Annotated in this window: 49 protein-coding genes, 2 tRNA genes and 1 pseudogene (2 of these 52 only partly in view); 33 read left to right on the top strand and 19 right to left on the bottom strand. The window is 58.0% G+C overall.

The window, feature by feature from the left end; translation table 11 throughout:
- Both trxB and trxA read left to right on the top strand, forming a co-directional pair.
- On the top strand, window positions 1-917 hold the 3' portion of the coding sequence (gene trxB / locus ABDK06_RS07930; protein ID WP_394940416.1) for a thioredoxin-disulfide reductase. Its footprint begins 82 nt before the window's first position; 917 of the gene's 999 nt are visible here — the last part of the coding sequence; its start codon lies off the left edge, out of view; the stop codon is at window positions 915-917.
- Entirely contained in the window at window positions 914-1240 is a 327-nt protein-coding gene (gene trxA, locus ABDK06_RS07925) for a thioredoxin (protein WP_394940415.1), read from the top strand. The genes trxB and trxA overlap by 4 nt, the downstream gene beginning before the upstream one ends.
- An 89-nt stretch (window positions 1241-1329) precedes the next feature.
- Here the strand turns inward: trxA and ABDK06_RS07920 are convergent, their stop codons facing one another.
- The 8 genes from ABDK06_RS07920 to rpmH all read right to left on the bottom strand — a co-directional run bounded on the left by ABDK06_RS07920 (window position 1330) and on the right by rpmH (window position 6656).
- Window positions 1330-2337, bottom strand: a complete 1008-nt coding sequence (locus tag ABDK06_RS07920) for a ParB/RepB/Spo0J family partition protein (RefSeq protein ID WP_394940414.1) — start codon at window positions 2335-2337, stop codon at window positions 1330-1332.
- Window positions 2338-2398: 61 nt separating this feature from the next.
- Window positions 2399-3433 carry a ParA family protein gene (locus ABDK06_RS07915; RefSeq protein ID WP_394940413.1) on the bottom strand — a complete coding sequence of 345 codons (1035 nt, stop codon included), beginning with the start codon at window positions 3431-3433 and terminating at the stop codon, window positions 2399-2401.
- 61 nt (window positions 3434-3494) lie between these two features.
- Entirely contained in the window at window positions 3495-4145 is a 651-nt protein-coding gene (gene rsmG / locus ABDK06_RS07910) for a 16S rRNA (guanine(527)-N(7))-methyltransferase RsmG (RefSeq protein ID WP_394940412.1), read from the bottom strand.
- A gap of 6 nt (window positions 4146-4151) precedes the next feature.
- Window positions 4152-4688: a Jag family protein gene (locus ABDK06_RS07905; RefSeq protein WP_394940411.1), complete on the bottom strand. Its 537-nt coding sequence runs from the start codon at window positions 4686-4688 to the stop codon at window positions 4152-4154.
- Window positions 4685-5656: a membrane protein insertase YidC gene (gene yidC, locus ABDK06_RS07900; protein ID WP_394940410.1), complete on the bottom strand. Its 972-nt coding sequence runs from the start codon at window positions 5654-5656 to the stop codon at window positions 4685-4687. Before yidC ends, ABDK06_RS07905 begins: the two co-directional genes overlap by 4 nt.
- Before the next feature lie 25 nt (window positions 5657-5681).
- Window positions 5682-6080 carry a membrane protein insertion efficiency factor YidD gene (yidD, locus tag ABDK06_RS07895; protein WP_394940409.1) on the bottom strand — a complete coding sequence of 133 codons (399 nt, stop codon included), beginning with the start codon at window positions 6078-6080 and terminating at the stop codon, window positions 5682-5684.
- Complete coding sequence (rnpA, locus tag ABDK06_RS07890) at window positions 6070-6459, bottom strand: ribonuclease P protein component (protein ID WP_394940408.1); 390 nt, start codon at window positions 6457-6459, stop codon at window positions 6070-6072. Before rnpA ends, yidD begins: the two co-directional genes overlap by 11 nt.
- Before the next feature lie 59 nt (window positions 6460-6518).
- The gene (gene rpmH, locus ABDK06_RS07885; RefSeq protein WP_074588526.1) at window positions 6519-6656 is read right to left on the bottom strand and encodes a 50S ribosomal protein L34; all 138 of its coding nucleotides are present in this window, start codon (window positions 6654-6656) and stop codon (window positions 6519-6521) included.
- A 330-nt stretch (window positions 6657-6986) separates the two neighbouring features.
- On the opposite strand from rpmH, the gene dnaA reads away from it, so the two are divergent.
- From dnaA to ABDK06_RS07825, 12 genes and pseudogenes are all read left to right on the top strand, one after another.
- Window positions 6987-8399, top strand: a complete 1413-nt coding sequence (gene dnaA, locus ABDK06_RS07880; protein WP_394940407.1) for a chromosomal replication initiator protein DnaA — start codon at window positions 6987-6989, stop codon at window positions 8397-8399.
- A 440-nt stretch (window positions 8400-8839) separates the two neighbouring features.
- The gene (gene dnaN, locus ABDK06_RS07875) at window positions 8840-9964 is read left to right on the top strand and encodes a DNA polymerase III subunit beta (RefSeq protein WP_394940406.1); all 1125 of its coding nucleotides are present in this window, start codon (window positions 8840-8842) and stop codon (window positions 9962-9964) included.
- 22 nt (window positions 9965-9986) lie between these two features.
- A complete protein-coding gene (gene gnd, locus ABDK06_RS07870) occupies window positions 9987-10871 on the top strand; it encodes a phosphogluconate dehydrogenase (NAD(+)-dependent, decarboxylating) (RefSeq protein ID WP_394940405.1) in 885 nt (294 codons plus the stop codon).
- A 1-nt stretch (window position 10872) separates the two neighbouring features.
- The gene (gene recF, locus ABDK06_RS07865; protein WP_394940404.1) at window positions 10873-12075 is read left to right on the top strand and encodes a DNA replication/repair protein RecF; all 1203 of its coding nucleotides are present in this window, start codon (window positions 10873-10875) and stop codon (window positions 12073-12075) included.
- Window positions 12062-12616, top strand: a complete 555-nt coding sequence (locus tag ABDK06_RS07860; protein ID WP_394940403.1) for a DciA family protein — start codon at window positions 12062-12064, stop codon at window positions 12614-12616. The genes recF and ABDK06_RS07860 overlap by 14 nt, the downstream gene beginning before the upstream one ends.
- Window positions 12617-12873: 257 nt before the next feature.
- Complete coding sequence (gene gyrB, locus ABDK06_RS07855) at window positions 12874-14967, top strand: DNA topoisomerase (ATP-hydrolyzing) subunit B (protein WP_394940402.1); 2094 nt, start codon at window positions 12874-12876, stop codon at window positions 14965-14967.
- Between the two features lie 140 nt (window positions 14968-15107).
- The gene (gene gyrA / locus ABDK06_RS07850) at window positions 15108-17699 is read left to right on the top strand and encodes a DNA gyrase subunit A (RefSeq protein ID WP_394940401.1); all 2592 of its coding nucleotides are present in this window, start codon (window positions 15108-15110) and stop codon (window positions 17697-17699) included.
- 32 nt (window positions 17700-17731) lie between these two features.
- A pseudogene (locus ABDK06_RS07845) lies at window positions 17732-18184 on the top strand (DUF3566 domain-containing protein); the annotation flags it as partial.
- Between the two features lie 176 nt (window positions 18185-18360).
- Window positions 18361-18434: transfer RNA gene (locus tag ABDK06_RS07840), tRNA-Ile, on the top strand.
- 22 nt (window positions 18435-18456) lie between these two features.
- Window positions 18457-18576, top strand: coding sequence for a DLW-39 family protein (locus ABDK06_RS07835; RefSeq protein WP_394940400.1), 120 nt, complete (start codon window positions 18457-18459; stop codon window positions 18574-18576).
- Between the two features lie 14 nt (window positions 18577-18590).
- A tRNA-Ala gene (locus ABDK06_RS07830) sits at window positions 18591-18663 on the top strand.
- A 238-nt stretch (window positions 18664-18901) separates the two neighbouring features.
- Window positions 18902-19783: a DMT family transporter gene (locus ABDK06_RS07825; protein WP_394940399.1), complete on the top strand. Its 882-nt coding sequence runs from the start codon at window positions 18902-18904 to the stop codon at window positions 19781-19783.
- A gap of 55 nt (window positions 19784-19838) precedes the next feature.
- Here ABDK06_RS07825 and ABDK06_RS07820 read toward each other — a convergent pair whose 3' ends face one another.
- The 3 genes from ABDK06_RS07820 to ABDK06_RS07810 form a co-directional block, all read right to left on the bottom strand.
- Window positions 19839-20219, bottom strand: a complete 381-nt coding sequence (locus tag ABDK06_RS07820; RefSeq protein WP_394940398.1) for a nuclear transport factor 2 family protein — start codon at window positions 20217-20219, stop codon at window positions 19839-19841.
- 174 nt (window positions 20220-20393) lie between these two features.
- Complete coding sequence (locus ABDK06_RS07815) at window positions 20394-21287, bottom strand: glycosyltransferase family 2 protein (protein WP_394940397.1); 894 nt, start codon at window positions 21285-21287, stop codon at window positions 20394-20396.
- Window positions 21288-21329: 42 nt separating this feature from the next.
- Entirely contained in the window at window positions 21330-22268 is a 939-nt protein-coding gene (locus tag ABDK06_RS07810) for a hypothetical protein (protein ID WP_394940396.1), read from the bottom strand.
- A gap of 129 nt (window positions 22269-22397) precedes the next feature.
- On the opposite strand from ABDK06_RS07810, the gene ABDK06_RS07805 reads away from it, so the two are divergent.
- The 3 genes from ABDK06_RS07805 to ABDK06_RS07795 all read left to right on the top strand — a co-directional run bounded on the left by ABDK06_RS07805 (window position 22398) and on the right by ABDK06_RS07795 (window position 27622).
- The gene (locus ABDK06_RS07805) at window positions 22398-22940 is read left to right on the top strand and encodes a peptidylprolyl isomerase (RefSeq protein ID WP_394940395.1); all 543 of its coding nucleotides are present in this window, start codon (window positions 22398-22400) and stop codon (window positions 22938-22940) included.
- 11 nt (window positions 22941-22951) lie between these two features.
- Window positions 22952-23833 carry a rhomboid family intramembrane serine protease gene (locus tag ABDK06_RS07800; protein WP_394940394.1) on the top strand — a complete coding sequence of 294 codons (882 nt, stop codon included), beginning with the start codon at window positions 22952-22954 and terminating at the stop codon, window positions 23831-23833.
- Between the two features lie 825 nt (window positions 23834-24658).
- Complete coding sequence (locus tag ABDK06_RS07795) at window positions 24659-27622, top strand: helix-turn-helix transcriptional regulator (RefSeq protein WP_394940393.1); 2964 nt, start codon at window positions 24659-24661, stop codon at window positions 27620-27622.
- Window positions 27623-27634: 12 nt separating this feature from the next.
- Here the strand turns inward: ABDK06_RS07795 and ABDK06_RS07790 are convergent, their stop codons facing one another.
- Window positions 27635-28237 (bottom strand): TetR/AcrR family transcriptional regulator, encoded by a 603-nt coding sequence (locus ABDK06_RS07790; RefSeq protein ID WP_394940392.1) that lies wholly within the window; start codon window positions 28235-28237, stop codon window positions 27635-27637.
- Window positions 28238-28331: 94 nt separating this feature from the next.
- On the opposite strand from ABDK06_RS07790, the gene ABDK06_RS07785 reads away from it, so the two are divergent.
- Together ABDK06_RS07785 and ABDK06_RS07780 are read left to right on the top strand one after the other, a co-directional pair.
- Window positions 28332-29198: an alpha/beta hydrolase gene (locus ABDK06_RS07785; RefSeq protein ID WP_394940391.1), complete on the top strand. Its 867-nt coding sequence runs from the start codon at window positions 28332-28334 to the stop codon at window positions 29196-29198.
- Window positions 29199-29350: 152 nt separating this feature from the next.
- Complete coding sequence (locus ABDK06_RS07780) at window positions 29351-30430, top strand: alkene reductase (protein WP_394940390.1); 1080 nt, start codon at window positions 29351-29353, stop codon at window positions 30428-30430.
- A 3-nt stretch (window positions 30431-30433) separates the two neighbouring features.
- Here ABDK06_RS07780 and ABDK06_RS07775 read toward each other — a convergent pair whose 3' ends face one another.
- Window positions 30434-30961: a tetratricopeptide repeat protein gene (locus ABDK06_RS07775; RefSeq protein WP_394940389.1), complete on the bottom strand. Its 528-nt coding sequence runs from the start codon at window positions 30959-30961 to the stop codon at window positions 30434-30436.
- Window positions 30962-31159: 198 nt separating this feature from the next.
- On the opposite strand from ABDK06_RS07775, the gene ABDK06_RS07770 reads away from it, so the two are divergent.
- From ABDK06_RS07770 to ABDK06_RS07755, 4 genes are all read left to right on the top strand, one after another.
- Complete coding sequence (locus ABDK06_RS07770; protein WP_463401503.1) at window positions 31160-31852, top strand: response regulator; 693 nt, start codon at window positions 31160-31162, stop codon at window positions 31850-31852.
- Window positions 31849-33381: a sensor histidine kinase gene (locus ABDK06_RS07765; protein WP_394940388.1), complete on the top strand. Its 1533-nt coding sequence runs from the start codon at window positions 31849-31851 to the stop codon at window positions 33379-33381. The genes ABDK06_RS07770 and ABDK06_RS07765 overlap by 4 nt, the downstream gene beginning before the upstream one ends.
- An 87-nt stretch (window positions 33382-33468) precedes the next feature.
- Window positions 33469-34449 carry a D-alanyl-D-alanine carboxypeptidase family protein gene (locus ABDK06_RS07760; protein WP_394940387.1) on the top strand — a complete coding sequence of 327 codons (981 nt, stop codon included), beginning with the start codon at window positions 33469-33471 and terminating at the stop codon, window positions 34447-34449.
- Complete coding sequence (locus tag ABDK06_RS07755) at window positions 34446-35015, top strand: LytR C-terminal domain-containing protein (protein WP_394940386.1); 570 nt, start codon at window positions 34446-34448, stop codon at window positions 35013-35015. The genes ABDK06_RS07760 and ABDK06_RS07755 overlap by 4 nt, the downstream gene beginning before the upstream one ends.
- 385 nt (window positions 35016-35400) lie before the next feature.
- Here ABDK06_RS07755 and ABDK06_RS07750 read toward each other — a convergent pair whose 3' ends face one another.
- Window positions 35401-35673 carry a WXG100 family type VII secretion target gene (locus ABDK06_RS07750; protein WP_394940385.1) on the bottom strand — a complete coding sequence of 91 codons (273 nt, stop codon included), beginning with the start codon at window positions 35671-35673 and terminating at the stop codon, window positions 35401-35403.
- 315 nt (window positions 35674-35988) lie between these two features.
- On the opposite strand from ABDK06_RS07750, the gene ABDK06_RS07745 reads away from it, so the two are divergent.
- Window positions 35989-37833: an alpha/beta fold hydrolase gene (locus tag ABDK06_RS07745; protein WP_394940384.1), complete on the top strand. Its 1845-nt coding sequence runs from the start codon at window positions 35989-35991 to the stop codon at window positions 37831-37833.
- 77 nt (window positions 37834-37910) lie between these two features.
- On the opposite strand, the gene ABDK06_RS07740 is transcribed toward ABDK06_RS07745, so the two are convergent.
- Window positions 37911-38894 (bottom strand): GlxA family transcriptional regulator, encoded by a 984-nt coding sequence (locus ABDK06_RS07740; RefSeq protein ID WP_394940383.1) that lies wholly within the window; start codon window positions 38892-38894, stop codon window positions 37911-37913.
- A 70-nt stretch (window positions 38895-38964) separates the two neighbouring features.
- Between ABDK06_RS07740 and ABDK06_RS07735 the strand changes: the two genes are divergently transcribed.
- Window positions 38965-39762: an MBL fold metallo-hydrolase gene (locus tag ABDK06_RS07735; RefSeq protein ID WP_394940382.1), complete on the top strand. Its 798-nt coding sequence runs from the start codon at window positions 38965-38967 to the stop codon at window positions 39760-39762.
- Window positions 39763-39948: 186 nt separating this feature from the next.
- Window positions 39949-40623 (top strand): YoaK family protein, encoded by a 675-nt coding sequence (locus ABDK06_RS07730; RefSeq protein WP_394940381.1) that lies wholly within the window; start codon window positions 39949-39951, stop codon window positions 40621-40623.
- 15 nt (window positions 40624-40638) lie between these two features.
- Here the strand turns inward: ABDK06_RS07730 and ABDK06_RS07725 are convergent, their stop codons facing one another.
- The 4 genes from ABDK06_RS07725 to ABDK06_RS07710 all read right to left on the bottom strand — a co-directional run bounded on the left by ABDK06_RS07725 (window position 40639) and on the right by ABDK06_RS07710 (window position 45224).
- Entirely contained in the window at window positions 40639-41043 is a 405-nt protein-coding gene (locus ABDK06_RS07725; RefSeq protein WP_394940380.1) for a carboxymuconolactone decarboxylase family protein, read from the bottom strand.
- A 73-nt stretch (window positions 41044-41116) separates the two neighbouring features.
- Entirely contained in the window at window positions 41117-41245 is a 129-nt protein-coding gene (locus tag ABDK06_RS07720; RefSeq protein WP_394940379.1) for a hypothetical protein, read from the bottom strand.
- Between the two features lie 18 nt (window positions 41246-41263).
- On the bottom strand, window positions 41264-42916 hold the full coding sequence (locus tag ABDK06_RS07715; RefSeq protein ID WP_394940378.1) for a glycosyl hydrolase family 18 protein: 1653 nt from the start codon (window positions 42914-42916) through the stop codon (window positions 41264-41266).
- Between the two features lie 160 nt (window positions 42917-43076).
- Window positions 43077-45224 carry a helix-turn-helix transcriptional regulator gene (locus tag ABDK06_RS07710; protein WP_394940377.1) on the bottom strand — a complete coding sequence of 716 codons (2148 nt, stop codon included), beginning with the start codon at window positions 45222-45224 and terminating at the stop codon, window positions 43077-43079.
- A 944-nt stretch (window positions 45225-46168) separates the two neighbouring features.
- Here ABDK06_RS07710 and ABDK06_RS07705 point away from each other — a divergent pair.
- The 7 genes from ABDK06_RS07705 to ABDK06_RS07675 all read left to right on the top strand — a co-directional run.
- On the top strand, window positions 46169-47227 hold the full coding sequence (locus ABDK06_RS07705) for a LacI family DNA-binding transcriptional regulator (protein ID WP_394940376.1): 1059 nt from the start codon (window positions 46169-46171) through the stop codon (window positions 47225-47227).
- A 198-nt stretch (window positions 47228-47425) separates the two neighbouring features.
- Window positions 47426-48526: a substrate-binding domain-containing protein gene (locus ABDK06_RS07700; RefSeq protein WP_394940375.1), complete on the top strand. Its 1101-nt coding sequence runs from the start codon at window positions 47426-47428 to the stop codon at window positions 48524-48526.
- Window positions 48527-48624: 98 nt separating this feature from the next.
- The gene (locus ABDK06_RS07695) at window positions 48625-49671 is read left to right on the top strand and encodes an ABC transporter permease (protein WP_394940374.1); all 1047 of its coding nucleotides are present in this window, start codon (window positions 48625-48627) and stop codon (window positions 49669-49671) included.
- Window positions 49668-50468, top strand: coding sequence for an ATP-binding cassette domain-containing protein (locus tag ABDK06_RS07690; protein ID WP_394940373.1), 801 nt, complete (start codon window positions 49668-49670; stop codon window positions 50466-50468). Before ABDK06_RS07695 ends, ABDK06_RS07690 begins: the two co-directional genes overlap by 4 nt.
- Before the next feature lie 67 nt (window positions 50469-50535).
- A complete protein-coding gene (locus ABDK06_RS07685) occupies window positions 50536-53478 on the top strand; it encodes a GH32 C-terminal domain-containing protein (RefSeq protein WP_394940372.1) in 2943 nt (980 codons plus the stop codon).
- A 996-nt stretch (window positions 53479-54474) separates the two neighbouring features.
- Complete coding sequence (locus ABDK06_RS07680) at window positions 54475-56955, top strand: GEVED domain-containing protein (protein ID WP_394940371.1); 2481 nt, start codon at window positions 54475-54477, stop codon at window positions 56953-56955.
- Window positions 56956-57102: 147 nt separating this feature from the next.
- Window positions 57103-57671, top strand: the 5' portion of a protein-coding gene (locus ABDK06_RS07675) for a DUF5819 family protein (RefSeq protein WP_394940370.1). Its footprint extends 220 nt past the window's final position; 569 of the gene's 789 nt are visible here — the first part of the coding sequence; it begins with the start codon at window positions 57103-57105; its stop codon lies beyond the right edge, outside the window.

The following is a 57671-nucleotide window of genomic DNA, read 5'->3' as shown; positions in this document are numbered from 1 at the left end:
ACACCGCACGTGCCGATCTCAAGCCGCTTGTTATCGCGGGGTCGGTGACCGCCGGTGGTGAACTGATGAACACGACCGAGGTGGAGAACTTCCCGGGATTCCCTGAGGGTGTGATGGGCCCGGATCTGATGGATAACCTCCAGCACCAAGCTGAGCGCTTCGGCGCCCAGATCGAGTACGACGATGTCACCGAGCTCTCGCTCGAAGGTCCTCTTAAGCACGTGACCACTGGCTCGGGTCAGCGCTACTCGGCTCGAAGCGTAATCATCTCAACCGGTTCCGCCTACCGTGAACTGGGCTTGGACGACGAGAAGCGACTTTCCGGGCGAGGAGTCAGCTGGTGTGCCACCTGTGACGGCTTCTTCTTCAAAGATCAGGATATTGCCGTGATCGGCGGAGGTGATTCCGCTATGGAGGAAGCGACCTTCCTGACTAAATTCGCGCGCTCCGTTACCGTGGTTCACCGGCGGGACTCGCTGCGAGCTTCCAAGATCATGCAAGAACGTGCCACCAGCAACGAGAAGATCCGGTTCATCTGGAACACCGAGGTCGTCGGTATCAGCGGTGAAGACAAGGTCTCCGCCCTGACGCTTCGGAACGTGCAAACGAATGAAGAATCCGAATTGACGGTAACCGGATTATTTGTTGCTATAGGTAACGATCCTCGTGTTGATCTGGTCCGTGGAATACTGCAGTTAGGCCCTGAAGGCACCATTGCCGTAGAGGGTCGATCCTCCCGAACCAGCCTGGCCGGCGTCTTTGCAGCCGGTGACGTTGTTGACCCGACCTATCGTCAAGCAGTGACCGCGGCTGGCTCTGGTTGCGTTGCCGCTTTGGACGTCGAGCACTACCTAGCGAGTCTGAATAATCACGAACTCATTTTATCCGACGCAGTCTCTGAAGGAGCCGCATCATGAGCAATGCCAAAGCCGTTACCGACGATACCTTCCAGAGTGAAGTTCTCGGTTCAGAGAAACCTGTAATTGTTGATTTCTGGGCTGAATGGTGTGGACCTTGTCGCAAGCTTGGTCCCATCCTGGATGACATCTCGGTTCAGTACGCTGACAAAGTTGAGGTTGTCAAAGTGGATGTTGATGAGAACCCTCGAATCGCCGCCGAATACGGCATCACCTCGATTCCCGCGGTTTTCCTTTTCTCCGGGGGAGAGCTGAAGAACACCGTGATCGGCGCCAAGCCGAAGCCGTTCTTCGAGCAAGAGTTTGCTGAGTACTTGAAGTAGATTCATCTGGCGACTTAACTCAGAAAGGCCCGTTGTTTCACGTGAAACAACGGGCCTTTCTGTTATTCGAAGAGTAACTAACGGAGCCTCTAGTCTTCCGGGTTCAGAACTGCCATGATCCTATTCAGATCCTCTACCGATGCGAACTCGATACTCACCTTTCCCTTTCGGGCACCCAAGGAGATCTTCACGTTCGTATCCAATCGGTCAGCCAACGAGCTGGCTAAGAAATCAAGTCGTTCGTGACGTGCCGTGGCTCGCTCAGAGGCCGGTCGTTTTCCCGCAGATCCTTGCCACAGCGCGACCGCCTCTTCCGTGGCTCGAACAGACATACCCTCAGCCACGATTCTCTGAGCTAACTTTTCCATCGCCTCCGAATCTGGAAGCGATAGCAACGCTCTGGCATGACCGGCGGAGAGAACACCGGCGGCAACCCGGCGCTGTACCGCAGCAGGAAGCTTCAATAACCTCAGGGTATTTGAAACCTGGGGCCGCGAACGTCCAATCCGATCAGCCAGTTCCTCATGTGTCGTACCAAAATCCTCAAGAAGCTGTTGGTATGCGGCTGCTTCTTCTAGGGGATTCAACTGACTGCGGTGTAAGTTCTCCAAGAGAGCATCTCGGAGCAGATCATCATCCGAGGTCTCTCGAATAATCGCTGGAATGGTCTGCATGCCCGCGGCTTGACTCGCCCGCCAGCGACGCTCCCCCATCACCAATTCATAAAGTTCTCCACCCGGCTCAGTGTTTTTACGCACCACAATGGGTTGCAAAACACCTATTTCACGAATGGAATGCACCAGCTCAGCCATATCATCTTCATCAAAGACCGAGCGTGGCTGTTTATGATTAGGTTGAATCGAGGTCAGATCGAGCTGAGCAAAGCTAGCTCCTGGCACTTCAACCAACTCTGGCGTTTCACGTGAAACCTTTTGAGTGGGGGCTTTCTTGGCCGCACCCTCTGGAAAAAACAGATCAACGGGGCGGGAAGTGTTTGGCTCTGTTTCACGTGAAACATCTGAAGAGGGAATCAGTGCACCCAGACCACGGCCCAAACCGCGTCGTTGCTTATCGGAAACGGGACGTTTTTCAGCCACTGGAACACCTATCTAGATCTGTACGGATTGCGCTCTGCGTATAGAAACAATCCTAGCCTCTCTATACCGCTCGATCAGCCAATTCGGCAGCAGCCTCAAGATATCCCAGGGCTCCAGTGGAGGAGGGATCATAAGTCATCACCGTCTGCTGAAAGCTGGGAGCTTCCGAGATGCGAACCGAACGGGGGATGACAGCTTTCAAAACCAATTCCGGAAAGTGTTCCCGAACGTCGGCAGCAACCTGAGCAGCTAGATTTGTCCTAGCGTCGTACATAGTGAGCAAAATAGTAGAGACCGAAAGCTCGCTGTTCAAATGCTTCTGGATCATGCTCACATTGTTCAACAACTGACTCAGGCCCTCCAGGGCGTAGTACTCGCATTGAATAGGAATAAGCACTTCGGAAGCGGCACAGAAAGCATTGACCGTAAGGAGTCCTAAGCTGGGCGGGCAATCGATGAAAATATAATCCAACCGAGGAAGTCCATTCGCGGCACGTTCTTCGACGTAGGCCGCAATCGCTTTCCGCAATCTCTGTTCACGAGCCACCAAAGACACCAACTCAAGATCAGCGCCAGCCAGATGTATGGTAGCCGGAGCACAATAGAGATTATCCAGATCCGGGCTTGCAGCCACCACATCAGCAAGAGGAACATCGTCAATCAGAACTTCGTAAATACTCTCGACATCGGCCCGATGATCGACCCCGAGAGCCGTTGAAGCATTGCCTTGCGGATCCATGTCGATCACCAGAACCTGCAGACCCGCAGCAGCCAGGGCGGCCGCAATATTGACGGCAGTCGTCGTCTTACCTACGCCGCCCTTCTGATTAGCCACAGTAAGAATTCGGGTAGACGGCGGCTTGGGCAACTTACGACCTAGCAGCTTCTCACGTCGCCTGGTTTCATTGGCGAGCTCACGACCAATCGGGCTCTCGTCATCCACATCGTCGATAACGCTCTTTCCGGACTTTGTTTCACGTGAAACCATATCAACACCAAGCTTATCTACTGAATTAGATTGACTTATGCTCGAAAGGCTTGAACTAAGAGCACTAAAAGAAGGAATTCGCTGCGCTGAATCCCGTTGTTTGCTCACTTTCACTGCCTTCCTCTGCACCGTCGATCATCGTCAACAGCTACTAGCCTACCGGGCGAAGTCACGCATTCTCGTCCGGGCGTCCCACCCTGATCCGGACAACCGTAGTAGGTTCCGTCAAGACAGTTGATCCAGCGGTCAGAACCTCGGGCTGAGAGCCTCCCAGTTTACGAAGAACCTTTGCTGCCTTGGTGATCTCCTCCTGGGCGCTACGTCCCTTGATCGCCAACACCTGGCCCGATCCATGCAGTAAAGGAACGGTCAGTGGCAGCAATTTATCCAGCGCGGAAACCGCACGCGCCGTAACGACTTCACAGTCAACCTCGTTGATCGCCTGCTCAGCCCTCATTCGCAAGACCCTGACGGACGTCAGAGCAAGGTCCGCAATAACTTCTTCCAGCCAGATCACCCTGCGCTCCAGAGGCTCAATGAGCGTCACTTCCAAATCGGGGCGGGCAATCGCCACGCACAGCCCCGGCAGACCCGCGCCGCTTCCGACGTCGGCCAGATGTGCGTCCCGGGGAATGAACTCTGCTAAGACCGCGCAATTCAGCACATGCCGATCCCACAGTCTTGGCACTTCACGCGGACCGATCAATCCACGTTCAATCCCCGATGTTGCCAAGTGGCGAACATATCTCTCAGCGAGCGGTAAGCGAGCACCGAAAACGGTATGAGCTGCTGCCGCCAACTCTGGACTTAGATCTGACATAACTGGCTATTCGGCAGCGCTGATCACAATGTGGCGAGCAGAACCTTCGCCTTCAGATTCACTGATGAAACCAAGTTCAGCGACGGCGTCGTGAACGATTTTACGTTCATAGGCGCCCATCGGCTGCAGGGCAGTGGGCTGACCCGACTCCTTCACCTGAGCGACGGCGTCTTCAGCAATTTTGGCCAAGACTCCTGCGCGCTCCTGCCGGTAACCCGTGATGTCCAGTACCAGCCTGGAACGATGACCGGTTGCGGAGAGCACATTGAGCCTGGTGAGTTCCTGAAGGGCCTCCAGCACCTCTCCATCCCGCCCGACCAGGTTATTCAGCGCCTGGCTCTGCTCATCGGTGACAATTGAGAGATAGCTGCGGCCGTTGCGGACCTCAATATCAATATCTCCATCGATATCAGCGATATCCAGCAATTCCTCAAGGTAATCCGCGGCGACGTCGCCCTCTTCTTCAAGGCGACTGACCGTGGGTGCCTGCTCTTCGGCTTCTACTGCGGCAGCTGACTCTTCAACAGGTAGTTCGGCGGTCATGATCTCTTCTTTCGATTCTTGCGTTGCGGCTGGGCACGCTGACCCTTGGGTTCTTCGACTACTTCAGCGACCGGCTCAGGCTTCTTAAGATTGCCGATCAGTGGCAATCCTTTGGCTTCGCGGCGCTTCATGTACTCGCGGTATGCGGGGGAGCCCGGTGTGGGCATCCGGCGGATCACGAAGAATTGCTGCCCCATGGTCCAGAGGTTGGTGGTCGTCCAGTAAATCAGGACACCGATCGGGAAGTTGATGCCGCCCACGCCGAAGACCAACGGCAAGATATAAAGCATCAGTTTCTGCTGACGCATGAAGGGCGAAGCCATCGCTTCATCACTCATATTCTTGGCCATGATCTGCTTCTGAGTGATGAACTGGGAAGCGATCATCGCCAAGATCATCACCAGAGAAAGGATGATCACCGAAACATTGGGATTGCCGTTCTGAATCATTGGCAAGAAAGCGTCGGAGAGTCGAGCCCCGAAAATATCTGCGTTGTCGAACTGCTTGATCTGATCCGCGCTCAAAGCGAAGATTCCCTGGTTGTTCTGGCTGGCATGTGAGACGCCGGAAAGCACCTGGAACAGTGAGAAGAAGAAAGGCATCTGAATCAGAATCGGCAAGCAGGCCGAGAACGGATTGGTTCCGTGCGATTTGTAGAGGGCCATCTGCTCTTGCGCCATCGCCTGGCGAGAGAGCTGATCGGTCTTACCTTTGTACTTGGCCTGCAGTTTCTTCATCTCGGGTTGTAGCGCCTGCATGCCGCGCTGTGCTTTGATCTGCCGGACAAAAACCGGAATCAAAGCCGCTCGGATCACCAAAACGAGTCCTACGATGGACAGCGTCCAGGTCCATCCCGAACTGGAAGGCAGGCCGATAAAAGTGAAACCTTCATGGAAGGCCCACATGATCCAGGACACCAGCCATTTGAATGGCGTCAGGATCGTTCCGAAGAATCCAAAGAGATCCATAGTTCGCTATTTTCCCCTCTAAGCCTCAGGCAGCCCGGTTCAAAGAACCGTCCCCGTCGTGCAGGTGGTCAAGGTAACGCTCAGGATGGTTGAGCACTACAATCCGCGGCGTTTCCTCGATGGGACGCCCGGCAAAATTTTGGTGTACATGACGATGCGCCGGCACATGATCGATACCCCCGGCGCTCCAAGGATGGCACCTCAGCAAGCGCCTGACCGCAAGATAGCTGCCGCGTACCGCACCATGAATCGTGATCGCTTCAAGAGCGTATCCAGAGCAACTGGGGAAATATCGGCAGACCTGCCCATAGAGCGGCGAAATCAGCAGTCGATAGCCCTTGAGTAAGAGGATGAGTAACTGACGAGGAATATTCCACAGAAAATTTCCAAGGGAAAGCACGGCACGTAATGCGCTAGTCAGCATGCCTCACCTTTCCCTCAGAACCCTTACCGGAATCCCGTTTCGTGGTCTTATCCAAGTTTGCCTGCAGGGCAGAGCTGTAGTCTTTCGACAACTCTTGCCAACTCGCTGTAGCAGCAGCCGGCAAAGCTCTCACCACAATTCTCAGGCCGACCGGGCGCTGTGAAACGGTGGAGGCAGCAGCAGCGCGTAACCGGCGTCTTATCCGATTACGAACCACAGCATTGCCCACCGTCTTAGCGACAATAAAGCCAACACGGCTCGGCCCCGTTGGTTCAACGAGCGTATATAACACCAAGTTCCGGCGCCCAGATCGGACGCCGGAACGGACGGTGTATGAAAAATCGTTCGCCGAACGGATGCGGTGAGGTGCTGGAAGCACGGCTGATCTCTGATCTCAGAACAGAATGAAGAGCACGCTAACAGCCCAGAGTCATCGACCTAAGCCGACAGCTCAACGCGTCCCTTAGACCGGCGTGCAGCCAGAATGGCGCGGCCGGCGCGGGTACGCATCCGCAGACGGAAGCCATGTTTTTTGGCACGACGGCGGTTATTCGGCTGAAAAGTCCGCTTGCTCACGGTGTCAACTCCAAGAAAATCGTGGACGCGCCGAGGCTGTTGCGACTGGGGAAGAAACAGGCCGACGCTGAAATATCGTGTGCCTGAAAACAGGCACAAAGGACTTCCTAACGTTAGGCCATGGGTGACCGGCCAGTCAAACTGAGCCTCCGGTACACCACGGATAGCCAACAATCCGCGTAAGTTATCCACAAGGAAGGGCTGCACCGCCGCTGTGCTACCCGATGCCCTGCCAATCCCATACTCTTGATGGATGACCCTTCGTTATCGGTTCAGATTAAACATCGAACGACGGCGCTCGGTCCACAGCCTAATCACGACGGGGAAAGCATGAGCACTGATAGCACGGACGACGTCACAGCAGCCTGGCGAAAAGTAGTCAAGATCCTCGAAGCTGATGAACACGTCTCTCCCCGGCAACGAGGTTTCATTGTTCTCGCCCAGGCACAGGGACTGATCGGCTCGACGCTGCTGGTAGCGGTACCCAACGAACTCACCAGAGAAGTACTACAGAATCAGATCAAGGGTTCATTGGACCTAGCCTTGCGCGAAGTCTTCGGCGAAGACGTGCTGTGCGCGATCAGCATCGACACCGAACTACCGCCGGTGCAGGACGAAGAACCAATCGTCGAAACAGTTGAACAGGATTCAGACTCCGAAGCAGAATCCAAACCGCAACCGACGCCACCGAGCACTTCCAATGAATTCGGCCGTCTCAATCCAAAATATCTCTTCGATACCTTCGTGATCGGGCAATCAAATCGTTTTGCCCATGCAGCTGCGGTAGCCGTCGCGGAGGCTCCTGCTAAGGCCTACAACCCACTCTTTATTTACGGCGATTCGGGGCTAGGGAAAACCCATTTGCTGCACGCCATCGGGCACTACGCCCGACGGCTCTACAGCGGAATCCGGGTTCGCTACGTGAATTCAGAAGAATTCACTAACGAATTCATCAACTCGATCCGGTATGACGAAGGCACCAGCTTCAAAACCACCTACCGGAATGTCGACATCCTACTGATCGACGACATTCAGTTCCTCTCCGGTAAAGAGGCAACCCAGGAAGAGTTCTTCCACACCTTCAATGCACTGCACAATCACAATAAGCAGGTGGTCATCACTTCCGATCTTCCACCCAAGCAACTCTCTGGTTTCGAAGAACGGATGCGTTCCCGCTTCGAATGGGGGCTGCTCACCGACGTACAGCCACCTGAATTAGAAACCCGAATCGCGATCCTGCGGAAGAAAGCGATCGGCGAAGGCTTGCACGCTCCGGATGATGTGCTGGAGTACATCGCCTCAAAAATATCCACGAATATCAGGGAACTTGAGGGAGCACTGATCAGGGTCACGGCTTTTGCCTCGCTCAACCGACAAGAGGTTGATGTGAACCTCGCCGAAGCCGTGCTGAAGGACTTGATTACCGACGACGGCGATCAACAGATCACCGCGGCTACCATCCTTGGCCAGACCTCTAAGTACTTCAAGCTCAGCCTTGAAGAGCTCCGCTCTAAATCGAGAACCCGGACCTTGGTCAATGCGCGACAGATCGCTATGTATCTGTGCCGTGAGCTGACTGATCTCTCGTTACCCAAGATCGGCCAGGAGCTGGGCGGTAGAGATCACACCACGGTGATCCACGCCGACCGTAAGATTCGCGAACTGATGGCTGAGCGTCGAACCATTTTCAACCAAGTGACGGAACTCACTAACTTGATCAAACAGCAGCAACGCGAGGGTTGAAGTTCAGCTTGAGGGATAGTTTTTAACAGCTGTGGAAAACTATGTGGATTACATCGTGGACAATCCACCCTCAACTGCTAACAACTTCCCTCCAACTGTGGAACCTGGAAATGACAAGAAAAGTTGTCCACCACTGGAAAAGCAAGCACTGTCACTGAACCAACATTTTGTGCACAAGCAAAAACAGCCAAAAACCAAGCCGAGAGTGACTTATCCACAGTATCCACAGCTGTTATTAACACTACGAATCCCATTAATCTGTTCTTCCAAAAAACAACTACCCATTCCTGATCCACCCACAGAACGTCCTCCGCCAAGACAACTCGACTCACGAAGTAGCCAGCAAGCCAGCACATGGACGAATGAGAGTCGGAAGCAGCTAAGCTGTTGGAGAGTATGTCGTTTAGAGCAACAACCTGAAGAAAAGGGGCACCCTAGCCGTGAAGTTCCGAGTCGAACGGGATGTTCTCAATGATGCAGTGGGATGGGCAGCTCGAGCGCTTTCCCCACGACCACCTGTTCCGGTGCTCTCTGGCCTTTTGTTAAAAGCCGAATCAGGTACTTTGAGTCTTTCCAGCTTCGACTACGAGATCTCTGCTCGTCTGGAAATTCCGGCGGACATCTCGGAAGAGGGGACGATCCTGGTTTCGGGCCGCTTACTAGCGGATATTTGCCGGAGTCTGCCATCCGCCCCGGTGGAGGTCAGCACTGAAGGCTCGAAAGTCATTTTGAGTTGCCGTAATTCCCGCTTCAACCTGGCCACCATGCCCGAAGCAGATTACCCGGAGTTGCCAGCTCTTCCGCAGTTGAGCGGTACGGTTGCTGGTGATGCTTTTGCCAAGGCCGTGGCACAGGTGACAGTAGCTGCCAGCAAAGATGACACGCTGCCCATTTTGGCCGGCGTCAAAATTGAGATCGAGGACGATCTGATCACCTTGCTCGCCACTGACCGCTACCGCCTGGCCATGCGAGAATTGCATTGGAAGCCAGCGGTTCCCGGAATCTCTACCTCGGCACTGGTGAAGGCCAAGACGCTGAGCGAAGTCGCCAAGACTCTGGGCGGTGCGGGGGAGATCAATATCGCGCTTTCAGATAACTCCGAGCTGATCGGCTTTGAGAGCGGTGGCCGGAGAACGACTTCACTGCTGGTAGATGGCGACTACCCCAAGATCCGTTCGCTCTTCCCGGACAGCACCCCGATCCATGCCACGGTGGAAACTAGCACCTTGATCGAGGCTGTGCGACGAGTAGCCCTGGTCGCGGAGCGCAACACCCCGGTTCGCTTGGCTTTCACCGACGGTCAACTCAGCCTGGACGCAGGCACCGGCGAAGACGCTCAGGCCTCAGAAGCCTTGGAATCGGGACTTTCCGGTGAGGAGATCACGGTAGCTTTCAATCCGCACTATCTGAGTGAGGGCCTGGGTGCCTTCGAAAGCAAATATGTGCGTTTTTCCTTCACTTCTGCGCCTAAACCGGTCATGATGACGGCGCAGAATGACATCGATGGCGATGATCAAGACGACTACCGCTACCTGGTCATGCCGGTTCGGTTACCCAATCAATAATTTCGCAGGAAAGAGTCACAAAATGCACATTGGTTTGATCGGCCTTGGAAAAATGGGTTTCAACATGCGTGCCCGGTTGCGTCAAGGGGGCATCGAGGTCACCGGCTATGACCGGAACCCCGAAGTCACGGATGTTGCTACCGTGGAAGCTCTCGTCGCCGCGCTTCCATCACCTCGAGTCATCTGGGTGATGGTGCCTTCAGGCCAGATCACTGACTCGGTGATTGATCAGCTCGGTACTCTGCTGAGCCCCGGCGATCTGGTGATCGACGGCGGTAACTCACGGTTCACCGAGGATCAGAAACACGCTGCTCAGCTGGCTGAAAAGTCCATCCGCTTCGTTGACTGCGGAGTTTCCGGCGGAGTTTGGGGCTTGGAGAACGGTTATGGCTTGATGGCCGGTGGCAGCGATGAAGATATTGAAAGCCTGCTGCCGATCTTCGATGCGCTGCGCCCTGAGGGCGAGCGCTCCGATAGCTTCGTGCACGTCGGTGCCGTCGGTGCCGGGCACTACGCCAAAATGGTGCATAACGGCATCGAATATGGTCTGATGCAGTCCTACGCCGAAGGCTACGAGCTGCTAGCGGCCAAGGACATCATCAAAGATCTTCCTGGCACTTTCCGGGCCTGGCAAAAAGGCACCGTTGTACGTTCCTGGTTGCTGGATCTAATGGTCAAGGCACTTGAGGAGGATCCCGGCCTGGCCTCGATTGACGATTATGTCGAGGACTCAGGTGAAGGTCGTTGGACGGTTGAAGAGGCCATCGCCAATGCGGTACCCGCCCCGGCGATCACCGCAGCGCTCTTTGCTCGTTTCGCCTCACGCGAGGATTCCTCGCCCGCGAACAAGATGGTCTCCGCGCTGCGCAACCAGTTCGGCGGCCATGCCATGAAGCCAGCTAAGTAGTGTGTATCTAGAAAAGCTCTCGCTGACCGATTTCCGGAGTTACTCCCAGGTCGATCTTGAGTTAGTGCCCGGCGTCACCGTTTTCGTCGGTTCCAACGGACTCGGCAAGACGAATCTGGTGGAAGCTCTGGGATACCTCGGTTCGCTCGGTTCGCATCGAGTGTCCAGTGACGGGCCGCTGATCAGATTCGGCGCAGAACGCGCCATCATCCGGGGTGCTTTGGTGCGCGGTGAGCAGCGGCTCAGCCTCGAGGTGGAAATCAATGCGGGCAGAGCTAATCGGGCCAGGATTAACCGGGCTAATCCGGTGCGAGCCAGGGATATCTTGGGGCTTTGCCGCAGTGTGCTGTTCGCGCCAGAGGATCTGGCCTTGGTTAAGGGCGATCCCGCGCATCGCAGGCGGTTCATGGATGATTTGCTGCAGTCGCTGCAACCTCGTTATGCCGGGGTTCGGGCGGACTACGAACGGGTATTGAAGCAGCGCAATGCGCTTTTGAAGTCAGCTCGAACTCACGGTGGCTTTCGCAATAAACCGACAGCTGAGTTCCTTTCGACCATCGAGATCTGGGACCAGCATCTCGCAGAGCAGGCGGCACAGCTGCTTTTTGCCAGGTTGCAACTGCTCCGAGACATTCAGCCACAGCTAGCCGAGGCATATACACAGCTGACGGATGGATCTAAAGAACTCAAGGCTGGCTATCGAAGTAGCCTCGGCGGTTATGAGGAAGATTCCGAAACTGCTTCGGAGAGCGCCTCCGCCGAGGACGAGTTGGTTCAGCTGACAGTGCCCGAATTGGTCGAGCGTTATCTTACTGCGTTAGCAGCGGCGCGATCGCGGGAGATGGACCGAGGGCTCACCTTGGTCGGCCCGCACCGTGACGAGCTTGAATTGCAGCTCGGCGGTGCCCCGGCTCGTGGCTATGCCTCTCACGGGGAGACCTGGTCGGTGGCCTTGGCTTTGCGACTGGCATCTTATTACCTGCTGCGCGATCAAGAACACGGCGCTGCCGGAGCGGATCCCATTCTGATCCTCGATGATGTCTTTGCCGAGTTGGATGTCTCGCGGCGCAATAAGCTCGCCACAATGGTTGCCGGTGCTGAACAGGTATTAGTCACTGCCGCTGTCGAAGAGGACATCCCGGAAGAACTCTCCGGCGAACGAGTCCGGGTTATCGCGACCGGGGTCATCGATGCCCAACGATGAAGTTCCTGATGCGGCCGGGCAGGCGGAGCAGGAATCAGCGGAGCTCGATGCCGCCCAGGCTGCTCTGAACCGGATGCGGCAAGCTGCTCAGTCCCGAGGGGAGCGCCGAGTGCGCAGTGCTTCAGTGCATCGGCAGCAGAAAAAAGCTGCTAGATCGGCGAATCAGCGTTCGACGTCGGGGTCCGCAAGAGATCCACAGGGACTCGGTGGCATTCTGAATCGGATGGTCGCGGAACGTGGCTGGACTTCACCGGTCGCTGTCGGATCGGTCATCGCTCAATGGGACACCTTAGTAGGTGCTGAGATTGCGGCCCATTGCCAGCCTGAATCCTTTGATGGCTCGGTGCTTCAAGTACGTTGCGATTCCACCACCTGGGCTACCCAGCTCAGATTGCTTTCAACGACTTTACTGACCAGATTCGAGTCAGATCTAGGGCCAGGAGTGGTGACTAAGATCCAAGTGCTGGCCCCCACCGCACCGAATTGGCGCAAGGGCGGGCGTACCGTGAACGGCCGGGGACCTCGCGATACTTATGGATAATCCCTGAAAGGCCCTGTGAGAGGCTGAGCCCTCCGTAAGCTGTCTGGGACCCATACTAGAACTTTCGAATTCGTCCTGAGTGGGATTATTGGCCGTTCAAGGGCATTTGTGCGTCGTGTTTACCCCTAAAACTTCAAGACCCTGTAGAATAGTCACTGAGAGTTATTTTAGCTGTGTCCGATCGTCTGGCAGCCTTTGGCCGCCGGCGGACCGCTGAATCAGGAACGTACAACAAGATAAAGGGGTCGAGCACGCCTGTGTCCACCAGCAACTCAGAAAACCCGCGGAATCCGGAATCCCCGGATGAAGAGACGACTCCGAAAAACAAACCGACCTCGCATGTTTCACCCGAGGATTCTCATTACGATGCCAGTGACATCACCGTCCTCGAAGGCCTAGAAGCGGTCCGTAAGCGTCCGGGTATGTACATCGGCTCCACCGGTCCCCGTGGTCTGCACCACCTGATCACCGAGATTGTCGACAATGCTGTTGATGAAGCACTCGCCGGATACTGCACGCATATTGAGATCACTCTGCAGGCCGACGGCGGCGTCCGGGTTGAGGACGACGGTCGCGGTATCCCAGTGGATATGCACCCCACCGAGGGCAAATCGACCGTCGAAGTGGTGATGACCATCCTGCATGCCGGTGGCAAGTTCGGCGGTGGCGGCTATGCGGTTTCCGGTGGTCTGCACGGCGTCGGCGTCTCGGTGGTCAATGCGCTTTCCACCAGGGTTGAAACCCGGGTCAAGCGTCAGGGCTTCAACTGGTACCAGTCCTTCGCTGACGGCGGTAAGCCGGTTGGTTCGCTGCGCAAGGGCGAGCCGACCGAGGAAACCGGTACCACCCAGACTTTCTGGGCGGACCCGGCGATCTTTGAGACCACAGATTATGATTTCGAAACGCTGCGAGCCCGTTTTCAGCAGTATGCCTTCCTGAACAAGGGTCTGCGGATCACGCTGACCGACGAACGAGCTGCCCAGGAGATCGACGAAGAACTCGCTTCGGACGACGAATCGGCCGAGGAAACTTCAGCACACCGTCAGGTGGTCTACCAGTACGACAATGGTCTGATCGACTATGTGACGTACCTGAATTCGTCCAAAAAAGTCGACGTGATCAACCCCGAAGTGATCGCTTTCGAGAGCGAGAACAAGGATCTGAACGGGCGCTCGATCGCGCTTGAACTCGCCATGCAATGGACCACTGCCTATTCCGAGAGCGTGCATACTTACGCGAACACCATCAACACTCATGAGGGCGGTACCCACGAGGAGGGCTTCCGTGCCGCGATGACCTCGTTGATCAACCGCTACGCGCGTGAGAAGAACATCATCAAGGAAAAAGATGAGAACCTCACCGGTGACGATATCCGTGAGGGGCTGACCGCGGTGATCTCGGTGAAACTCTCCGAGCCACAGTTTGAAGGCCAGACCAAGACCAAGCTGGGTAACTCGGAAGCCAAGGGCTTCGTGCAGCGCGTGGTCACCGAAGAACTGGGTGACTGGCTGGAACGCAACCCCGGGCCAGCTCGCGATGTGATCCGCAAATCCATTCAGGCTGCCCAGGCGCGGTTGGCCGCCCGTAAAGCTCGCGAGTCCACCCGGCGTAAAGGTCTGCTGGAATCCGGCGGAATGCCGGGCAAACTCAAGGACTGCCAGTCCAAGGACCCTTCGAAGAGTGAGATTTACATTGTGGAGGGTGACTCCGCAGGCGGTTCTGCGGTGCGGGGTCGCAATCCGGAGACTCAGGCGATCCTGCCCCTGCGTGGCAAGATCCTCAATGTGGAGCGGGCCCGCCTCGACCGGGCGCTCGGCAATGCCGAGGTTCAAGCGATGATCACCGCCTTCGGTGCCGGCATCGGGGAGGACTTCGATGTCGAAAAAGCGCGCTACCACAAGATCGTGCTGATGGCCGATGCCGACGTCGACGGTCAGCACATCACCACCCTGCTGCTCACCCTGCTGTTCCGCTATATGCGGCCACTGGTGGAGAGCGGTTACGTCTACCTGGCGCAGCCTCCGCTGTACCGGATCAAGTGGTCCAATGCTCCGCACGACTACGTCTTCTCCGATAAAGAGCGAGACGAAGCACTGGCCAAGGGCAGCGCCGCCGGTCATCGGATCCCCAAGGACAACGGCATCCAGCGCTATAAGGGTCTGGGCGAGATGGACTACACCGAACTGTGGGACACCACGATGGACCCGGATCACCGCACTCTGCTCCAGGTGACCATGGAGGACGCGGCTGCCGCCGACCAGACCTTCTCTGTGCTGATGGGCGAGGACGTCGAATCACGTCGGCACTTCATCCAGCAGAACGCTAAGGACGTGCGGTTCCTTGATATCTAGGTTTTTAGGCTGTAGGGCAGGACGTCTCCGCCCGACTCGCGCCACACACGACTTCGTCGGAGTGTCGCTCCTGCGCCCGTCCACGCCCCAGCCGTCCTGCCCTACAGCCGTTCCAAGCTGCAATGAAAGCGATGTGACTTATGTCTGACGTAACTGGCGGAGAAGTGACCGACCGGATTGAACAGGTCGATCTGCAGACCGAGATGCAACGGTCCTATTTGGACTACGCGATGGCGGTTATCGTCGGCCGCGCCCTTCCTGACGTACGAGACGGCCTGAAGCCGGTGCACCGGCGCGTGCTGTACGCGATGTACGACGGCGGCTACCGGCCGGACCGTTCCTTCAATAAGTGCGCCCGGGTGGTCGGCGAAGTAATGGGTCAGTATCACCCGCACGGTGATATGGCGATTTACGACGCCCTGGTGCGGCTGATCCAGGACTGGACCATGCGGTACCCGCTGGCTCTGGGCCAGGGCAACTTCGGTTCACCGGGCAACGATGGCGCGGCAGCACCTCGTTACACCGAAACGAAGATGGCCCCGCTCGCCATGGAGATGGTCCGGGACATCGACAAGGACACCGTCGATTTCCAGGACAACTACGACGGTAAGAACCAAGAGCCGATGATTCTGCCGGCTCGTTTCCCCAACCTGCTGGTCAATGGCTCCTCCGGTATCGCGGTCGGTATGGCCACGAATATCCCGCCGCATAACCTGCGCGAAGTCGCTGAGGGCGTGCAGTGGTACTTGCAGAATCCCACCGCCAGCAAAGAGGAACTGCTTGATGCGCTGATTCAGCGGATCAAGGGGCCTGACTTCCCCACCGGTGCCCAGATCCTCGGTCATAAGGGCATTGAAGACGCTTATCGGACCGGTCGTGGGTCCATCACGATGCGTGCCGTGGTCAATGTGGAGGAGATTCAGGGCCGGACCTGCTTGGTGGTCACCGAACTGCCCTATCAGGCCAACCCCGACAACCTCGCGGTCAAGATTGCTGAGCTGGTCAAGGACGGCAAGATCGCCGGCATCGCAGATCTGCGAGATGAGACCTCTGGTCGTACCGGCCAGCGCCTCGTCATCGTGCTCAAGCGCGACGCGGTGGCCAAGGTGGTGCTCAACAACCTCTACAAGCACACCTCACTGCAGGAGAACTTCAGCGCGAATATGCTCGCCATCGTCGACGGCGTGCCGCGTACCCTGAGCTTGGACGCCTTTATCCGGCACTGGGTGACCCACCAGATGGAAGTCATCGTGCGGCGCACCCGCTTCCTGCTCAATGAGGCGGAAGCCCGGGCGCATATTCTGCGCGGCCTGCTCAAGGCCCTGGATGCCCTCGATGAGGTGATCGCCTTGATCCGCCGTTCCCCCACCGGCGATGAGGCACGCACCGGTCTGATTCAGCTGCTGGACATCGATGAGTTGCAGGCCAACGCCATCCTGGATATGCAGTTGCGCCGTTTGGCAGCTTTGGAACGGCAGCGGATCCAGGATCAGCACGCTCAGCTGGAACTCGAGATCGCTGAATACAACTCGATTCTGGCTTCCGAGGAACGCCAGCGGACCATCGTCAGCGAGGAGCTCGCGGAGATCGTCAATAAGTACGGAGATGATCGCCGCAGCCAGATCTTGCTCGGTTATGACGGTGATATGAGCATGGAAGACCTGATCCCTGAAGAGGAGATGGTGGTCACCATCACCCGCGGTGGTTACGTCAAGCGCACCCGTAGCGACAACTACCGTTCACAGCACCGCGGCGGTAAGGGCATCAAGGGCGCCCAGTTGCGCGGGGACGACGTCGTCGAACACTTCTTCGTCACCACCACCCACCACTGGCTGCTGTTCTTCACCAACCTCGGGCGGGTTTACCGCGCTAAGGCTTATGAGCTGATCGAGGCTGGGCGGGACGCTAAGGGCCAGCACGTGGCCAATCTGCTCGCTTTCCAGCCCGATGAGAAGATCGCTCAAGTCCTCGATCTGCGGGATTACGCGCAGTCCCCCTACTTGGTGCTGGCCACCAAGAACGGTCTGGTGAAGAAGACCAGGCTGGAGGATTACGACACCAACCGCACGGCGGGCGTGATCGCGATCAACCTGCGCGACGAAGACGAACTCGTCTCTGCGCAGCTGGTCTCGGAGACCGATGATCTGCTGCTGGTCTCCCGGAAGGGTCAGTCCATCCGTTTCACTGCGACGGACGAAGCCCTCCGCCCGATGGGCAGGGCCACCTCGGGCGTCACCGGGATGAAGTTCCGGGAGAGCGATGAGCTGCTCGCCGCTGATGTGGTGACCGACGATTCCTATGTCTTCATCGTCACCGAAGGCGGCTACGCCAAGCGCACCGCGGTGGAGGAATATCGTACCCAGGGACGAGGCGGACTCGGCATCAAAGTTGCCAAACTGGTAGAGGATCGCGGTGATCTGGTCGGTGCGCTCATCGTGAAGGACGACGACGAAGTGCTGGTGGTGATGGAAGGTGGCAAGGTGGTTCGCTCCAATGTCGCCGAGGTACCTGCCAAGGGCCGTGACACCATGGGTGTGATCTTCGCCAAGCCCGATAAGAACGACCGAATCATCGAAGTCGCACGCAATAGCGAACGGGGTCTGGAGAGCTTAGTGGGCGAGAACGAAGAGGATGAAGTACCGTTGACTGAAGACCAAACGGCAAGCCAGAGTGAAGCTGTGCCAGATGATGCCAGCCAGAACGAGGCTGCCGACGAGGGAGGCAACGATTGAGCACGAATAATCCGGGCCCGAAAATAAGTGCGCCAGCGCGTCCGGCGCAGCGCCCGACGTCCGCGGCTAAGCCCGCAACCCAGCAGCGCCCAGGCTTAGTCAAGCCGGCGCCCAAGGGAAAAGTCCGCCGGGCGAGACTGCAGATCTCACGGCTGGATCCGTGGTCGGTGCTCAAGATGGCCTTTTTGCTTTCGGTGGCTCTCGGCATCATCACCGTGGTGGCGGCCATCGTGCTGTGGGGTGTGCTGGATCTGACCGGTGTTTTCGACCGGATCAATTCGCTGCTCAATGACTTCCAGGGCCAAGAAGGCGGCTCGGTGGACATCAAGTCCTTCGCCTCGCTGGGTCTGGTTGCTTCTTATGCGGTGATCCTGGCGGTGGTGAATGTCGTACTGCTGACCGCTCTCTCCATGCTGGCCGCCGTGCTGTACAACATTTCGGCAACCCTGGTCGGCGGCATCGGGGTCACCCTGACCGACGACTAAAGTCCCCACGCCTTCCCTCACCTCCTACCTCGGTGTGGGGCCCTCGGGCGCGTGGGCCCCGGTGCACTCACATAGCGTGTATCGATTGAAGGCTTCGCACTGATCTCTATCTCCGCTCTATTTGGAGAGGTCGGCGGGATGCTGTAGAGTTTTATCTCGGCCCGAGAGGGTCGAGGGGGCGTATAGCTCAGGCGGTTAGAGCGCTTCGCTGATAACGAAGAGGTCCCAGGTTCAAGTCCTGGTACGCCCACGGAATCTTTGAAGGAGAAGCTGTGAAAAAGTTGATCTTCATTGCTGCGGCAGTGTTCGGTGTGATTTTTTTGCGGAAGAAAATTCAAGAGTCCACTAGCCAGAAGAACGTGTGGAACGAAGCAACTGATAAAGTTGAATAGCTTCCAACACTGACGGGGGCATGGCGCAATTGGTAGCGCACCTGCTTTGCAAGCAGGGGGTTCGGGGTTCGAGTCCCCGTGCCTCCACCGTCAAGGGCCGATCCACTCAGTGGATCGGCCCTTTTAGGTTTAAAGACTTGCGCCCGGTGCAGGGATTGCCCAATGACTTCGCGATAACTCACTGCCTGGTCGGAGACCTATCCAGGGCTCGGGAGGCTATTGGCGCTGAGGACGCCGATGCGAAGAGTGGTGCTGCGGTCCCCGAGAGGGCGTCATATTGGCACGGCCAGCCGAGACAACTTCGGCTGAGCACTAGGGTTGAGGGGTGAATTATCTTCTGGTGGGGCTCGCCGTACTGGGGGTCGCGGCCTCGGGGCCCATTATGGCCGCCACCGCTGCCCCCGCACTTGCTATAGCCTTCTGGCGCAATGCCTTGGGTGCGGCGATCATGGGCACACCTACGGTGCTTCGGCAGCGCCAACAGTTCCGTCAGCTCACTCGCCAGGACTATCTGGTGTCCACCCTGGGAGCTGCGGCGCTCGCGCTGCACTTCGCCAGCTTCATCACGGCGCTTCAGCTGACGTCTGTGGCGGCAGCCACCGCTTTGGTCTGCCTGCAATCCGCTTGGATTGTGCTCTTCCAACTGATCAGGGGAATCCGTCAGATCCCAGCGATCTTCTGCGGCTTACTCTTAGCCCTGATAGGTGTGGTGGTGATCACCGGTCTGGATTTCAGTACCTCCGCTCAAGCTCTTACCGGAGACCTGCTCGGTGTAGCGGGTGGTGCCTTAGCCGGAATATATACCATGGTCGGTGCCAAAGCTCGGGAGACCATGACCACGGGGGTCTATACGACGCTCTGCTACGGTATCTGTGCCCTCTTCCTGCTCATTCTTGCGCTGATCTTCAGTGTCCCGCTGATTGGCTTCGGAACCTGGGTATGGTTAGGCATTATTGCGGTGACCCTGGTGGCGCAAATCATGGGTCATAGCATCATTAACTATTTGCTGGCCAGCATGAGTCCGTTAGTGATTTCTATGCTGATCCTGCTGGAGATCCCAGGTGCTGCTCTTCTGGCCGCCGTCTTCCTGAATGAAAGGCTTCCCTCGGGAACCTATGCCGGGTTGTTACTCATTCTGGCCGGATTAGCCGTGGTAATTCTGGGTCAGAGTAGGGGCTTGCCGAGGTCACAGCGGCGTTCCCCTTGAAGAATGGACAACCCAGCGATCCGATGGATAGTCGCTGGAATAAAAATTCGGGCCGCTAAGAGGCTATTTCTTCCAGGTCCCCCGGGCTCCAGTAGGCTTGAAAGTGAGTGATCAGCCCTGCCTCGTTCAGAGAAACCACATCGATTGCAGTAGCTCCAAAGCGTTTGCCATCGATTTCCACTTCGAAGCTGAAGGCCATCGCAGCGCGATTCCCCTCCGAGCCCCTGATCGGACCGTCGAGGGTCATGTTGAGGGAGCCGATCAGCGGACTGTAAACCTCGCGGAGTGCTTCGCGTCCTTTACGAACCGGGGAGCCATAAGGGTCTTCCCACTCGACGTCTTCGGCGAATAACCCGAGCAATCCTTCGAGATCATTGGCGTTGATGGTGTCGATGTAGCTTTGAAGAACGCGCTTGCCTGGGTGCGGAGCAGTCATGGTGAGGTTTCTTTCGATTCACTGAGCAACTTGTACATTACGGACAACGCAAAACGGGGGATTTTGTTCCCCTAGTTGGGCGCTTGAGTTACCCAATCGCTCGGATCCGTTATTTGATTCGAGAGCAAGTTATCAAGATAAGCGGAAAGATCGGATCCCTTTTCAGATTGCTCTTCAGGGCCGTAGGGCGGCGCGACGTGCCATCTGATTGACACTCGCAGTGTGCACGGCACGTAGTACTTTAGCCGGGAAATACACCGAGAAGAAGACCACCATAGGGGCCTTGAGTGCGAGCTTCTTGACGTTATGAGCCTTGTACGTGCGTTCGAAGCGGCTCACGTAGTAGCGGTAGTCCCGAGGTGAATCCTCCAGCCGACGAGCTGACATCCCGCTCACCATGCTCGGAACGTACTGAACTTTGAGTTCATGATCGGCCAGATGCAGGGAAAGATCAATATCCTCGTGCATCTCGTCTTTTTCGTCTCGGCAGGTCTCTCCGCGGATTTCTTCCCAAGCGGTACGGCGCAGGGCCATGTTCGAGCCGAAGAGGAAGTGGTACTGATGCTTGGCCAGCCGGAGCATCAGTTGCCGCATCTTATCGTCAGCCTTGAGTCCGAAGCGACGCATTGGCATATCGTAGTAGACCACCGGTCCGGTAGCTGCCGCCACCTGATCATCCCGAAAGGCTTGCTGCACCTGTTCGACCCAGTCAGGTTCCAGCACCGAGTCAGCGTCGATCCGCCCCAGCACATCGCCCTCGGCGTGATTCAAACCGAAATTACGGGTCGGAATCAAGCCTTGCTCATCGTTCTGATGAAGTAACCGAATCGGGCTTTCCGGGTACTCGAGTTGCATCTGCTCGACGATCGCGCAGGTCGAATCAGTGGACCGGTTGTCGACAACGATGATTTCATCAGCCGGAACAGACTGATAAACAGCGGCAATCAAGCATTGCCTGATCACGCTCTCCTCGTTGTAGGCGGGGATCACAATGGATACACTCGGCAGACCCGAGGAGGCACCAGGGGTCGGGGTGTTACTGCCTGACTCGGCTATATCGCTTGGCATTATGTAACAAATCTAGCATTGGGCCCCAAAAAGCGGCGTTTACTACTTGTCTGTAGCGTCTTTCACGACGTCCTGGGCCGCCTTCTTGACCTCTTCGGCCTTATCCTTGACGGTGCTTTTAGCCTGGTCGACAGTGTCTGCAACCTTGTCCGTGACGTCTTTGGCAGTGTCTTTGGCCTGGTCAGCGACCTTAGCCGCTTCTTCCTTAACTGCGTCTTTGGTGTCCTTCACTGCTTCTGAAGCCTTTTCGGCAGTGTCTTTCACCGTCTCTGAGACCTTTTCTGCGGTGTCCTTAACCGGCACCGGGGTCTTCCAAGGATCTTCAACAGGGCGTGAAGCCCGCCAGACTGCAGCACCGGCAGCCACAGCAGCGGCAATCACACCGAAGATGAGCCAGCCCTTGCCACCTGACTTATTCGCCTTCTTCTGTTCGCGCTTGAACTGTTCAGCGGCCTGCTTGGCGGCTTGTTCGGCTGCTTTACGCGCCTTGGAGGCGGCTCGCTTACTCTGCTTGATCACTGGAGCCAGGGCTTCGGATGCCTGGGAGACAGTTTGATTGGCAACCGGCGCCACGTGTTCGGTGACGTATTCGGAGACATTGCTGTTCACTCCATCGAGCGCCTTGCCAACGGCCTGGGCGGCATCGCCGAGCTTATCGGAGAGCAGGGGCAGATATTCGTCCACCACCTTGTCCTTCGCGGTCTGCAGAGCGGGGGTGGCCTTTTCGAGGGCTTCAGCGATCTTGGGGGCGGCGTCATCAACCGCGTCAGAGAGGCGAGGCCCGAACTTTTCGAGGCCTTCCTGGATCTTGGGAGTCACGGTGGCAACGCCATCCGCGGTGAACTGGGCTGCTTTCCGCAGGCCCTCCTGGACCTTGGGCGAGGCGGCTTCGATGCTCTTCTCCGCCCAGCTCCTTGCGGCTTCGACGCCGTTGCTCAAGGTTTCATCAAAGTCCCGGGCTACCTGGTCTGCCTTTTTCACAATTACCTCCCGATTATTGGATTTCTCTCTAGCCTACGTCGATTGAGCTCGGCCTGCGAGTCTGCGTTGTGACTGTGCGCTGTGAGTGGAACTCCGATTTCAGCTCGACGAACGTGAAAGAATTACGTTATGACTGCTATTCCTACCGCAAAAGCAACCCTGCACACCAACCACGGTGATATCACACTGAACTTGTTCGGCAACCACGCGCCGAAGACCGTAGAGAACTTCATCGGTCTGGCCACGGGTGAGAAGACCTGGACCCACCCGGCAACGGGAGAGAAGAGCAATGAGCCCTTCTACAACGGGGTCATCTTCCACCGCATCATCCGCCAGTTCATGCTCCAGGGCGGCGATCCGCTCGGTCAGGGCATCGGCGGCCCCGGTTATACCTTCGACGATGAGATCCACCCCGAGCTCGTCTACAACAAGCCCTACCTGCTTGCGATGGCCAACGCCGGTATCCAGATGGGGCGCGGCACCAACGGTTCACAATTCTTCATCACTACCGTGCCCACCCCGCACCTCCAGGGCAAGCACACCATTTTCGGCGAGGTCGCGGACGAGGAGTCCCGCGCCGTCGTGGACGCCATTGAGGCAGTTCCCACCGCGCGTGGCGATAAGCCACTCGAGGACGTGGTGATCAACTCGGTCACCATCGAGAAGCTCTAAGGCACAACAACGTGAGTTACGGAATTCCGACGGCGGCCTCCGGTCAGGGTGCCGACGTTCCAGTGTGTCCAAGGCATCCGGACCGGGTGTCCTATGTCCGCTGCCAACGCTGCGGCCGACCGGCCTGCACCGAGTGCCAGCGGCCGGCCGCCGTCGGAATTCAATGCGTGGACTGCGTTCGTGAGACCAGCAAGGCCGCTCCGGTAAAACGCGCCGTCTTCGGCGGGGTAGCCCGTGGCGGGCGCCCGGTGGTGACCTTCACTCTGATTGCCATCTGCGTTTTGGTCTTCATCGGTGAGTGGATCCCTGGCCTGGGGATTTCCGACGCCTTCCTCTATGCGCCAGTAACCACCGAAACCCAGCCTTGGCGGATGCTGACCTCGGTGTTCACGCATTCCACCGGGTTCCTGCTGCACATCGCCCTGAATATGTATTCGCTCTATGTGCTCGGGAATGCACTTGAACCGATTTTTGGCCGATTGCGCTTCCTAATGCTGTTCTTGGTCTCTGGATTGGCCGGCTCGGTAGGGGTGCTTTTGATCGCGGCACCGGGACAGGCCGTGGTGGGTGCTTCCGGAGCCATTTTCGGTCTCTTCGGTGCCTTGTTTGTGGTTCAGTTGAAGCAACGCGGCGATCTCCGTCAGATCGTGGTGCTTCTGGTGATCAACGGCGTGATCGGCTTCCTCCCGGGGACTAATATCGCCTGGCAGGCTCATCTGGGCGGCCTGATCGGTGGGGCCTTGCTCGCCGCCATCTTCATCTATGCTCCGGCCGGTAAGAGTCAGCGTATTTTGCAGTGGGGTGGTATGGCTGCACTGCTCGTCGTTCTACTGCTCTGCACGGTGTGGCGGACAGCCGCGCTGCACGAGATCAGCCAGCAGTACATCTTCTAGTTATCCACAGAGAAATCCACATCTGGGCATAACTTACACGCTTGTAGTTCACCTTCCGATCGAGGCTGAGATTTCATAGCGGGGCCCACCGAGAATTCGGTGGGCCCCGCTTTTACTTCTCTTATGCGTGATTCATTGCGCTGAGCAGCCGGGTGTTTCGGGCGAGGATATTAGACTCAGCTGGCCTCGCCGACCTCCCCGTCCGAATCCTCGAACTGCGCCAATTCCTCGTTCATCAGGAAGCGCTGAAATCCACAGAGTTTTCCACAGTTGGGCATAACTTACACGGATGTAGTTCATGGACTCAGGCGCTGATTTCCAGGGCACCGGACTAAGGCTCCGCAGTCTTGGTGAGATGTCAAAGATAGGGCAATTGACCGAGGTAAGGCGGTTACCTTAGACGGAAATATTGGGTACATCGAAAGAACACCTGGAGGAACGATGTTTACCAACCCAGCATTGATTTCAAGCACTTTGGCAGAGTATGAAGAACGTGAGTTACGGCGGCGGCTCGAACGACGTCGGATCGAGCGCGAGCTGATCGCGGAACGTGCGGAGGACGGCTGGTTAGCCAGACTGATGAAGTACTTCAGGTCAGCTGAGCTGACGCATCGGCGGCCGGTCCGGAATCCGTCGGTCCAGAACCAACCAGCTCAGAACCAACCAGTCCAGAGTCCCTGCAAAGGCATGGCGGTTGGTCACTAGTGACCAGAAGCGTTGCTGCCCTGCTGCTGAGCAAGGCAATGATCGACACCGTGAAAATCAGCTCTCGGTCATTGACGCGGCGGCGGTAGTCCATGAAACGATGATCTGGTGATGCTGCCGGTGACGAGCCCGAAGATGGTCGGCCGAGAGGCCGACCTCTTGGTCTTACACGAGCATTTTGCCGCGGTTGAAGCTGGTGAACCGCGAGCGGTGGTGCTGAGCGGAGAAGCCGGGATTGGTAAAACCAGGCTGATTGAGAACTTTCGTCGCAACATCAAACCCTCGGCCTTGGTGATCAGTGGTCAATGCGTGGACCTGGGCCAAGTCGCCGTTCCCTATGCCCCGATCATCGATCTGATCCGGCAATTGGTCGCTCAGCTCGGGGCGCAGACCGTGCTGGAGGCCGCTGGTCCGGGCCGTGATGTGCTCGCCACCTTATTGCCTTCGCTCGCGGGTTCGGAACAGCCTGAATCCCATCCCTCGGTCGGTGCAGTCGGCACTGCGGGGCTTGGCAGATTACACGAGACCGTTGCAGTGATTTTGGAGACCTTCGCGCGTGACCGTCCCGTGCTGGCCATTGTGGAAGATCTTCATTGGGCTGACAGCGGCACACTCCGCCTGCTGTCCTTCATCATCCGTGCGCTCAGTTGTGATCGGGTGATGCTCTTACTGAGTTATCGCAGTGAGGATGTGCCGCGTGGGCATCCGGTCCGCGGATTTCTCACTGAGCTGGAACGCACCCGTCGAGTGGTCAGGCATGAGATCGGCAGGCTGTCCCGAGATCAGGTAGCCGCGCAGGCGAGGGAGATCCTCGGCAGTCAACTCGGCACGGCAGCGGTGGAAAATGTTTTCGAGCGCAGTGAGGGCGTACCGTTCTTCGTCGAGGAGCTCTTGGGTCTGGATGAAACCTGCAGTGAAGCCGATTTGCCGGACACCCTGAGAGAGCTTCTACTGGCTCGTTATGAACGGCTTTCTTCGGAGACTCAGCGGACCCTGCGACTGATCTCGGTCGGCGGAGTGAGGGTGGCTCATCAACTCGTGGAGAAAGTCTTCGATGGAGACGCCGGAGCACTCGATTCGACACTGCGCGAAGCGGTTTCCGCGAGTGTTCTGCTGGCGGAGGGCGATAGTTATGCCTTCAGGCACGCTCTGGTGCGTGAAGCTATCTACACCGATTTACTGCCCGGTGAAAGACTGCGATTCCACGCGGCCTTTGCCGAGGCCTTGCAGGAAAGTGCTTCAGAGACCCCGGTTGCGGCTGAGATTTCGTATCACTGGATATCGGCCAGAAACCCTCGCCAGGCCTTCCCCGCGACGCTCCTCGCGATGGCCCAAGCGCATGCCAGCTATGCCTTTGCCAGCGAAGCGCAGTTGGCCGAAAGGCTTTTGGAGCTGTGGGACGAGTTACCCCAAGCTGCTGAGCTGGCCGGAGCGTCCAGGGTCGAGCTCACTCGGCGGGCCGCCAGTGCATTGCGCAATGCCGGGGATAGCGAGCGGGCGATTGCGATGCTCGATTCAGCGATCGCCGATCCGGAACCGCGATCAGCGCTGATTCAGGTGAAATTATTGCGCGATAAAGCCGCCTACCTCACCACGATCAGTAAAACCGGCTCGGTTGAACTGCTGGAAGAAGCCCTGTCCTTGCTGCCTGAAGACGCCCCGCAGTACTTGCGGGCGAATTTGCTCAACAGCCTGGGTGCGCGGCAGATGATTCATGGCAGGTTCCAGGAGGCGATTCGCCTTACCGAGCAGGCCAGTGAGGCGGCGCGAGGTTGTTCGACCCGGGAGCTTTCGATAGCCGCAAGCATCAGCGGTTGCAGTCTGGCGCATTTGGGTGAACTGGAGGCTGGGCTTACCGTGATGAGCTCGGCGGAGCACCTCGCCGAGGGCGATGGAAGCGCTTTACTGAGGTACCGGGTCAATGCCTCTGATATGACGAATCTGCTGGGGAGGTATGAGGAATCCGTCGCTCTGGCTACCGAAGGGGTCGCCCGGGCCAAGGCTTTGGGCGTCGAGCGCAGTTCTGGTGCGCTGATGGCTTCCAACGCAGTGGACCCTTTGATTGCGCTTGGCCGCTGGGAGCTGGCGGAAGAAGTGCTGGATCGGACTCTGGCACTCGAGCCGCCTTTGGCTTTCCTGGTCTACCTGCGGCAGTCGAAGATGCTCTTAACTCTGTGGAGAGGCGATCCGCAGCGGGCAGCCGAACTCTATCGCGGTTGGCGTGGCCCGATGGAACGATTAGCGGCCCAGGAACTGCAGACCAAAATGCAGAGCGCGCTGGTCACTGCGGAAGTGCTCTTCGCGGTGGGAGAGCTGGAGGCCGCCTGGGCGGTCACCCGACACCTCTCTGATTCAGAGCATTGCTTTGCACCCGCCTATGACTTGCCGCTGCTGGGCATCGCGGCCCGGGTGCTGGCAAAGCTCAGAGAAAAATTACTGGCAGGAGGTTTCCCGCCCGGCAGTGAGCTCGCCGAACTCACTCTGCAAGATTTGGATGCTCGGGAGCAGCAGTGGCGAGCCCTTGTGAAGCGCAGTTCTTTTTGGCCCACTATCGGGATCTGGGAGTCCTTGGTGGAGGCAGAACTTGCCGGAGCTCATCGAACCGGCGATGATCCCGAGGCGTGGCGCCGGGCCGTGCAGCGCATAGCAGCTCCGGATGCTCAGGCTATTCTCCGACCCTACGCTGCCTATCGGCTGGGAGCAGCGCTGCTTGCGCGGGGTGATCGGGAAGCAGCGCAGCAGGCTCTGACGCGGGCCGTGGAGGCGGCCGAGGAGCTGGGCGCCCGATTGGTCAGCCAATGGGCAGAGGAGCTCGCAGCCGCAGCCGGGTTGGCGTTGGCTGGTCAAGGTCGAAAGCGCGGTGCTCCGAACTCCGAAGAACTGACAGCGCGAGAACGTCAAGTCCTGGCGCTGATCTCCGAGGGTCTCAGTAATCGACAAATTGGTGAGCGCTTGTTTATCAGTACCAAGACCGCGAGCGTCCACGTTTCCGCGATCCTGCGCAAACTCGGGGTGGCCACTCGCACCGAAGCCGCAGTGCTTTCGAGCGCAAGGCTTTCCAGGGTGGGTCCGCCGGCTGACTAGGCGCCGGTGCCGCTAATGACGCTCCGGTAGTTCTTCGATCGGTCCGTTTCCTATCAGCTTCAGCGCGGTGTCGACGAACGCAGCCTTGGTCTGCTCGACGCCGTCGAGATAGCCGCCCACCAAGGCGGCGTCCCGAAGCAGGATCAAAGTGGCAGCCACTTCCGCGGGCCGCTCGGCCCCCGAGGCTTCAGCCGCCTCGCTGAGTGCCTGGCGAAACCAATTGCGGTGCGAACTGATGACGGCCCTGACCCGTCCTGAGGCGTCAGGATACTCAGCGGCGGCATTGATGAACGGGCAGCCACGGGTGTGGTACTTGGAGATATCCTCTGCGATAAACTCGATTACCAGGCGCAGCAGTTCGCTTTTCTTGATGGTTTCGCTCGCGGCGTCGCGAAAATATCCGCGAATGATCGAGTCTTCCCGTGATAGATACGCCTCGACTAGATCTTCTTTACCGGGAAAATGCCGGTACATGGTGGCCCTGGTGACCTGGGCTTCAGCCAGGATCCTATCGATGCCGACCGTGTGGATCCCTTCCCGATAGAAGAGTGAAGACGCCGTGGCTAGCAGTCGTTCCCGGGCTGCGGACGTCGTAGTGCTTACCCCCTCCGTCATGCGATCACTTTAGCAGACTGATCGTTCTACCACTTGACAAAATTCTTCTTTCATTCGGATAGTAGATAGAACGTTCTATCTACTAGGAGTAAAAATGAGCACTTCATCCTTGACCCGCCGGGAACTGGCCGGTATAGCTCAGCTGAATGCCAGCGATAAAACCCCTTTGATCCTGGTGCACGGGCTCTGGCTTTTGCCGGAGAGCTGGAACCGCTGGATCGAGCTGGCTCAATCGAGCAGTTTCATCGGTTTCGCCCCGGACTGGCCTGACGATCCTGAGACGATCGAAGAAGCGCTCAGGACGCCGGCGGTTTTCGCGGGAAAGTCCGTTGCTGCGGTGACCGCTCATTTTGCGGAATTCATCGCGCGGTTAGATCGCAAGCCGGTACTGATCGGCCACTCCTTCGGCGGACTCATCGTTCAGAAACTAGCTGGTCAGGGCCTCGCCAAAGCCTCGGTGGCCATCAGTCCCGGTCCGATCAAGGGGGTCTGGCAACTGCCGTTCTCCTCCCTCAAGGCAGCAGCGCCCGTGCTCGGGAATCCGGCCAATTATCGCCGTCAAGTGAGGCTCACGGCGAAGCAATTCCGTTATGCCTTTGCCAATACAGTCTCCGAGCAGGAGGCAGCGGAACTCTACCGAACCTTTTCGGTGCCGGGTTCCGGAATGCCACTTTTCCAGGTGGCGGCCGCGACTTTCAATCCAGCTGCTGAGACCAGAGCCGATACCTCTCGCGCGGATCGCGGACCGCTACTGGTGATCGCCGCGGAAAAGGACCACACGGTGCCTCCCGCGCTCTCCCGTGCTGCTTTCAGACTGCAGCGGAGAAATCCCTCAACGACAGAGCTCATTGAACTGCCAGCTCGCGCACATTCGCTGGTCATAGACTCGGGATGGGCTGAAGTGGCAAAAATCGCTCTGGACTTCCTGGAGACCTCGACCGCAGCAACTGATCCACGGTGAAATTCCTTGAGGCTCCTCGTGGTGAGCGAGTGACGGCGGTCGTCGGACCAGGATTCAAGTTCGGGAATAACGATTGAGTGACTGAGGTTCTACGCAGTGAGTTTAGATGCAAACGCATGTACTCGAGATGAAAATCGTTAAGGAGAATCGCAGTGAGCAATGTGTGGGATGCAGTGACAGTAGGGCGCCGGGAACTGAAGAACCGGTTGGTGATGGCGCCGATGACCCGAAATCGTGCGACGGCGGACGGGGTGCCTACTCCGCTGGTGGTCGAATACTATCGGCAGCGGGCCTCGCTCGGTCTGCTGATCACCGAAGGCACCCAGCCCTCTGCTCAAGGGCAGGGCTATATGCTCACTCCCGGAATTTACAATGACGCACAGATCGAAGGCTGGTCCCGAGTCGCGGAGGCCGTGCACGCCGAGGGGAGTGCCCTGTACATTCAGGTGATGCACGCCGGAAGGATCGCACATCCGGACAACACTCAAGGCGGCCTGCAGCCGGTGGCACCTTCGGCGATCACCCCTGAAGGTCATATGCACACCTTGAACGGCGTCAAAGACCTGCCTACTCCCCGTGAGCTGAGCACCGAAGAGATCGCTTCGGTGATCGAAGAGTTCCGCACCGCGGCCCGATCAGCGATCGCCGCGGGCGCCGACGGCATCGAACTCCATTCAGCAAACGGTTACCTCCTGCACCAGTTCCTTTCTGAGAACAGCAATCAGCGCACCGATCAGTACGGTGGCAGCGTGGAAAACCGCGCTCGCCTGGTGATCGAGATCGCCCGGGCCACCGCGGAGGAAATCGGCGCCGACCGGGTAGGAATTCGTTTTTCCCCGAACAATGGCGCTGGAAGCACCCAAGAAGGCGCGGAATACGCCGAGACCTACCGCTACCTGGTCAAAGAGCTGGCGCCCCTGGGCCTGAGTTATCTGCATCTGATGCACATCGGCGATGAGGAACTTCTGGAATGGATCCGGGCGAACTGGCCTCAGAAACTGATTGTGAATCGTCCGGGTCGCGCCGCCGAGGACATTGGCTCTGATATTGAAGCCGGTCGCGCGGATCTCGAGTCGGTGGGCCAACTGGCACTGGCCAATCCGGATCTGGTCTGGCGGCTGAAGAACGGGGCCCCCTTCAATCAGGTCGATCAGAGCAAGTTCTTCGGTGGCGCCGCCGAGGGCTACACCGACTACCCGACCGTCCCGGAGGACGTCGACAGCTTGGTGTGACCGCTAGGCCTCTAGAGCCTGGGCGCTGCCCAGGCTCTGCAGGTACTCGGCGTTCCCTCTGATCGCTGCTTCGTAGCGGACTATCTCGGCGCTGTCCAGACGATCGGCGATGAGCAGCAGCAGTTCAGCGATTGCACTGTCGGCCTGCTCTGCTGCGTGAAGAGAGAGCGCGTGAAAGACCCGCAGGGAATCGGATTCCGGGAACTCCTCTCGAGCTCGCAGCAGAATCTTCAAGGACTCCTGATGCCGATCCAGATTTCGCAGAGTCGAGCCGTATTGCAGTAGGCAACGCCGTCGGGTGTCTCCGCTCAAGCCGCTTTTCAGGGCTTGTTCGTAGTACCCGGCGGCTTGCTCTTCCTGGCCATCGGTATCGTAAGAACCGCCCACTTCATAGAGCACTGCCGGGTTTCCCGGGTGTTCTTCCAGAAGCCGCAGAAAGTACTCGATGGTGGGACCCATATTATTGCGATCCCGCTCCTCAAAGCCCTTCCGAAGGGCTGACTCAAGCTCGGGGCTGAGATCGGCGGTCATTGTTCGTCCTTTCCTGATGGCGGTCAGCACACAATGATCGCCTTGTCTCAAGCTGTCACTGACTAGGCTACAGCTCTGTAACAGGGCCCTAGCGGGACCATGTCCGCGGTCTAGACTGGCCTCATTGGTAAGCGGCTGAGCCAGTCACATCACGATGGAGCATCTTCGACCGGCCAGCGCGTGATGACAGGAGATGGTTTGGCGAGGATTCTGATCGTCGAGGACGATCCCGATATCAACTCCGCTTTCAGATTGGCGCTCTCGCAGCGAGGTCACAGCGTTTCAGGGGTGTATCTCGGTGCGGAGGGTGTGCGAGCCGCGCTCGGTGATAATCCACCGGAATTGCTGATCTTGGATCTTATGTTGCCGGATCTGGATGGCCTTCAAGTGTGTCGTCAGATTCGACAGCACCGTCAGCTGCCGATCATTATGATGACCGCGAGAGGCGACGACGTCGACGTCGTACTCGGTCTTGAGGCTGGAGCTGACGACTATGTGGTGAAGCCCGTCGAACCGGTGATTCTTGAGGCGAGAATACGAGCGGTCTTGCGGCGTGGTTCAATCGAACCTGCTGTTGAGCAGGCAGATATTGTGCTCAACGGCTCCTTGCGGATAGATCGTGATGCCCTCCAGGTGACCAAGAACGGGCAGCAACTGGCCCTCTCACCCACTGAAATCCGCTTATTGCTCGAACTCTCGCGGCATCCGGGCCAGGTGCAAAGCCGGGAGCAGTTGCTGCGCTCGGTATGGGGGGTGGAATACCTGCTGGAATCCCGGATGGTCGATGCATCGGTGCAACGACTGCGAAGCAAGATCGAGGAAGATCCGGCGAACCCCAGCATCGTGGTGACGGTCAGGGGATTCGGATACCGATTCGATCAGCAGCGATGAGGAGGATTCGGCGCCTTTTCGGCAGCTTGAGCTTCCGGCTGGGCTTCGGGTTCGCACTGATAGCCGCTCTTGCTGCCGGTACCGTAGGAGCGGTGACCACCTGGTCGGCGCGGGACAATATTCTGGAAGCCGAGCAGAACAAATTACTCGGTGAGTTCGACGATGTCTATCAGCAGCTTCCGACTGTCATAGACCGAGATATCTATGGCAAACCATCCTCGGAGGCCGAGATTTTCTCGGGCATCCGAAGTATCAAGGGCCCTACCTTGCTGAGCTCCCCAGAGCTCGGGCTCTCCCAAGGGAATATTGATATCTCAATGATTCCGGAGAGCCTGCGAGTTGATACTTATTCGAGCGCTCTGCCTCGTTTCCTCCGAATCACCCAGGGCGGTGTCTCTTATTTCGTGGTGGCCCAGGCTAAGGCGATCACGCTCTCCGCCGGGAGCATCCCGCCGGCTAGCCCGCCCACGACTTCTCTTCCGCAGGCCTCCTCTGACGCTTCGTCCACGGCATCTTCTTCGGCATCTCCCTCTCCGCTGTCGGCGGAGGGAACCCTGAATACCATGCTCTACGGCCGGTATCCCATGGATAAACAAGATCAGCAGATTGCCCAGTTGACCGCCACAGCCGGGCTATTGACCCTTTTGATCGGGGTGGGAGCAGCATTGATCGGGCTCTGGCTCTCCCGTCAGCTCCTCAAACCTGTCACCGCGCTGCAGAAAGCCGCGGAAGGCTTCGGTACTTCGCATTCACCGACCATGCTCCGGAGCAGTGGGGTGAGCGAGTTGAACGGCGTGATCAACAGTTTCAATCAGACCTCCCGCAGACTCAGCAAGAGCATGTCCGAATTGGAGCAATCGGACTTCAGAGCCAAGAGGTTCGTCGCCGATGTTGCCCATGAATTGCGAACTCCCACGGCAGCCATGGTGGCTATTGCCGATCTTCTGGATCATCCAGAGACCTCCTCGGCTCATCTCGCCGAAGCGGGTCGGGTCACGGCTTCGGCGTCTCGCCGGTTGGCTTCGCTGATCGAAGATCTGCTGGAGATTTCAAGGCTCGACGCCGGACAGATCGCGGTGAAAACGCTCCCTTTCGACGTCGCAGAACGGCTTCGTCTGCTGGTCGCTGAGCGTGCCTGGCTGGATCACGTGGAATGGGGAGAGCTGAGCAGTGCCCGGATTGACACCGACCCACGCCGCTTCGACGTCATTGTGGGAAACTTGATCGCCAATGCTATTGCGCACGGCGGCGGAACCGCGAGGGTTGCGGTGCAGTCTTTCGAGCAGCGCTGCCGGATCGAAGTTCGTGACTTCGGCCCCGGCATACCAGAAGCCGATCTGCCTCATCTATTTGAACGTTTCTACAAATCCGATCGGTCCCGCAACAGCGGTGGAACCGGGCTTGGTTTGGCCTTGGTGAAGGAAAACCTTCGACTGCTGGGCGGCAGTATTTCGGTTTCCAGTACACCTGAGGGCACCGTTTTCTGGGTAGATTTTCTTCAAGCATCGGAAACCGATCCGGCGCACTGAACTTCTGCGAACGATATCAGCCGAGTTGTAGCTCAACGGTGACACAGCTGGGGCCAGACGCGGAAATCCGGCTCATAGCTTGGGAGCATGAGCAAAAGAACCTGGTGGAAACTCCCGATGGCTTTTTCGATGCTGGTCTTGATCAGTTCATGTGCTTTGTCGATGAACGCCCTGGAGAACAAGGCTGGCTCGTCGAGCAGCCCGGAATTCGGTTTCTCGGTGGACTGGACCTCGACGGCCTCGAGCATTATGCCGGTGGACGCCACTCTGCCCTTGGTGAATCAAGGCAATCAGGCGCCGGCAGCGATTGCGAGTACCGCAAAAGTCATCACGGCGCTCACGGTCCTGAAGCATACGCCACTCACTGTAGGGCAGAGCGGGCCGGTTTTCGAGATCGGCGCTTCCGACGTCGAACGCTACGAGAAATACCTGGCGATGAACGGCAGTGTTCTGCCGGTCTATCAAGGGATGACGCTCACCCTGCGGCAGGCGCTGGAAGCCATGCTCTTGCCTTCGGCAAATAATATTGCTGACAGCCTGGCCATCTGGACCTTTGGCTCACTGGATGCTTACCGGCAGGCCGCGCAGGCCTTAGTCCAGGAGCTAGGGCTCAGCTCGACCTCCGTGGGAACCGATGCGAGTGGGTATGACCCATCGACGACGAGCACCGCGCGTGATTTGGCGGTGCTGGCCGCTCATGCCATGAAGAACCCCGCGATTGCCGGGATCGTTAAGGAACCCAGCGCCAATATCCCTGGTTATGGGCCGGTGGATAACACCAATACCTTGCTGGGTGTGGACGGCATTATCGGCTTGAAGACGGGCACCAGCAAAGAAGCCCGGGGAGTGTTCCTCTTCGCTGCGACCATCGTCATCAAGGGCAAGAGCACGATGGTTGTCGGAGCGGTACAAGGCGCTGGAAGCGCAGCGAAGGACGCTATGAGTGTGGCGCAGCAGTTGATTCTTTCGGTCAAAGAGCTCTCTGCAACGGGTAGTGCGGATTTCTCCACACGGAAGGCCATGGCCTCGTGGCAGCAGAGCTTCGGACACCTGCTGCAGGAAGCATGATGATGAACTCAGAGAAGTCGAGTGAAGGTGCCACACGCACTTTGCTGATCTTCCTGCTCGCGCTGACCATGGTGGGGGCCGTTCTGGCGATTCTTGCTGGCTTCGGAATCGCTAAGATCATTCCTCCGGGCGCGCCGCAAGCCGTGGCGTGCCCCACGGAGACCATCCAGTCGAAACCGCCTCCTGAAGTTTCGTTGAATATCAATAATTCGACGGCCATCACCGGTTTGGCCGCAAAGACATCGAAATTGCTCAAAACGGCGGGCTTCCGGGTGCTTTCGGTGGTGACGAAACCCTCGCCCCTCTCGGTGAGTTCGATGGAGCTCCGGATCAAGGAGCAGAAGCCACAAATTCTGATCGCCACCCCCGCGAGCCAGCTCGACTCGGCGGTGACATTGCAGAACTACTTTCCGCTCTCCTTGGTCGTGATCAAGCCGAACGAAGCCCCATCGATCGAGCTCTATCTGCTCAGCGACGGAATCAAAACCCAGTCCGGCGTCAAGGAGCCAGCGAAGCTGCGCTGCCTCCCGCAGGACACTCGGATCAAGTTCTCGACGGCGTCCTAGCTGCGGTGCGCGGTGGGTAGCGGAGGGTTCCGCACGGTCCGAATGGCAGAGCTGACTCTCCATCCCCCGATGGTGGAGAGTCAGCTGGGTGTCGGCCGGACGCGAATCGGACATGATGCGAGCGGTGGTCCCCGGTGTATCCGGGTTTCGGTGGGCAGGACCGGTTTACCCCACTGAATCCCCGATTCACTGGGCCAGGCACCCACACACGGACCCGACCAGAACCTGCCAAACGAAACCCGACCAGAACTGCGCTGAGGTTCAGGGAAATAGGTTCGGCCCGTCACTCCTGGATAAACCAAGAGCAACGGGCCGAACCAACAGATCAAAGGAAACCAGTTACACCAAGCCTTCACACTCTGGATCTCTGGAGCTGGTGGTGTTGCTAGTTAGCAGAAGTATCAATCTGCTGCTGACGTTGCTTCTGCACGGTCTGACCCACCTGATGCAGGTCATCAGCGACCTTATTCAGATTCTGCTTATGCTGCGGCCACTCAGTGTGCTTGAAATTATTAGCATCCGGACCATTCCACTGCACCGAAGTAGCCTTCGAATCCAAACCATTGACCGCCTGATGAATCTGATCAACCGCCTGATTGATCTTCGTGATCAAATCCTGCATGTCCTCCGGATTATTACCGAGAAACGCTTCACCCATGAGATACACCCTTTCATCAAAGAGCCCCGGAACCTCCAGCGGACCCTGTGCCCGGCGAATCTGTTGTCCCGAGCGATTACTAAAAATCTATCCTCTCGAATCACCGGTGTCGATGGGGAGGACTCCCCATGCCAACGGCCGGTTCCGCTCGCTCTTTGGCCTCCGGGGAAGAGCGGAAGCAGCCCACGCTATGACAATTTTGGCAGAAAATCCTAGGACTTTTTCAGGTTACCCGAGGGTAAACATGGTTTTCTTCACAGCATGCGCACATTCGTGCACTGATCCAGAACAGTATGACGATTGGGAACTGACACTGTGAAAAGTAGATTAATCAGGATCTCCGTGCTGGCTTCGGCACTCGCCCTGGGATCGGGTTTGCTGATTCCGGGGATTGCCACCGCTAAGGCTGATCCCACACCGAACACCTCTGCTCTGGCTGGGGTCTTGAAAAAGCAGAAACTGACCTGGGAGGAATGCGCTTACCCCTCCGTGACGGATCCGAACACCGTGGCGAAACTCAAGGCGGTTCCGAATACCCAGTGCGCGAGCGTGACCGTGCCGATGGACTGGCACAATCCGTCGAACGGCAAGACCATCTCGATCAGGATCTCTCAGACGGTCAATTCCGAGATCAAATCCTCGCGCCACAAGGGCACCATCTTCGTCAATCCGGGCGGACCCGGTGGTTCCGGCATTCCCTGGGCGGCTGCAATGACGCTGCGCGCAGTGGATCTGGCACCTTATTACAACTTCGTCGGCTTTGATCCGCGAGGCGTGGGCGAATCCACCGCTTTGGAATGCACCTATACGCAGGATCCCAACGCCACCCCGGTAGAAGATACCAAGGCGCAGGTCGCTGGTTGTCAGAAGAACGAGCTGACCAAGTTCATCAACACCGAGCAGACCGCTTACGATATGGATTTCATCCGGGCGCTGCTCGGCGAGAAGAAGCTCAGCTACATCGGCTATTCCTACGGCACCTGGCTCGGCACCTGGTACGGCAATGTCTTCGGCAAGAACTTGGACAAGATCCTGCTGGACTCCTCGACGAACACCACACTGCCGACCCTGCAGAAAACCTGGGACTTGCAGCCGATCGCCCGGGATCGCCAGTTCAGGCAGCACTTCCTGCCCTATATGGCTCGGCATGACGATCTTTACCACTCCGGCACCGATCCGGAGAAGATCTGGCAGAATTACCAAGCGGCCGGAGGTACCAAAGCGGCCATCTGGATCTTTGCCATCACCGGCGTCTTCGGGGCTTTCTCCGATAACTCGCTGTACCCCGACTTCGCCGAGATCACTTCCATCTTCACGGCGAGCGGTGAGAAGGTGCTGGCCGGGGAGAAAGCCGCACCGAAGCTGGATACCGACGCGCAGGTACTCGCCAATGCCAAGGCTGTGCTGAATCAGGCCGCGACTTCCCCTGAGGTCTCACCGACCCTTCAGCAGAAGGCGGCCAGCGGGGCTAAGGCCATTGACGGCTACCTCGGCACACTCCAGCAAAAGGCCAAGCTGAAAGCGCCGGGTCTCGCTGAGGCTCAGGTCTACGAGCCGGTTTTCGACGCCGTTCGCTGCCAGGATGGGCAGTGGACTCAGGGCGCGAACTACTGGACCGACTGGGTAGCCAAAACGGCTAAGAAGGCTCCTTTCAACGATTCGGACGCCCTGCTCTCCGTTCCGGCCTGCGCTTTCTGGCAGACTCGCAACCTGATGCCGGTGGCCGATCCGGCGACTTTCCCGAAGTCCTTGGTGGTGCAGGGAGAGCTCGATTCGCAGACAGCTTATGAAGGCGGATTTGCCACCGGAACCAAGCTGCCGGGGGCGAAGTTCATCGCCATCGACAACGAAGGCTCGCACGGGCACTTTCCCTATGGCACGGAATGCGTTGACCGGCCGGTCTACAACTACTTCCTGACCGGGAAGCAGCCGAGCAAGAACATCTCGGTCTGCAACGCCACCCCGCTCCCGGGAGAGACCGAAACCTTCCAGTCCTGGGGAAAGATCGGACCCGATGGCAAGGAGCATCCGGTGACCTTCTCCGCTGCTGAGACCGATCTGAAGACCTTGTCGAACGGCAAGGAGCTGCAGGTCGGCGTCGATCAGGACACCGTGATGCAGCAATTGCTCAAGGACTACGGGCTGGCTTCGAAGAAGTAATTCGCTGCGGAACTTGTTCCAGAAGCGGGGCGGGCTGTCGGCATCGGCGGCTCGCTCCGCGGTTTAAGATCCGCTGTTCAGGAAAAGACGGCTTCAGAAGCGAATTCTTCACGATAACGGCTGGGGGTGGTGCCGAAGGCAGTGCGAAAGTGCTGCCTGAATCCGGCCGGGGAACCGAAACCGCAGCTGGCCGAGATCTCTTCGATTCCCGCGTGGCCCGACTCGAGTAGCTTGCGAGCCTGATCCAATCTCTGCTGGGTGAGCCAATCGAGGACGCTGAGTCCTGTCCGGTGACGGAACTGCCGGGTGAAGGTCCTGCGGCTCATCGCTGCCGTCGCGGCCAGCTGGTTGATACTGATCGCCTGGCTCAGATCCAGCCGGGCCTGCATCATGGCCCGCTCTATTCCGTCATGTCCGTCGTGATCGAGACTGCGTGGTGCCCGCACCGGAATGAACTGGGCTTGAGTCGCGGTGCGGTGTGGTGCCATCACGAGTCCTCGGGCCACTCGATCGGCCACGCTTGAACCGTGGTCCTTTCGCAGCAAATGGATGCAGCAATCGAGTCCGGCAGCAACACCGGCCGAGGAGGCGACGTCGTCGTGATCGGACCATAGGACGTTCTCCAGCACCTGCACCCGGGGGTAGCGCCGCTGCAGCTGAGAGCTGTAACGCCAATGCGTCACTGCCTCCCGGCCATCCAGCATCCCGGTTTCGGCGAGCAGGAAGGCGCCGAGGCAAAGCGAGACAATGCGCGCTCCTCTGTGGTGCGCACTCAGAAGTGCTTCCAGCAGTTCATCGCTGGCGGGAAGCTCGGGATCCCAGCTCGGCAGAATCACGGTATCAGCCCAGTCCAGGGCCTGTAGGCCGAATTCAACCACCATATCCGGGCCGTGGCCCATTCGCAGTTGACCGGGCTGGGGAGTGAAGACCCTCAGCTGATAGAGCACTGAGTGCTCCGAATCGCCGATGTCCTCGAAAACCATCTGCGGGATCGCCAGGTGGAAGGGACTCATTCCGGGCATCGCAAGAACGGCGAGATGATGAGGTCGATGGAGCATCATGGCCCAATCTTATTGTTAAATGTCCTTCAGGCCACTGTATCCCCATCAGCTCCGCGGGCAGAGTAGTCATATGAATTCCTCTCAGCACCTTCAATGGCCTACTCTGACGTACCTTGGCGGTCCGACGATCCTAGTCGGCTATGCGGGGTTGAGCTTCCTCACCGATCCCACCTTCGATCCTCCCGGTGAGTATCCACTGGGCGGCGGACGAGTTCTGGTCAAGCTCGCCGGCCCCGCCATCTCGGCTGAAGAGCTGGGAGCCGTCGACGTCGTCCTGCTTTCTCACGATCAGCACCCAGACAACCTGGATCGCAGTGGGCGGAAGTTCCTGAGTCATGCCGGACTCATCCTCAGTACCAGTGCGGCGGCCGACCGGATCCCGGGGGTCCATGGGCTGAGGTCCTGGGAGCAGGTGGTGCTCAGCGCTGCCGTTCCGGTGACGGTGACCGCGGTGCCGGCGCTGCATGGACCCAGTGGTGCCGAAGTGCTGACCGGAGAGGTCAGCGGATTTGTTCTGGAAGCTCAGGGTTGGCCTACCATCTATGTCTCGGGAGACAATGCTTCGCTCGAGCTGGCCGCCGAGATCTCTCGGAGATTCCCAGATACCGGCCTGGTGATCGTCTTCGCGGGCGCCGCCCGAACAGCCCTTTTCGACGGCGCACCGCTCACCCTGGGTTCGGCGGAAGTCGTGCGATTAGCAGAGATCTTCCCCGCGGCCAGCGTGGTTCCGGTGCACACGGAGGGCTGGCAGCACTTTACCGAAGGTCCGGAGAAGGTCAGGAGTTCGATGAGTGAGGCCGGTCTGGAAAGCAGGCTCATTCTGCTGCAGCCCGGGCAGCTGGAGCACCTCGGATCCTTAGGCCGCTGAGCTGTTTGCTCGGCGGCCCAAGGCAAAGCCGATTCGATCCTCTTTGGTAGGGTTAGCTCGTTATTCGGGCAGTGGCGCCAGCCGTGCAGTCGCCGGACAGTTCTGCCTTGCGAGGCCGAGACGACGAGGAAAAAGTCTCATGAAGGTACCCACTGCGGCCGCAGCGTACTCTTGGGAGGGCCGATAGTGGCTGCTTCCTTGCCTTGGCGTGGAGTGCTCTATGCGGCTGGGCTCTCCGCAATAGCTGGCTTCATCGACGCCGTGGCCTACCTCCATTTGGGCGGATATTTCGTTTCCTTCATGAGCGGCAACAGCACTCGAGCGAGCGCCGATCTTGCCCGAGGTTCCTTCACCGGGGCTGCGCTCGCACTGGGCTTAGTGGGGTTTTTCGTGCTCGGTGTGGTGGTCGGCACGCTGCTGAGCCGCAGGCGGACTACGAATCAGCGCACCCGATCGCTCACCGTGGCCACCGTGCTGCTGCTTGCCGCCTCGATTCTCGGGCTCTGGCCATCCAGTGAAGCATTGACGCCGCCTTTGCTGGCCGCCGCAATGGGAGCGACGAACACCTCCTACACCAGAAACGGTGAGGTCAGCATCGGCTTGACCTATATGACCGGGACCTTAGTGAAACTGGGTCAGCATCTCAGCAATGCGCTGACCGGTGGCTCCAAAACCAGCTGGCTGCGCTATCTCACCCTGTGGGCGATGATCAGCGTAGGGGCCATCGCGGGAGCGAACAGCTATCACTACTTCGGCTTGCCCAGTCTCTGGCTGGCCTGTTTCATGCTGCTCGGCTGGACGCTGATCTCCGTCGCACGCCGGGAGGCGGCTTCCTCCCAGGGCGACTCGGCGAATGGCTGAATCGGCTGCCCTCCTCTAGTTCAGTGGCAGCAGATCTCGTTCGGCGAAGACCTTCTTAGCCACAGCCACCGCGTTCAGAGCACGAGGGAAGCCGCAATAACCTGAGGTGTGCAGCAACGTTTCCACGATCTGCTCCGGCGTCAGCCCAACGTTCAGCGAGGCGTTGATGTGGACTTCCAGCTGGGGCTCGCATCCGCCGAGGGCGGTCAGCATGCCGAGGGTGACCAGCTGGCGGTCTCGTGGCTCCAAACCGGGCCGGGCATAGATCTCCCCGAAACCCCAGGCCACGATCTGATGCCCCAGCTCGGGAGCTATATCGGCGAGCGATTCGATCACCCGGTTGCCGACGTCGCCGTCGATCGCATCGAGAATGCGCTTCCCACGGGCGAACCGCTCTTGCCGCACTTGTTCTTCATTCATGGTTTTCATCTCTCCGGTGAAGGGATTGCTGCGGCGCTGAGTTTCGGTAGCCGCAGTGATCAGCCTATTACTACTAGTTCCCGGGGACGGCGAGCAGTGCTCCGGATGACGACGTGACCGGAGTTCCGGGGTCTGAAACCTCGTGCCGGACATGAAAGCGGTGGCAGCGCTGCGGATGCAGCGCTGCCACCGCGATCTTCACGATGGTTGGGTCGCGGGGTTAGCAGCTACCCAGATCTTCCCAGGGGCCCCATTCGCTGGCGCCTGGCGCTTCATTCTGAGTCCACCACTTGGCCTTCCACTTCTTGCCCTGGTAGGTGGTCTGATCATCTTTGACATAAGTCGCGGTCGCTGACCAGGTCGGCAACCCAGCACAGCCGGCGGGCGGTGTGGTGGGCGGCGTCGTCGGAGGCGTGGTTGGTGGTGTGGTAGGGGGAGTTGTCGGCGTCGTCGGATCACTCGTGATCGGGCCCGAGGGAGCGGCCTTCAGCGTGTTCACCAGAACGGAACCGAGTTCGAAGCTCTTATCTCCGGAGAGATCCCACCACATGCCGCCGCCGAGGCCCTTGGAAGCGATGTAGTTGGCCTTCTGCTGCACGGTTTGAGCGTTATCGTAGCTCCACCAGAGATTTCCGTCGGAGCGCCAGGCTGCTCCAATAGCGGAGTTGTAATAATCGGTGCCGACGGTCTTGATGTCGTCGTAGTTATTGATGCCGGTCTCATACTTCCCGGGCGCACCCGCCGTGGCGGAACCCCACGGCGTCGAACTCGGTGCACCTTGCCAGCCGCGGCCGTACATCGCCAAGCCGATTCCCAGTTGTTTCGCTGGGACGCCGTTGGAGAGGTAGGCCTTGACGGCTTTATCCACGCTGAACTTCTGCGCTGCCGGGCGAGGGTCCTGAGGATCGTCATACAGGTTTCCCTGGTGGCCGGTCATGGTCGGTGCCCAAGCGCCCCAGAGGTCGTAGCCTTGGATATTGCCGAAGTCCAGGTAGTTGTAGAGCTGCGGATCATTCCAGCCGCCGGATGCGATATCAGCTGGATTCGCCGGCAGGAATGCACTCAGTTCGTAGTGCTTACCGTTCTGGGCACCGAGGGCATCGAGTTGAGTGCGGAATTCTTGCAGCAGAGCCTTGAAATTCGCACGATCATTCACTGTATCCACGTGATTGCCGGTGTTGCCGTTATTCGAGCCGGGCCATTCCCAGTCGATATCTATGCCGTCGAAGACCCCCGCCGCCGCGCCATCGCCGCCGCGTCCGTCGATCACCGGAAGGTTGCCTTTCAAGTACAAGTTCACGCAGCTGGAAACGAGCTTCTTACGCGAAGCATCGGTTGCTGCAGCGAGGGAGAAGTTCTTGGACCAAGTCCATCCACCGATGGAGATCATGGTCTTGAGGTTGGGGTTCTTAGCCTTCAGTTGCTTGAGCTGATTGAATGATCCGGCCAGTTTCTGATCCCAGGTATCAGCGACTCCGGCCACCGAATTATCTGCCGTGTACCCCATGCCGAAGTCAGCCCAGGCGTCGCCAGCACCGTCTGAACCGTTGGGTCCATCTCCCTGCGCTTTATTGGCGATGAAGCAGGTTAGATCCTGATAGTGGATGTTGCCGAAGGCATAGTTCAGGTGAGTCAACTTTGAAGCTCCACCTGAATCCTGTAGCTTCTTCAACTTGAAGTCTCGGGCATAAACGCCCCATTGCGGGAAATACCCGACATTGCGGTATCCATTGACCGTGGGGTCTACTGCTGCGGCTTGTGCCTGCGGGGCGGCGGTGCTGGTGGCAACAACGCCAACTCCAAGCAGTGACGCTGCCATAACCGCGATCAAAGTGGTCCGCAGCGGAAGATGCTTCTTCACGTTTTTAGACATATCCGACCTTCTTTTCGATGGACCGGCAACGGAGGTCCGAACCGGTTCCCCTCAGAATAGGGAGCGGAAAGAACCCCGTCGTCCGTACAATCCACATAGAATCCGCTCAGACTACTGCCAAAAATAAGTGAAAACACTTACCTTTGCTGCGTATTCGCCCTCAGGGGTTGGGGTTCTTATGGTGCGCCTGAATGGTGAGTTCAACCCGCGAGCGCAACCCCAGTTTGGCGAAGATCCGGCTCAAATGCACCTCCACGGTGCGCACCGAGAGGTGAAGTTGATGGGCGACCTCGCGATTGGGCAAACCCGTTGCCACCAGCCTTGCCACTTCGGTTTCACGTTCGGTGAGGTTTTTAGTCCACTCCGGCAGCACTTCGGTTTCGGCGTTGTGAGAGGCCTCTGCCGGGAGGGCGCCGGAGAGAGGCTCCGGTCGAGTCAGGCCTTGAGGTTGCTGCTGAGAAGTGACTAGTTCACGATCCGCCGCCGCCCGCCAAGCCCTTGCGCCGGCTTCCTCGAAAGCGTAGGAGGCAATCAGGAAATGTCCTTTGGCCAGCTCGTGCTGATCGTGCTGATCGAAGGCCCTGCCCAATTCCAGCTCGGTGCGTCCTCGCTCAAAAGCAGAGACTTGTCCACGGCTGAGCTTCACGCAATCAGCAGCTAAGGCCAGCAGGTCCTCAAGGGTACTGACCGAGATTTTGCTTCGTAGCCTGCAGAACTCGCGCTGCCGTTCGGAACGACCCACCACCACGGAATCCGCGAAATCCAGCGGGCTGTCCAATTGCGGCAGATATACCCGGGGCGCCCGCGGATCGATTCGTTCCGCTGCGAAGGCCAAGAGACTTTGCGACTCTGAAGAACGACCTTGAAGGTAGGTCAGCACCGCCCGATCGAGTAAAGAGCCGATCCGGCCCACGGGCGTGAACGGAGAATCCTGAGTCAGGGTCTCGGCGAGCGGTCCGACCGTGCCTCTGATGTCGATATCCAGCCGTCGGGCCAGCTGACAGGCGATTCGCCCGAAGATGGAGCCCACCGGATAACTCAAAGCTGCGCGAGAAAGCTCCACCTCGGAGGCCCTGAGGTTCCCGGCCCAGTAATAAACCAAAGCGCGGGCCACTCCACGTACCGCAGCTCCGATCGGCGTCGGAATATCAGGCCAGCCGGACCAGTCGGACCAATCCAACGATAAAACCGAGCTCGCCAGATCGCTTTCCTCCGCCAGAAGTTTTATCGCGGGTTCAAAAGCATCTTTCTCAGCGAGTCGGAATGCGTGAGCGGCGCGCTCATATTCAATCGTCAGACTGCTCGTTGAATTCTCGGAATGCTCAAGATTCTCGATCAGCGCCTTAGGCAGCCTCCCGGTGACGAAATCGTCCAGATAACTCAGCAATTCTTCCGCTTCGCTGGAGATCGGCTCATCGGCTGAAGGCTGGGCTGTCAGCACGCTTGAGGCTAGCGTCGAGGGCTGAACCATTGAATCCGCGGTTTGACTTCCGGAAACCGTGATCGGGATGCCGGGGGTTGGAGTGCCAGAAACCGGATCCCGAAATGCCGGAGTGCTCGGCACTGAGGTCAAGGAGGAGGCCCAATGCATTGCGTCGAGCAAGCAACCGGACTGTAGAGCGGTTTCCGCCGCTAGGAGCCGTGCTTCGTCGGCTAATTCAGCGGATGCCCGGCAGGCTGCTTCTCGGCTCACCGCATGAGCCCAGTCGGCCTTGCCGCGCTTGAGCGCCGAGCGGGCCAACTCCAGTAAGCCTGCAGTGACGTCCTGCTCGCCCTCGACAGCACTCAGGGTGCGATGCCAATTCGCTATCTCGGCTTCGCCCGCGGCTTGAAAAGCTCGGTAGAGATCACCGTGCGCGGTGCTTCGTTCACTCAAGCTGGCTTGTTCGTGCACCACTGCACGTACTCGCTGATCGACGAAGGAGAAACCACCGGCGACAAAACGCAGCAGCACAGCTACTTGCCCCGAAGCTACTTCGGCCATGCCGAGGCCACAGGCATTCAGCAATACCGGGGTCTTTCGAAATACTGCCACCCCGGCTCGTAACAACACCGCTCGCTCGGTTTCAGTGAGTCCGTCCACGACGTCGCCCACAGCATCCAGAACGGCGGGCACTACGGGCAGGGGGTCGGGCAACATGACCTGCCCAGCCCGCTGTGCGGCAGACAGCTTTGCACCGACTTCGGCTACCGCGACTTCGTCGCCTCCTAATAATCCAAAAAGCCTGCCCGCAATATGCGGGGCAAATCCTAACTCCACACCCGCCGTGGACCCCAGCCAAGCCAAAACACTCTTAACTTTGACCACAAAAACCTCCACCTACCAAACAAAACACCAACCCCCCGCATAATACGCATAAAACAGTCAAACAAACCACGCAACGCTCCAAAACAACTAAAAGCTACCAATCGTCGTCGATAAAGTATCGAGACGAGCTGTGAAATCGTGCTTAAGGTGCAGTAAAAATCATCCAAATGCGATATATATCGATCTTCGTTGAAACTCTTTCAGAGGGACTAATGGGAGGAAGTAGACGTGAGATGCGGATTCTCAGCACTTCGCGGACGCTAGAGCTGTGCCTCCCCAGGGAGTGCTCGAGCGAAGCTGGCGGAGCTGAGGCTCGCGAATGGATTCAGCTTTGAATAGCTTCGAGTGGTTCTCCTGGGCGGCGCGGCAGGGTGGATGAGGTCTGGTGTCTTGAGCGTGATGTCGATGAAGATGGAAGCAGAAACTAAATTCTTGTATTTAGCGATTCGAAAGAGATATTATTTTTTGTTTGTTTTGGTCCATTTCATGGTATTTATTTTTCTTTTCAGGAATATTTCCCTGAAGGAAATCGAGCTATCGTCTCCAGAGATTCAAATTTTTCCAGCGGAGGATATTTAATTCTTATTCAGTGTTGTGACAAATGCTCCGGATTTCCGCGCAGGCAATCAGCGCCTGAACCGAGCAGTCGTAGGCCTCCGGGTCGAACTGAGGGCAGCTATCGCGGGGGCTGAGATCTGCTGACAAGAAGTTGCTGAATGGAGGCAGAGCGGCTCCATAGGGGCGGCAATGACTCACCTCTATTTCTTGCATGATGAATTTCGTGACCCCGCTTGAGGGAACTTCAGTTGCAGGTTTGTGATCTCATCGCTGTAGATTATTGAAATAGATCATGCTAGCGTCCCGTGTTGTTGACAACGGTGTCGTCGATATTTGATCGTTTAGTCCGTATCAAGTTAAGAGAACTTTGAATGTGAGGAATCCTGATGACGTCTCTCTCAAAGGATTTCACGCAACGGACAAATATCAGGCAGCGAGCCACGATGCGCCAGGTCGCGGCGCTGGCCGGCGTCGGCCTCAAAACGGTCTCCCGGGTGATCAATGAAGAACCCAATGTCTCTGAAGCGACCATCCGAAAAGTCCAGGCAGCAGCTAAGCAGCTCGATTACCGGCCTGATTTTCAGGCCGGTAATATGCGGCGCAGCGATAGGAGAACCCATACTCTGGGCTTGCTGGTGGGAAGCGTCGCCAACCCTTTCTACGGCATGATCCATCGCGCGGTGGAAGATGAAGCGATGGCTCGCGGCACCGCTGTCTTCGCCTCGAGCCTCGATGAAGAGGCAGTCCGGGAACGGGGCATCGTCGAAACCTTTTTACGACGTCGCGTCGATAGTTTGATCCTCACCACCGCCACCGAGACTCAGGCCTATCTGTTCCCTGAGTTCGAGCGAGGCACCCCCATGGTGTTCATCGATCGTGAACCCATCGGTCTCGAAGCGGACTCCGTGGTGAGCGATAACGTCAACGGCGCCGCTCAGGCCACCCGTCACTTGCTCGAGCGCGGCCATCGCAGGATCGCCTTTCTGGGTGACAAAAAGAATATCTGGACCGAAAAGCAGCGGCACCGGGGTTTTCTTCAGGAGCTGGGGAAGGCCGGAGTCTCCACTGGGCTAGCCACGATGATCGAAGATCTGAACGATGAAGAGGCGGCCCGCCGCCGAGTCCTCGAGATGATGAGCGGAGAAGATCCTCCTTCGGCGATCTTCAGCAGTCAGAACCTGATCACTGTCGGCACTGTTCGGGCGCTGCGCGAGATCAATGCGAGTCATCGGGTGGCTCTGATCGGCTTTGATGATTTCTTGCTCGCGGACGCACTTAGCCCGGCCGTTTCAGTAGTGGCGCAGGACCCTTACCGGATCGGCCAGCTGGCGGCTCAACGAGTATTCGAGCGGCTAGAGGGCGATAATTCGCCCGCGCGTTCTGAAGTGGTTCCCACTCGATTGATTGCCCGGGGTTCGGGAGAAATTCGAGCAATTGAAGCTTAAAGCGTCTAGGCTATTGTGCAAGTGCGGGGGTTGCCCCGGCAGTCACCGTGACCGCCAGTGAAAAATCCCCTGCTAACGGTGTCAGCTGGAAGTTGGGTTGTCAGCCATAAGGCTTGACTTGGTGGGGATCAATGGTCTAAAACTTCTTATGACACCGTTGTCCACAGTTTATGCCTAGCCTCGTCAAGGGAACCTTCAATGTTGAAAACCAAGACTCGCAGTAGCTCAGGAAAGCGAATCATCGCCATCAGTTCAATAGCAGTGCTTGCCGGGCTGGGTCTAACAGCTTGTTCGAGTGCTAATGACGGCGGCACCGGCGGAGAGTCCGGCGGCAAGGTCGGCGTCAGCCTGATCGTCAAAACCACCACGAATCCGTTCTTCGTAGCAATGCAGGACGGCGCAAAGACCGCGGCTCAGGAGCAGGGAGTGGATCTCACCCTGGCCGCTGGCAAAGCTGATGGTGACGAGGACACTCAGATCCAAGCGATTGAGAACGCCATCTCCAAGGGCGACAAAGGCATTCTGATCACTCCCAATGGTCCATCAGTGGTCGATGCCATTCAGAAGGCTCGCAATGCGGGGCTCTTCGTGATCGCCCTGGACACCGCTCCTGACCCGGCCGACGCGGTGGACATCACCTTCGCCACTGACAACCACGCGGCGGGGGTGGCAATCGGTGAATGGACGGCCGCCCAGCTGAAGGGCAAGAAAGCGACCATTGCGCTGCTTGACCTCTTCAGCGACAAAGTGGTCTCGGTCGACTACAGCCGCGATCAGGGCTTCCTGACCGGAATGGGAATCGACGTCGCCAATAAGAACGTCAACGGAGATGAAGCGAAAACCGGTTCGTACTCCAAGGGCAGCTACGAGATCGTCGGCAATGAGGCTACTCAGGGCAATGAAGACGGCGGTCGTACCGCTATGGAGACACTGCTGTCGAAGAACCCCAATATCAATGTGGTCTACACCATCAACGAACCCGCCGCCTATGGTGCGTATCAAGCCTTGCAGGCCGTCGGCAAAGAAAAAGACGTGCTGCTGGTGTCGATCGACGGCGGTTGTGCCGGGGTAAAGAACGTCAAAGAGGGCGTCATCGGTGCCACCAGCCAGCAATATCCGGTGAAGATGGCCAAGCTCGGTGTCGAGGCGATCGCCAAGCTTGCCAAGGGAGGGGAGAAGCCGACCACGAGCGCCGGTTTGAACTTCTTCGATACCGGGGTAGCACTGGTGACCGATAAGCCGGTCGACGGAGTGAAGAGCATTGACAGCGCCGCGGCTCAGAAAGTTTGCTGGGGCTAGACTTCGCGCTGAGTGGCTGACTGCGGGCGGTCGGCTCTGAGAACCTTGCCCGCAGCCAGCCGTTTCGGCTTCACTGCTAAGAAGCAAAAGGAGTTTTTGTGAGTCTGCCAGACAATAGTTCACTGACCTCACCAGGCACAGTCGATCTCGCGTCAAATTTTCTCGATCGGCGCACGCCGCTCGATCGTATTCGTCATACGCTGCATCGCTTCCCCGCGCTCAGCCCGGCAATCGTCCTGGTACTTGCTGTCATCGTCTTCGGCTTGCTCAATGATCGCTTCCTGGCGCCGTCGAATCTCTCACTGATCACTCAGCAGGTCGCCGTGGTCGGCACCCTCGCGGTGGCCCAGACCCTGGTGATTCTGACCGCTGGCATCGATCTTTCGGTCGGCGCGGTGATGGTACTGACTTCCATGGTGATTGCGCAGAGCGCGACGAATAACGGCTTACCTGCTCCTTTTGCGCTTGTTGTCGGCCTGGTTGTCGGCTTGGCCGCCGGAGCGCTCAATGGACTGCTGGTCACCGTGCTGCGGCTACCACCGTTCATCGTCACACTCGGTACCCTGAACGTCTTCGTTGCGCTAACCCTGCTGTACTCGAACGGTGCCACGGTTCGCGGCACGAATATGCCCAAGTTGCTGACCTTCACCGGTCAGACCTTTGAGGTGGTAGGGGTTCGGATCAGTTTCGGTGTGATCATCATGCTGCTTCTCTACATCCTTCTGGCCTTCATCCTGGGCAGAACAGCTTGGGGGCGTCATGTTTACTCCGTCGGCGACGATAAGGAGTCAGCACGGTTGGCGGGTATTCCAGTCAATAAGGTGCTACTGAGCGTCTATCTCGCTGCCGGCGCGATCCTCGCTTTAGGAGCCTGGATTCAGATCGGTCGCAGTAACGCGGCGAGCCCCAATGCCGGCGTCGATCTGAACCTGGATTCGATCACCGCCGTGGTGATCGGTGGTACCAGCCTTTTCGGTGGCCGCGGCACGGTCTGGGGAACCCTGCTGGGTGCGTTGATCGTCGGGGTCTTCCGGAATGGCTTATCGCTTGCCGGCCTGGATGTGCTGTACCAGACCCTGGCCGTGGGAGTTCTCGTCATCGTGGCTGTTTCAGTGGACCAATGGATTCGGAAGGTACGCAAATGACTGTTCCCCAGCTGGCGGAGAGCGCCGGATCCGCTGGGCCGCGCACGGCGGTGCTCAGCGCCTCGAACCTCGTGAAGACCTTCGGCCGGGTGGTCGGTCTCGATGGGGTCAGCCTTGAGCTGTATCCCGGCGAAGTGCTCGCCATCATCGGCGACAACGGCGCGGGCAAGTCAACCCTGATCAAGTGTCTGACGGGTGCTGAGGTTCCGGATAAAGGCGAGATCTTCCTCGATGGGAACCCGGTCAGCTTCAAACGTCCTCAGGATGCCCGCGCCGCGGGGATAGAGACGGTCTATCAGAACCTCGCAGTGTCCTCTGCTCTCGACGTCGCTTCCAACCTCTTCCTCGGCAGGGAGCTGAGGAAGAAGGGGATCCTGGGATCCGTTTTCCGGATGATGGATACCAAACGGATGCGCGAGGCTGCTCGCCAGAGTCTCACTGACCTGGGCATCTCCACTCTGCAGGACGTCACGGTCCCGGTGGAGAACCTCTCGGGCGGGCAACGCCAGGCCGTTGCTGTGGCCCGTGCCGCTGCCTTCGGCTCCAAGGTCGTCGTGCTCGACGAACCGACGGCGGCACTCGGCGTCCGAGAATCCAATCAAGTACTCGAACTGATCCGTGCGCTCCGCGATAAGGGGACTCCGGTGATCCTGATCAGCCACAATATGCCGCACGTCTTCGACGTCGCCGACCGCATTCATATCCAGCGACTGGGCAAGCGGGCGGCAACCATCACCCCTCAATCGCATTCGATGACTGACGCAGTAGCAATTATGACGGGGGCGAAAACCGAGTAGTCTGCGCTCGCCGTCCAGATTTACCACCTCTAACCACGGCACTTCCGATCACAAGGGAATTAGCTCAATGTCGAGAAAACGAACCTTCCTGAACTACCTCACCGTGACGACCGTCGCGCTGACCATGACCTTCGGGGTCAATGTGTCAGTGGCGCAGGCCGCCTCTCCGAATGTCGGAGACGAGCCTTACCGGCAGCATCTGCATTACTCGCCAGCCAAGAACTGGGTGAACGACCCCAATGGAATGCTCTATTACAAGGGCACCTATCACATGTTTTATCAACATAATCCGCAGGGTGATCAATGGGGCAATATGTCCTGGGGGCATGCCACCTCCACCGATCTGCTCAACTGGAAAGAGCAGCCGGTAGCCATTCCCAACACCGCCAATGAGTTCATCTATTCGGGCTCGGCAGTGATCGACTGGAACAACACCACAGGCTTCGGCACACGAGAGAATCCCCCGATGGTCGCGATCTACACCAGCGCCTATCAGAATGATCCGGTTCACGGCAATCGGCAGGCGCAGTCCCTGGCGTACAGTCTCGACGAGGGAAAAACCTGGACGAAGTACTCGGGTAACCCGGTCAATGATCGAGGACGCAATGACTATCGGGATCCGAAGGTCTTCTGGTACGGCGATCAGAGCACCGGCTACTGGGTGATGGCAGCGGTTGAGGCTGATGCCTCCCGGGTGATCCTGAATCGTTCATCGGATCTGAAGACCTGGACCTATATGAGCACCTTCACTTCGAATACGGTGGGTGGTTTCTGGGAGTGCCCGGATCTTTACCCGATCAAACTCGACGGGAATGATTCGCGCACCAAATGGGTGATCGCGCTGAGCACTTCAGCTTCTCAGCAGTCCTATATCGTCGGAGACTTCGATGGCTCGAGTTTCAAGGAGGATCCGGCTCAGCCCGTTGCGGTGCCACCGAATGCGCCTCTATGGGATTTTGAGAGTGGCAATTATCAGGGCTGGAAGGTGACGAATGATCAGGTTAGCCCGGCGGGCGGGCCTTTCGGCACGGCACCAGCCACTGGTGCCTTACCGCAGCAGCAAGCTGTCAGCGGTTTTGCTGGTCGTGGGCTGGTAAACAGCTATCTCGGCACGGATTCAGCGGTTGGCAGCCTCGTCTCACCCAACTTCGTGATCAATTCCAGCTACCTCAGCTTCTTGCTCGGTGGCGGTAATCATCCTCGTGAAGCAGGCACCGGGAGCGGACTCGCTCCAGAAGGCAGCCGGACGATCTTCGATTTCGAGACTCCCGCTGGGAAGACCCTCGCTGACGAAGGCTGGACGGGCACCGGTGGTCTCAATCCGGCCTCTCAACCGGCATCGCCTCATCAAGGGGAGAATGTCGCCTGGGGCTACGGCGGAAAAGGATTTCTGAGCACTTTCTACACCCCGGAAGGTAGCGACGCCGTCACGGGTTCGCTGACCTCGCCAGCTTTCACCATTGACTCGCCGTACATCGATCTCAAAGTTGGCGGCGGAGACGGCCCGGATCTAGCCGTCCAGCTGCTGGTGGACGGCGCCGTGGTGAAAAGCGAGACCGGTAAGCGAGATCATCTCACCGACTGGCGAAGCTGGGATGTCACTGCTTATCAGGGAAAGCGCGCTCAGTTGAAGGTTGTCGACAATAGGACCGACTTCTGGGGAGCGATCTGGATCGACGACGTCGTTGCGAGCACCACGCCTGCGTTGCCGCGCTCGACCGAGACCTCTGTCAATCTGGTGATCGACGGTCAGACGGTCCTGTCGACTACCGGACCCAATAGCGAGACGATGAACTGGGCGAACTGGAATGTTTCACAGTATCGCGGACGAACGGCCCATCTGGAGATCATCGACAATAATCGCGGCGGGTACGGGCACATCATGGCCGATCATTTCGTCACGGGCGATAAGCCTGTTCCACCGACCATTCACTACGACACGCACCGGCTTGATTTCGGCACCGATAATTACGCGGCGAATACCTACAATGCCGCACCGGACGGCAAGCGGATTTTCGTTGGCTGGATGGGTCAGGCTTTCTCCAGCCCCACCTCTCCTTGGCGTGGCAGCTTCACGATGCCCCGTGAGCTCAACCTGAAAACCGTCAATGGGGTGCCAACACTGGTTCAATCCTTTGCCTCTCAGCTTTCGAGCTATGAAAAGACCTTCGCGGCTTATAACGCTGCTTCGACTACGGTCACCGGAGCGGTTTCTTTGCCCGAGACCGCCTCAGGCACTCAGCAGCGGATTCGGTTTTCGCTGACGCCGGGAGCCGGGAAGTCGGGCATCGTGGTACGAAGCTCGGCGACCGAGGGCACGAAGATCGGCTTCGATCCGGCGACCAGCTCGGTCTTCATCGACCGCAGCAAGTCTGGGCTGATTCCTTCGGATCGCTTCAACACACCGTCCTCCACCCCGGTCCGGGTGATCAATGGAAAGGTCAGCTTCGACATCCTGATCGACACCTCTTCGGTTGAGGTGCTGGTCAACGGTGGCGAGCAGGCTTTCACTGAATTCATTTACCCCTCGGAGAGCAGCAATAAGGTGTCGTTGTTCTCCGATAGCGGCTCCTCGACGGTCACTTCGCTTTCGGTGGTGCCGATGTACAGCTCGGTGTATGACGACGGGCAGGTGCGGCTCACCGTGCCCGGCGCTCCGACCGCAGCAGCGGCGACAGCCTCGGGTTCCTCAGCCGCTCGGGTCAGCTGGAAGGCTCCCGTCGACACCGGGAACACCGCGTTGACGGGGTACACGGCGGTGGCCAGGATCGCTGGAAAGTCGAAACCGGTGGGTAGTTGCCAGGCCCCTGGCAATAAAACTAGCTGCACGGTGAACGGCTTATCGACGGGGAGCAGTTACGTCTTCTCCGTCTCAGCGCAGAACATCGTGGGCAAGGGTGCCGAGTCAACTCCGTCCAAGCCCCTTCGAATCCGCGGCGGCCATGACTGCTCCGGTTACCCCGGTTCGCCCTGGCACGGTGCCTGGCGCGGATTCTGCTGCCCCGACTGAGCCCATGCACTGAAGCATCCAGCGTTGAGCTGGATGCTTCAGTGCGGTTTAGCCTGATGCCCGGTGGATCAGGATCTTCGATGGCTCAAGCCAGTTGAGTCGGGTGATTGAAGGATTCTATTCTTTGCCCGATATTGTTTTGCCCGGAAGTCTTCCCGAAGCTGAGAGGTTCGAAGGGATTCCTTGGTGTAGTGGCTTCATCATGAATAGCATTTTTCCAGTATCACTCAGTGACTAACGCAGGTTTCAGTTACGGGACTAGTGTTCTGATCTTAATCACCTTTTGTGCGGAGTGATTTTTACGCCTCTTGGACTAGATAATTCGGACCTCATCTGCTGAGGCAGTATATATTTATGAATCATCCTTAAGTTCTAGAGCGCACCGTATAAACGGTTGATTCTCAGCCAGTTCCCCCTCATGATCTTGGAGTGGATTCATCGAGGGTCGAATTCACGGCGGCCGCCCCCGGCTGCTTCGCGTGGGCGTTGCGGAACTTGTGGAGAGCGCTTGCTGGCATGGATTCCGGTTGATCGAGTTCCCTTGTAAAGCGCGGATTATGAGAGTTTTCTACTCGCTTCCACGGGGTGGGCAGCCTGCCGATCGGCTTTGCCCGGCAGGTCCTCGCGTCTGCTCGCTGGTCTTCGCTTTAAGGGGCAGCGCAGACCAGTAGGGCGGGCCGAGCGAACTTCTCTCCCTGAATTACCTCTCTTTTCTATGTCTATATTGTTCGTTATGTCCTCCGCCGACCGGTGGGAGGCGCATGGGCGGGTTTGTTGTAAGGCTGTGTTTTCATTCCCGCCACAATGCAAAGGTCCCTGACCGATGCTGGTATGACGAACGACGAAATTTTGGAAGCATCCTTTTTCGAAAGGATTCATTCAGAAGATATGAGAGATAGGAATCTCCACCTAATGAATCGAAATAAGGGAATACGTCGAAGAGGCAGATGTTTTGCTACTGCATTAACCGGCGTTTTATTAGCGCCGGGTCTGGTTTTGGGGGGTGCTGCACTGGCCTCTGCTGCTATTTGGGATCTCCCAGCCGCGCAGCGCGCTGTCCAGCTTGATGCCAAGTCTTACTTCTACGGCTCGGGGCCGGTCAATGCCGCGGAGCAGTACAAGAACACGCAGCTCTACCAGATCAATCCGCTGACCGGTCTCAACACCAAGATCGGTGAGCCGTATGCCAATGGTTATGACGGCTTGGCTTACGACCCGAAACGCAAGGTGCTCTACGCCTTCGAGACCAGCGCCAGCGGACTCTACAATCTGTTGGTCATCAATCCTTCCACTGGAGCGATCATCAAGCGCGCTGATCTTCGGGAGACGTGGAAGCTGGCTGGTGTGACGAGCCTCAATGGCACCTTCTCCAATGCCTACATCGCTATTGGCAGCTATAACCCTGAAACGCAGAAATATGTGGTGGCTACCACCAGTTCTGCGACCGGCGCCATTTCCATCAACCTTTCCAAGATCGATGTCAATCCGAGCACGGGTGAAGGGAACTACGGCCTGATCACCGCGCAGGACATTGTCGAGGGCGCGCGCAATGTTGACGGCGGCTATCAATACGACTGGGCGGTGAACCCGGTCGATGGTCGTACTTACTACCTGCACAAAGGCTATGTCTATGTGCAGGGTGCCAGCCCTGTCGACGGTGATTGGTGGCAAGTTTCCGCGAACCAGGTGGTCAATGACGGCCCGGGCTATAACAAAGGCATCTTCTTCGATTCCGATGGCTTCATGTATGTGGTGAATTCACCGCAGTGGCAATCTTCCTCGTCAAGGGTCTTCAAGATCGATCTCAGCAAGATGACGCCACCGGCGGCCGGCGTCAGTGAACGGGATGATCTCAAAGCCCTCTCGGACAATAAGCGAACCTTCACTGGTGAGCAGGTTGCTAATATTGCCGCTCCGATCACAGACGCGGCAGGCTACGTGGTCTCCAATGACTTCGGTGACGCCCCCGAATCCTACGGAACCACTCTCGCAGGGAACGGCCCGCGCTCCTTGATCGACCAGAATGCGGTTGCTCTGGGTACTGAGATCACCGGTGAGGCTGATGCTCGACGTCCTATTGTCAATGGTGCTGAGGACGCACCCTACGATGCCCGGGGTGATCAGGATGATGCGCTCAGCGGTGATCAGAGCGTTCCCGAAAAGGCGAAGACCTTCTCGATCAAACCCACTGTCACCATCGGCACGGCGCAGAATGTGACCGTGGCAGCTTGGCTCGATGTCAACGGTGACGGAAAATTCGATGATAGCGAACGGAAAGTTGTCTCCCTTTCGGGTAAGACCGGTGCGCAGACTCCTGAGTTCTCCTGGGATCTGGGAGGCGGAATTGTTAAGTCCAGCTCTGCGCCAGCCGGAACTGATGAAACCTATCTGCGGCTTCGGGTCTACGACGCAAGCCAGACAAATCCTAGTCCGCTGGGAAACTATGCTGGTCAGGGCGAGGTCGAAGACTATCCGGTGAGCATTGTCCGGGAGCCGGTTTCGAATGTGAATGCGTCGGCGTCGGCGTCTGCTGATTCGAGGGCTAATGCTGCTGCGGTTGCGGCGGCGAAGGCTGATGCTTCTTCGCAGGCTTCTGCTGCGGCGTCGGCGAATGCGGAGGCTGCGGCTAAGGCTGCTGCGGATGCTGATGCGTCGAAGGATGCTTCGGCTGATGCTGGTGGTTCTGCTCAGGCTGCGGCTGTGGGTTCGGCTGATTCGAAGGCTGCGTCTGCTTCGAATGCTCAGGGTTCTGCGGCGGCTAATGGTGATGCTTCTGCTGCGGCGAAGAGTGCTGCGACGGTTGATGCTTCGGCTGATGCGTCGGGTGATTCGGATTCCAAGGGTGCGGACAGTAGCTCGGATTCCAAGGGTGCGAATAGTAGCTCGGATTCCAAGGGTGCGAATGTGAATGCGTCGGCGTCGGCGTCTGCTGATTCGAAGAGCAATGCGAAGGGTGCGAATAGCACTAGTACTGCGACCGCTGATTCAACAGCCAGTGCCAGTTCTACTGCGAGCAGTGATTCGAATGCTAACGGCAACTCCTCAGGAATCAAGGTGGCCATCGATAAGTCGACGGTTATCAAGGGAGCCAGCACCGAACTGACCGTCACTGGTCAGGGATTCAAGCCCGGTGAGAAAGTCGCTGGCGTGCTACGGTCCAATCCGATCGATCTGGGCGTCAAGGTAGCTGATGGTCAGGGCCAGGTGCTCTTCAGCTTCAATAGCGGAGATCTCGAACTGGGCGATCACTCAGTCACCTTGACTGCGACGGCTGACAGCAACCGCACGGGTGCCGTTGGCTTCAAGGTCATCCCCGTTTCGGAAAGCAGCGCAGCTGTCGATGGCAACGGTCAAGGGCTAGCTCACACCGGTGCTTCCGGTACTTTGCCCCTAGTTGTCGGCGGTGCCGCTCTGGCCCTGCTGGGCGCTGCGCTCTGGCTGTTCGGCGCACGACGTCGTAAGGGTCAGGGAAGCTAGCTAAGTCCCTAGCCGGATTGACTCAATTCCCCGTCATTGCCGGCTCTCGGTTCAACCGAGAGCCGGCAACGACCCCTCAAAGACTGCCTGCTGGCTGGATCCCTCAGCTCCGGTTGCTCTGCGGTCATGTTGAAGAAAGCAAGATTTATGGCTGATCTAGTCAGCATTGATATTCCTAGAAAATCTCGGAAGCCATGGATCCGAGGTGTTCTGATCGTGGCGGTTCTCGCCACCATCTGGCACGTATTTGCCTCGTTTCTCTGGATCGCACCTTATTCGAAGAGTGCGCGGGAGATCTTCCCCGGCGGTCAGGACACCCTGTCCTCGTACATGATCCCGATGTTCGGCCAGTCCTGGAGTGTTTTCGCCCCGGAACCGATCAACGGCGACTATTTGCTCAAAGTCCGAGCGATCCTGCCCAAGGACGGCCAAGAGCAGACTACCGATTGGGTGGATGCCACGGCTGTTGAAACCTCGATGATCAGGCACAATCTGTTCCCACCCAGAGCGGGGATCGGCGCTGGAGAACTGGCTTCCGAATTCAAGGGGAAGTGGGACGCTCTGACCGCTGATCATAAGGTCATCGTGGGTTTGAGCTACTTCACCGGCGGTGATTGGCCGGTTCGACTTAATGACAAGCTCCAGTCATATGGAGCACCAACTTTGATCGCTCCCTATCTGGCCTCGGAGAACACCGTCATCAAATATGCCACCCA

The organism is Psychromicrobium ferritrahens, assembly GCF_043789415.1.
Taxonomy (GTDB): domain Bacteria; phylum Actinomycetota; class Actinomycetes; order Actinomycetales; family Micrococcaceae; genus Renibacterium.
The sequence above is the reverse complement of the archived record's forward strand: the minus strand, read 5'-3'. Positions and strand labels throughout refer to the sequence as shown.

What these genes read in the sequence shown, in the direction of transcription:
- trxA (WP_394940415.1), top strand. Translation starts at nt 914, where the DNA reads ATGAGCAATGCCAAAGCCGTTACCGACGATACCTTCCAGAGTGAAGTT.
- rsmG (WP_394940412.1), bottom strand. Translation starts at nt 4,145, where the DNA reads ATGTCAGATCTAAGTCCAGAGTTGGCGGCAGCAGCTCATACCGTTTTC.
- ABDK06_RS07905 (WP_394940411.1), bottom strand. Translation starts at nt 4,688, where the DNA reads ATGACCGCCGAACTACCTGTTGAAGAGTCAGCTGCCGCAGTAGAAGCC.
- yidC (WP_394940410.1), bottom strand. Translation starts at nt 5,656, where the DNA reads ATGGATCTCTTTGGATTCTTCGGAACGATCCTGACGCCATTCAAATGG.
- yidD (WP_394940409.1), bottom strand. Translation starts at nt 6,080, where the DNA reads ATGCTGACTAGCGCATTACGTGCCGTGCTTTCCCTTGGAAATTTTCTG.
- dnaA (WP_394940407.1), top strand. Translation starts at nt 6,987, where the DNA reads ATGAGCACTGATAGCACGGACGACGTCACAGCAGCCTGGCGAAAAGTA.
- gnd (WP_394940405.1), top strand. Translation starts at nt 9,987, where the DNA reads ATGCACATTGGTTTGATCGGCCTTGGAAAAATGGGTTTCAACATGCGT.
- ABDK06_RS07860 (WP_394940403.1), top strand. Translation starts at nt 12,062, where the DNA reads ATGCCCAACGATGAAGTTCCTGATGCGGCCGGGCAGGCGGAGCAGGAA.
- gyrA (WP_394940401.1), top strand. Translation starts at nt 15,108, where the DNA reads ATGTCTGACGTAACTGGCGGAGAAGTGACCGACCGGATTGAACAGGTC.
- ABDK06_RS07820 (WP_394940398.1), bottom strand. Translation starts at nt 20,219, where the DNA reads ATGACTGCTCCGCACCCAGGCAAGCGCGTTCTTCAAAGCTACATCGAC.
- ABDK06_RS07815 (WP_394940397.1), bottom strand. Translation starts at nt 21,287, where the DNA reads ATGCCAAGCGATATAGCCGAGTCAGGCAGTAACACCCCGACCCCTGGT.
- ABDK06_RS07805 (WP_394940395.1), top strand. Translation starts at nt 22,398, where the DNA reads ATGACTGCTATTCCTACCGCAAAAGCAACCCTGCACACCAACCACGGT.
- ABDK06_RS07790 (WP_394940392.1), bottom strand. Translation starts at nt 28,237, where the DNA reads ATGACGGAGGGGGTAAGCACTACGACGTCCGCAGCCCGGGAACGACTG.
- ABDK06_RS07785 (WP_394940391.1), top strand. Translation starts at nt 28,332, where the DNA reads ATGAGCACTTCATCCTTGACCCGCCGGGAACTGGCCGGTATAGCTCAG.
- ABDK06_RS07775 (WP_394940389.1), bottom strand. Translation starts at nt 30,961, where the DNA reads ATGACCGCCGATCTCAGCCCCGAGCTTGAGTCAGCCCTTCGGAAGGGC.
- ABDK06_RS07765 (WP_394940388.1), top strand. Translation starts at nt 31,849, where the DNA reads ATGAGGAGGATTCGGCGCCTTTTCGGCAGCTTGAGCTTCCGGCTGGGC.
- ABDK06_RS07760 (WP_394940387.1), top strand. Translation starts at nt 33,469, where the DNA reads ATGAGCAAAAGAACCTGGTGGAAACTCCCGATGGCTTTTTCGATGCTG.
- ABDK06_RS07755 (WP_394940386.1), top strand. Translation starts at nt 34,446, where the DNA reads ATGATGATGAACTCAGAGAAGTCGAGTGAAGGTGCCACACGCACTTTG.
- ABDK06_RS07750 (WP_394940385.1), bottom strand. Translation starts at nt 35,673, where the DNA reads ATGGGTGAAGCGTTTCTCGGTAATAATCCGGAGGACATGCAGGATTTG.
- ABDK06_RS07740 (WP_394940383.1), bottom strand. Translation starts at nt 38,894, where the DNA reads ATGATGCTCCATCGACCTCATCATCTCGCCGTTCTTGCGATGCCCGGA.
- ABDK06_RS07735 (WP_394940382.1), top strand. Translation starts at nt 38,965, where the DNA reads ATGAATTCCTCTCAGCACCTTCAATGGCCTACTCTGACGTACCTTGGC.
- ABDK06_RS07725 (WP_394940380.1), bottom strand. Translation starts at nt 41,043, where the DNA reads ATGAATGAAGAACAAGTGCGGCAAGAGCGGTTCGCCCGTGGGAAGCGC.
- ABDK06_RS07715 (WP_394940378.1), bottom strand. Translation starts at nt 42,916, where the DNA reads ATGTCTAAAAACGTGAAGAAGCATCTTCCGCTGCGGACCACTTTGATC.
- ABDK06_RS07705 (WP_394940376.1), top strand. Translation starts at nt 46,169, where the DNA reads ATGACGTCTCTCTCAAAGGATTTCACGCAACGGACAAATATCAGGCAG.
- ABDK06_RS07700 (WP_394940375.1), top strand. Translation starts at nt 47,426, where the DNA reads ATGTTGAAAACCAAGACTCGCAGTAGCTCAGGAAAGCGAATCATCGCC.
- ABDK06_RS07690 (WP_394940373.1), top strand. Translation starts at nt 49,668, where the DNA reads ATGACTGTTCCCCAGCTGGCGGAGAGCGCCGGATCCGCTGGGCCGCGC.
- ABDK06_RS07685 (WP_394940372.1), top strand. Translation starts at nt 50,536, where the DNA reads ATGTCGAGAAAACGAACCTTCCTGAACTACCTCACCGTGACGACCGTC.